The organism is Rhodoferax sp. GW821-FHT02C08 (genome assembly GCF_059421805.1).
In genome coordinates this window covers 1-55,395 of record NZ_JBWKVR010000013.1, presented here as the reverse complement: position 1 = coordinate 55,395, position 55,395 = coordinate 1, and the positions used below count along the sequence as shown (strand labels likewise).

Below are 55,395 nucleotides of genomic sequence, written 5' to 3'. Positions count from 1 at the left end.
GGACACGATTCGCCGTGGCCTGTCCAGCTTTGCCAATGACGCCGACAACGCGCCTGGCCGTTTCAACGTCATGGACTACCGTGGCGCCACCATCATTGCCGACTACGGCCACAACCCGGACGCCATGCGCGCCCTGGTCGCCGCCGTGGACGCCATGCCGGCCAAGCGCCGCTCGGTGGTCATCAGCGGCGCTGGCGACCGGCGCGACGAAGACATCCGCGAGCAAACCATCATCCTGGGCGACGCTTTTGACGACGTGATCCTGTTTGAAGACGCATGCCAGCGTGGCCGCGCCGACGGCGAAGTCGTCGCCCTGCTGCGCGAGGGCCTGGCCAACGCCCAGCGCACCCGCCAGGTGGACGAAATCTATGGCGAATTCATCGCCATCGACAAGGCCCTGGAACGCCTGCAGCCCGGCGACTTGTGCCTGATCCTGGTGGACCAGGTGGAAGAAGCCCTGGCCCACCTGGCCCAGCGCGTCGCCGCCGCCTAAGCCATTCCAGGCAGCGCCCCAGTTTCATAAAAGAAATGGGGCGCTGGCGCAGAATACACCTGCGCCAGCAGCTACTAAAAATATAGCAACCGCTTTCGTTCGGGCAGATCGGGCTGGGACCAGATTCGCAACAGGGTGTAGTCAGCGCGGCTGCCGCCCGGCTGGACTGTAAAATCGCGCCTTTTCGCCCCCTCCCCTCCCATGTCGTCTGTCCCCGCTGGGCACTCCCGTGCCTGCTTTGACCTGAAAAGCGCTACGCTGCCCTTGATGGCGCTGGTGCTCAAGACCGCCAACCTCAACATCCTGGGGCAAGAGCTGGAAGCGCGCTATGGCGACACGCCCGACTTCTTTGACCAGGACCCGGTAGTCGTCAACCTGGCGCAGGTCGAGGAAGAAGCCCTGCCCATAGACTTCAAACAACTGTGCGTGCTGCTGCACAGCTACCGCATGCATGCCATTGCCGTGCACGGTGGCAGCCCGGAACAACGCGCCGCAGCCGTGGCCGTAGGCCTGGTGGAAGCACCCGACATTACCCACGCACAGCCGCTGCCGGCTCCCGCCCCTGCGCCCGTGGCACCCGAAGCAATTGCCCCCGCTGTGGCGCCCGGCACGCTGATCATCGACAAGCCTTTGCGATCCGGCCAGCAGGTTTACGCCCGGGGCGGCGACCTGGTGGTGCTGGCCGTGGTGAGCTTTGGTGCCGAAGTGCTGGCCGACGGCAATGTGCATGTGTACGCCCCGCTGCGTGGTCGCGCGATTGCCGGCGCCAAGGGCAATACCGATGCACGCATTTTCAGCACCTGCCTGGAAGCCCAGCTGGTGTCGATTGCCGGCACCTACCGCACCTCCGAAATCCCGCTGCCCGCCGATGTGCTGGGCAAGGCGGCCCAGATTCGCCTGGTAGGCGAAAAGCTGGTGATGGAACCTCTTCTTTAAACACTCTCAACCCAGAAAGACCCGCATCCCATGACCAAGATCATTGTGGTGACATCCGGCAAAGGTGGCGTTGGCAAAACCACCACCAGCGCCAGCTTCGCATCCGGCCTCGCTCTGCGCGGCCACAAGACGGCGGTGATCGACTTTGACGTCGGTCTGCGCAACCTGGACCTGATCATGGGTTGCGAACGCCGTGTGGTGTACGACCTGATCAACGTGATCCACAACGAAGCGAATCTGAACCAGGCGCTGATCAAGGACAAGCAGTGCGACAACCTGTTCGTGCTGGCCGCCTCGCAAACCCGCGACAAGGACGCCCTCACGCAGGACGGCGTGGAGCGCGTGCTGAAGGATCTGGGCGACATGGGCTTTGAGTACATCGTCTGCGACTCACCCGCCGGCATCGAAACCGGTGCGCTGATGGCCATGCACTTTGCCGATGAAGCCCTGGTGGTGACCAACCCCGAAGTCTCGTCCGTACGCGACTCCGACCGCATCCTGGGCATGCTGGGCTCCAAGACCAAGCGCGCCATAGAAGGCAAAGCCCCCGTCAAGGAACACCTGGTCATCACCCGCTACAACCCCACCCGCGTGGAAGACGGCCACATGCTGTCGCTGGAAGACATTCAGGACATCCTGCGCATTCCGCTGATGGGCGTGATCCCCGAGTCGGAAACCGTGCTGCAGGCATCGAACCAGGGCCTGCCGGCCATCCATCTGGCAGACAGCGATGTGTCCGAGGCGTATAAGGACGTGGTGGCACGCTTCCTGGGCGAAGAAAAACCCATGCGTTTTGTGGAAGCCGTGAAACCCGGGTTTTTCAAGCGCCTGTTCGGGGGGAAATAAGCCATGTCTTTCCTGTCTTTCCTGCTGGGGGAAAAGAAAAAGACCGCCACGGTCGCCAAAGAGCGGCTGCAGATCATTCTGGCGCACGAGCGCAGCGGCCGCGGCGCCAGCCGTCCTGACTACCTGCCCGCACTGCAGCGCGAACTGGTGGCCGTGATCAGCAAATACGTGTCCATCAACGCTGACGACATCAAGGTCCACCTGGAACGCCAGGACAACCTGGAAGTGTTGGAAGTGAAGATCGAACTGCCAGAGGCCCTTCGATGAAAGCGTGGATGGCTGCCGCAGGTATTACTGTCGCCTGCGCAAGCAGCCTACATGCTGAACAAATTGGCGCGGTAGACACGGCCTTCCAGTGGATAGGCCCGGACCACAAGATCGTGGTCGAAGCCTATGACGACCCGCAGGTGCAAGGCGTGACCTGCTATGTATCGCGTGCCAAGACCGGTGGCATCAAGGGCGCGCTGGGCCTGGCCGAAGACAAGGCCGAGGCATCCATTGCCTGCCGCCAGGTTGGCCCCATCAGCTTCAGCAAACCACTGCCCCAGCAGGATGAGGTGTTCAACGAACGCCTGTCCATCCTGTTCAAGAAGCTGCGCATCGTGCGGATCGTGGACAAACAGCGCAACGCGCTGATCTACCTGACCTATTCAGACAAGCTGATCGACGGTTCGCCGCAAAATGCCGTCACCGCCGTGCCGGTAGAGCGTGGCACGGTGATTCCGCTCAAATAGATGGTGAACAGACTCTAGGGCCGCTCAGGCCCAGTCGTTGCCACCCATATCGCCGAGATCAAACACCTCGTCGTTACCCGAGCTGTCCATGCTGGACGGCGTATCCACCGCAAAAGCCCCGGCATCCCTGGCCAGGCTGCTATCGCTCTGGCCCAGGAAATTGCTGTCCAGCGATGGGAAGGCGGGCACCAGCTCAGTCAGGCCAAAGGTCGATGCCGACGCATTGTTGTGGTGGCCCATCAGGTTCTCAATGCCCTGGAACAAAAAGGCACCGGCTGCCACTCCAGCCGCCGTGGTCGCCATGCTGGTCAAAAAGCTGGGCGCCTGGAAGCGTGAAGGCGCAGCCGCCACAGGTGCAACAGGTGCAGGTGCGGGCGAATAGGCAGGTGGGAGCGCCGATGCAGGCGGCGCCACAGGCGACTGCGCATACGCCGACGAAGCAGGATTGCGACCCCATGCCGTGCTGTCCAGAAAGCTACCGCTTGCCGAAGCCGGTGCCTTGCTGCGTTGCAATTCGGCCTGCAGGCTGGCGATCTGCGCCTGGGCCGCTTGCAGTGCCTGGTCCTGCAGCAAGCTGCGCTGGACCAGTAAATACGTGGCATCCGGCTGGCAGGCCACCGTGCTTTCAATCAGCGCATGGGCTTCGGGGTCTTTGGGGCCGCCCTTGGCCAGAGCCAGCTGCTGCAGGAACTGGGTCAGTTGTTCGCGTTCTTGGAAGTTCATAAAAACCTCGTCCAGGTAGTAGTACTTAATAGATACGCACTGTGATCCACAAATTCAATACCTATACATGCCAGGTGGTGAAGCAAACGTAAAGATCCGGTAATTTTGCATACAAACGGAATTAGGTTTTATGTGCAGCTATATTTTCCATAGCTGCTTGCGCAGATTCCATGTGCGCCAGCCCCCTATTTCCTTCAAAACTGCCGTCCACAGCTCCAGGCTGCCGAGGTGCCTGTGCAAGGCGCTGGGGACACGGCACCCGTAATGCGATACTTGGGGCATTGCCGTAGGGATTTCCAAGCTGTTCCGCGCCATGCCGTTTGCCTAAAGGCCGAGGCTCTGGCGCGACGTCCCCGGCGGCCCTACCCCGCATCAAAAACAACTCCAACACGTCCACCGCCCTGGGATGCGAACCGCCGCAACCGTCGCCACCACCATGCCCCCCGTCAACACGCCCCACATCAAAGGCTGGTGCCCCGGTGCGCTGCGCCCCATGCTGTCGGGCGACGGGCTGGTGGTGCGTGTACGCCCGCAGGCTGGGCGGCTCACGCAGGCACAGGCAACCGGGATTGCCGCGCTATCCAACAGCCATGGCAACGGCCTGCTCGACCTGACCAGCCGGGCCAATCTGCAGCTGCGTGGCGTTGCGCCCGCATCGCACCCCGGGCTGATCCAGGCGCTGCGGGATCTGGACCTGCTAGATGCCAGCCCGGAAGCCGAAGCCCGGCGGAACATCGTCGTCACGCCGTTCTGGACGCCGGGCGACGGCACCCTGCAGATCGCCAACACCCTGGCCCAGGCCCTGGCCGCACCGGACGCGCCCGACTTGCCAGGCAAGTTCGGCTTTGCGGTAGATACAGGCCCACGGGCCATACTGGGCAGCACCTCGGCCGACATCCGCATCGAACGCAACGCCTTGGGTTACACCGTGCGTGCCGATGGCTATGCGACCGTGGCCGAAGTGTCGACGAACGAAACCGTGCCCGCCGCGATAGAGCTGGCCCGCTGGTTTCTGGCCCAGCGCGGCGCAACACCGGGGCGCAGCCGGATGGCGGCGCTGGCGCCGCAGGCCCTCCCAGCGCAATTTCAAACGCCAATGGCGACCCCGGCTGCGGCCACCCAACCCCAGCCAGGCGGAGTCGCAGCAGGCTGGCTGGCCGGAGCCGAATTCGGCCAGCTCGCCGCAGCCACACTCGCCGCCCTGGCCGATCTGGGCCCGCTGCGCATGACGCCCTGGCACATGCTCCTGGTCGAAGGAGCCACCCAGGCGCCCGACCTGGCCGGCCTGATCACCCAGGCCGACGATCCGCGCCTGCGCGTGGTCGCATGCACCGGCGCACCTGGCTGTCTGCAGGCCCTAGCCGCCACACGGCCCCTGGCCCGTGCGCTGGCCCCCCAGATGCCCGCCGGCCAACTGTTGCATGTCTCCGGCTGCAGCAAGGGCTGCGCCCACCCGCGCGCCGCGCTGACACTGGTGGCAACACCGGCGGGCTTTGACCTGATCCGTAACGGCACGGCATCTGCCTCCCCCGATGTACAGGCCTTGTCTACCGAATCCATTGCTTCTTACTTGTTCCCCACATTCCATGCGCCACGCATTTGAAACCGATGGCGTAGCCATTTACCGCCAGTCCTTCGCCATCATCCGGGCCGAGGCCGATCTGGCCCGCTTCAACCCCATCGAAGAGCTGGCCGTCGTCCGCATGGTCCACGCTACCGGCATGGTCGGCCTGGAAGCCCATGTGCGCTTTTCCGAAGGCATGGCCGAAGCCACTCGCAGCGCGCTGGAGGCCGGTGCCCCCATCCTGTGCGATGTGCGCATGGTCAGCGAGGGCATTACCCGCAGCCGTCTGCCCGCCAACAACCAGGTCATCTGCACACTAAACGACCCCGCTGTGCGCGAGCTGGCCCAGACCCTATCGACCACCCGCAGCGCCGCCGCGCTGGAGCTGTGGCGGCCGCACCTGGCCGGCGCCGTGGTGGCCATAGGGAATGCGCCCACCGCGCTATTTCACCTGCTAAACATGCTGCAAGACCCGGCCTGCCCACGTCCAGCCGCCATCATCGGTTGCCCAGTGGGCTTTGTCGGTGCGGCGGAATCCAAGGCCGCGCTGATGGCCGACTTGCCGGCGCCGTCACTGGTAGTGCAGGGCCGCCTGGGTGGCTCGGCCATCACCGTCGCCGCAGTCAATGCATTGGCCAGCCGGAGAGAAATCTGATGGGCCGCATCCTTTGCGCCGGGCTGGGCCCCGGCGATCCCGATTTGATGAGCGTGCGTGCCGACCGCGCGATCCGCGCCGCCGGCCATGTCGCCTACTTCCGCAAGAAAGGCCGCCCCGGCCAAGCTCGGCGCATCGTCGAAGGCATGCTGGCACCAGGGGTGACCGAATACGCAATGGAATACCCGGTGACCACCGAGCTGCCCTTCGACAGCCCCGAATACATCGCCTGCCTGGCCGGCTTCTACGATGACTGGGCCGCCCGCCTGGCAGTGCTGGCGCAAACCGAAGACGTGCTGGTGCTGTGCGAGGGTGACCCCTTCTTTTACGGCTCGTTCATGCACTTGTTCACCCGGCTACAGGGCCGCGCCGCCGTGGAAGTGATACCCGGCATTCCGGGCATGGTGGGCTGCTGGTGGGCCACCGGCACACCGATTACCTGGGGTGACGACGTCTTGACCGTGCTCATGGGCACGCTGCCCGAGGCCGAGCTGCTGCGCCATATGCAATCCGCCGACGCGCTGGTCATCATGAAGACCGGCCGCAACCTGCCACGCGTGCGCAACGCGCTGGCTGCCGCCGGTCGACTGGACCAGGCCTGGCTGGTCGAACGCGGCACCATGCCGGGCGAGCGCGTTGTGCCACTAATCGAAGTGGACGGCACCGACTGCCCCTACTTCGCCATCGTACTGGTGCACGGCCATGGGCGCCGCCCCGAGGTACTGGAATGAGCGGCTGGCTGTGCATTGCGGGTCTTGGCCCGGGCGACCCGCATCTGGTCACACCCGAAGTCACCGCCGCGATTGATGCCGCCACCGACGTGGTCGGCTACATCCCCTACGTCGCCCGCATTGCGCCGCGCGCCGGCCTGACGCTGCACCCTTCCGACAACCGGGTGGAGCTGGACCGGGCCGCTGCCGCGCTGGCCATGGCCGCCGAAGGGCGCCAGGTGGTGGTGGTTTCTTCCGGCGATCCGGGGGTGTTTGCGATGGCCTCGGCGGTGTTCGAAGCCCTGGAAAACCAGCCTGCATGGCAGCAGCTGGACATCCGCGTGCTGCCCGGCATCACCGCCATGCTGGCCGCCGCAGCCCGCGCCGGTGCGCCGCTGGGCCACGACTTCTGCGCCATCAACCTCAGCGACAACCTGAAACCCGCTAGCCTGATCGAAACTCGCGTGCGCGCCGCCGCCGGGGCAGATTTTGCGATGGCGTTTTACAACCCGCGCTCGGCCAGCCGACCCGACACCTTTGGCCGCATCCTGGCCGTACTGCGCGAGACCTGCGGGCCTGGCAGGCTGATCACCTTTGCACGCGCCGTGTCTACGCCGCAGGAACAGATCCTTACCGTCACACTGGCCGAGGCCACGCCCGAGATGGCCGATATGCGCACCGTGGTGCTGGTCGGCAATGCCGCCACGCGCCGCGTGGGGCGCTTCGTCTACACGCCACGAACCGCAGGATGAGCTGCGATCCAGTCCATCACCTCGGCCACCGTGGCGACAGTGGCGCGGGCAGGAATGTAGGGGCGGTCTACCAAGATTACCGGTATGCCCAGCGCTCGCGCAGCAACCAGTTTGGCCTCTGCGCCGCTGCCACCGGCGTTCTTGGCCACCACATGGCTGATGCCATGGGCCTGTATCAAAGCACGATCGCCGTCCACCGTGAATGGGCCGCGCGCCAGCACCACCTCGGCCTGGGGCAAGGGCAGGTCCGGCACGTTATCAACCAGACGCAACAGGTAATGGTGCTGCGGACGCACCGCAAACGCGGCCAGGTTTTGCCGGCCAATCGCCAAAAACACCCGGGCCGGCGCCTGGGGCAATGCGGCAACGGCAGCTTCGATATCGGGCACATGCTGCCACTGGTCACCAGCCTGAGCCACCCAGGCCGGGCGCTCCAGGGCCAGCAACGGAATACCCAAAGCGCCACAGGCCGCAATCGCATTGCCGCTCATCTGTGCCGCGAACGGATGGGTGGCATCCACCACATGGCTGATACCCTGTGCCTGCAGCCAGGTTTGCAAACCCGCGACACCGCCAAAGCCGCCAACCCGCATAGGCAGTGGCTGTGCAACGGGCGCTTCGGTGCGGCCGGCGTACGAAAACACTGCGTCCATACCGGCCGCAGCCAGGGCGCAGGCCAGCTGGCTGGCTTCTGTGGTTCCCCCCAATACGAGGATGCGTAGCATGGTTGATCCCTGGCTTTCCATCATAGGTTTAGGCGAAGACGGGCTGGCTGGCCTGAGTGATGCCAGCCGCGCAGCACTGGATGCTGCCGAAGTCATTTTTGGCGGACCGCGCCACCTGGCGCTGGCCGATGCCGGGCCGCGCGGCCAGCCATGGCCCGTGCCCTTCGACGTGGCCCCGGTGCTGGCACTGCGCGGCCAACGTGTGGCTGTGCTGGCCTCGGGCGACCCGTTCTGGTTTGGTGCCGGCGGTAGCCTGGCAGCGCAACTGGATGCAGCGGAGTGGACTGCCTACCCCGCGCCCTCCACGTTCTCGCTGGCGGCTGCACGCCTGGGCTGGCGACTGGAAGAAGTGGCTTGCCACGGCCTGCACGCCACCCCATTTGCCAGCATCCGCCCCAGCCTGCAGCGCGGCGCACGCCTGCTGTGCCTGTTGCGCGACGGCACGGCCGTGCGCGACTTCAGCGCCTGGCTGGACCAGCAAGGTTTTGGCGCCTCTGCGCTGTGCGTGCTGGAAGCCCTGGGCGGCCCGCGTGAACGCATACGCCACAGCACGGCCACCGGTTTTGATCTGCTGGATGTTGCCGCCCCCGTGGCGCTTGCCATCGAGGTGGCAGGCGCGCTGGGCCTGCCACGCAGCGCCGGCCTGCCGGACACAGAATTTGCCCACGACGGCCAGATCACCAAGTCCCCCATGCGCGCGCTGACGCTGGCCGCCCTGGCGCCCCGCCCCGGCGAACACCTGTGGGACATAGGCGCGGGCTCGGGCTCCGTCTCGGTGGAATGGTGTCTGGCGGGTGGCCGCGCCAGCGCCGTCGAGCAACATGCCGCGCGCGTGACCAATATCCGAACCAATGTGGACCGCTATGGCCTGGCCGGCACTCTGCACGTAGTCGAAGGCCTGGCGCCCGAGGCGCTGGCCAGTCTGGCGCCACCGCAGGCGATCTTCGTCGGCGGTGGTTTCAATCTGGCACTGTTCACGGTTTTGCAATCCCTGGCTCCCTCTGGCTGTAGGTTGGTGGTGAATGCGGTCACGCTGGAAACCGAATCCGCGTTGACCCAGCTGCACTTGCAGCACGGCGGCGATTTGCTACGCATCGAACTGGCCGCATCGGCACCGCTGGGCAGCATGCGTGGCTGGCAACCCGCCCGCCCGGTAGTGCAGTGGAGCATAACGCTCTGAATACGGTGGTAAAAATCGCTGGCCTGGGCTTTCGCGCCCAGGCCACAGTGGCATCACTGCGCAGCGCCTTGCAGGCCGCTGGTGCCCATGGCATCAGCGCGCTGGCCACGGCCGAAGACAAGGCCCATGCCCCCGCCCTGCGGCAGCTGGCTGCGGAACTGGGGCTACCCGTACTGGCAGTGCCACTGGCCACGCTGCAGCAGCAAGCCGCCAACGCCAGCCCCCATGCCCCCGCCCGCTACGGCGGCCACAGCTTGGCCGAAGCGGCAGCACTGGCCGCAGCCGGCATAGGCGCGCAACTAGTCACGGCCCGGGGTGTATCCACCGACCGCATGGCCACCGCAGCCATCGCGGAAAATACCCGGCTATGACTGTCCACTTCATCGGCGCCGGCCCCGGCGCCCCCGACCTCTTGACCCTGCGCGGCCGCGACCTGATCGCCGCCAGCCCCGTCTGCCTGTATGCCGGCTCCCTGGTGCCCGAAGGCGTGCTGGCCCACTGCCCACCCGGCGCCCGCATCGTCAACACCGCCCCGCTGTCGCTGGAGCAGATCCTGGCCGAAATCAGCACCGCCCATGCCGCCGGCCAAGACGTGGCCCGCCTGCACTCGGGCGACCTGTCGGTCTGGTCGGCCATGGGCGAGCAATTACGCGGCCTGCGCGCACTCGGCATCCCCTACACCGTGACGCCCGGCGTGCCCTCGTTCGCCGCCGCCGCCGCCACGCTGGAGGCTGAATTAACCTTGCCCGGCCTGAGCCAGTCTGTGGTGCTCACGCGCACCTCTGGCCGCGCATCGGCCATGCCCAGCACCGAGTCGCTGGCCAACTTCGCCGCCACCCAAGCCGTGCTGGCGATCCACCTGTCCATCCACGTACTGCCCCGCGTGGTGGCCGAGCTGGTGCCGCACTACGGCGCAGACTGCCCGGTCGCCGTGGTCTGGCGCGCCAGCTGGCCGGACGAGCGCGTGGTGCGCGCCACACTGTCCACCATTGAAGCCGCGATGGGCGAAGGCATGGAGCGCACAGCCTTGATCCTGGTCGGGCACACCCTGGGTGCAGAAAGCTTTGACCACAGCCGCCTCTACGCAGGCGACTACGACCGCCGCTACCGCCCGCTGGGCACCGCGCCACGCTTCCCGGCAGGCACGGAATGAACATCGATCTCTGCCTGGTCGGCATAGGCACCGGCAACCCCGACCACGTCACCCGCCAAGGCGTAAAAGCGTTGAACGCCGCCGACCTCATCCTGGTGCCCCACAAAGGCGAAGGCAAAGCCGACCTGGCCGAGCTGCGCCTACAGCTGTGCCAGGAGCTGGTGACCAACCCCGCCACCCAAGTGGTGCAGTTCGACATGCCGGTACGCGACGTCAATGACCCCGACTACCCCGGCGCCGTCAATCGCTGGCACGACGCCATTGCCAACGTATGGCTCCAAAAAATGCGCGCCCATCTACCAGCAGGCGGGCGCATAGCCCTGCTGGTGTGGGGCGACCCCTCGCTCTACGACAGCACGTTGCGCATCGCCGAACGCCTGGCTTTGCAGCTGCCATTAAAAGTGTCTGTGGTGCCCGGCATCACCGCGCTGCAAGCCCTAACCGCCGCGCACGCCATCGCACTGAACGACATCAACGCCCCCGTCACCATCACCACAGGCCGCCAACTGCGCGACCACGGCTGGCCCGAAAGCGCCGACACCGTGGCCGTAATGCTGGACGGCAACTGCTCTTTTCAACACCTGCCGCCCGAGGGCATCACCATCTGGTGGGGTGCCTACCTGGGTATGGCTCAGCAGATTTGCATTGCAGGGCCACTGGCAGAGGTGAGCGAAAGGGTTCAGGCGGAGCGCCAGGCGGCGCGGGCGGCGCATGGGTGGATCATGGATACGTATCTGATGCGGCGAGGGTAGCGGGCCTGACACATCACTTGGTCTGCAAAGCAGCGGTTGCTGCCGGTGGCCGCGCGCACGCGTGCTCACGCTGTCGGGTGTCAAGCGGTCGTTCGGTGTGGCCAAAGAACCATGGCCCGAAGAGCCTCTCTACGGGGTACTAGGTCGCCGTGACTGGACCCATGCCGGTTGCTGGGAAAATGCAGGCAAAGACCTATTTCCAATCCAGCGAGGGGCAATCAATGACGCAGAGGAACGAAGGCGAAGCCGGCAAACCGGATGACATCAACGACGACTTCTTTGCCGATCAGGATGAGCCGGCGCATGAAGGCAATCCCGGCGATGGCCTCGAGCCTGGCGCCAACCCCGACGCCGAGGCGATGCGGGTGTCGTTGAAAAAGTCCACCCATGACGGCGATGACTGCGCTGAGGTCTATGCCCATGGCGAGGCCGATCCAGAAGGCGGGATGGGAAAGACTCAGCAGATGGTTCTTCTCGCCCGCGTGACCGAGCGCGCGCTCACCATGTTCCCGTTGGTTTCGGCCTCATATCGCCCCGCATTCCTGACCCCGAAGTATGGCGAGCTGACCACAATTGCCATCCTGGCCGATAAGGATGAGCCCTGGTGGCTGCCGGAGGACATCAGGGACTTCGACACCATGCTCGAGAGCCTGCCCACTGGCTTTGGCCGCCACGCCAAATATGGGCTCGGCTTCAAGTGGGAATACCGATTGATCCCGCACGCGATCCTCGAAATGCACGGCATCACCGAATTGGTGATCGAACCAGGCAGCGGCGCGTTGGCGGAGCTGCCAAAATTTAGGCTGGGCATTGACCGATTTTCGACAATCAAGCGAGCCATCGACTCGATCACTACGCGCGCGCGCGCGCGGTCGCTGCGCGAACGTCAGTTGCTCGCATTCAATGAGTTGTTGCACGTCGCCGATCCCGTCCAATTCGAGCGCCGCTTCCCCAACGTGAAGCCTGGAGAAATCTACGAGTTGGTCAAGCTGGGCGGGCGCGCTCAGAACCGCAGCGCCGACGACCGTCTCGCGGCGGCAACTGTCATTCGCGATGACGCCGACAAGCTCGCAGCCGAGCAGCCCTCGCAGTTGGTGGAGCTCAAGGCGGTGATCGAGCAGGTCACGCTGAAAGAGCTGATTGCCAAGATCGAAGACATGCTCAGCAAGAACCTGCCTGAGCCGAAGTGGCAAGCCTTCTTCAAGGCCAACCCCTTCGTCTTGGGCTTGGCCTTCCCGCACCCGGTCATCATGATCCAAGACCAGGCTCATGTCGGCGGCACGATGCTGCGCGGCGCTGGCGAGAGCATCGTGGACTTCCTGTTTGCGCAGCGCTTCACCGGCAGTCTCGCCCTCATCGAGATCAAGCGCCCCTCGACCAAGCTAATAGAGGCCAAGACGTTTCGCGGCGACCTGCACGCGCCCCACAAGGACCTGACCAGCGCGATGGCGCAAGTGCTCGACCAGCGCTTCCAACTCTTGAACAACTTCGCAGCCAAGTCCCACGACCCCGCGCTTAGAGACACGCATGTTTCAGCAGTCCACTGCATCGTGATTGCCGGCACGGCGCCGGCCACCATCCAAGAAAAGCGCTCGCTTGACCTGTTCCGCCATTCGTCTAGGGACGTGGTGGTGATCACGTTTGACGAGCTCCTGGACAAGCTGCGCGAGATTCTGCGGCTGATGACCGCGGGCACGCCTGGGCCTGCGCCGGCACCCGCTCCGCCAATAGACAACAGCGATCTCTTTTGACCGGCAATCACGCGCACCCATGAAACACGTCGCCTTGGCCGACTGGCCCGACTTTGAGAAGTCATTGCGCGCCGAGCTAGATGCGCTTGGGCACACAGGTCATGTCGTGGCCCGCAACTTTGATCGGACCTCGGTAGATGAAGATTTCGTCGAAACGGACCGCCTTGGGTTGGTGCTTGGCACGGGAACCGACCGCAGCGCGGACAGCCATTTTTGGAACGAGCCAATTTTTGATCACGACCATGCCGGCGACCCCAAGGACAAGCAGCCGCATGAGATCGTCTACGCCTTCACGCTCGACTTGGCGACCACGCCTTACCTCGTCCTCCATGACGACGTGCCCACAGTGTTCGACATCACCGAAGGCTTGACCCCATACAACGGCATCGTGGTCTACCACCCCCGAGGCTTGGACCGGGTGTCGAAAAACGAATACTGGTTCAACGGCGATCCACTAAAGGTTGCCCTGCTTGTGTTTACGTTGTCAGACCCTGACGGCGAAATCTAGGCCTTCGCCGTGGGTATTTGTTCCCACGAGGCCACGGACAAACAATCAAGTCTCTTTTGCCGAGCCGCTATCTGTGATGACCGGCGACGCGGGCAGCGGCTCACTTTCGGGCGGGGCTTTCGGCGCGCTCAACTTCGCTTGAATGTCGCTGGCAGAAAACTCGCTAGTGCCCCATCCGTGCCGCGAGTAGTCGTTGTGCATCCCGTCGTAGCCGATGAGCAGGAAGACCAACTTGTAAGCCAGCGCCACGGAGCTGTAGATGTCATCGATGAGCTTTTGGAGCTTCTTCGGATCGACGCGCAAGCTTCCATGCGCTGTCTTGTTTCGGAGGCCGCCCCAGTTGTCGATCTCCGTGGTAGTGACGGCGCCCACCGCTTGCAGAGCGAAAAGCCTGTCCTTGGCTCGGATTGACTTCATTTGGCTGACGGAGCCAGTCGCGCGCTTGATCACGCTCGCCGACGCGCCCGACTCGCTGATGGCCTTCAACACCTTCTCGATGTCGTCCAACGCTTCTTGGAGCGGCTCACCGAGGGGCTTGAACATGCCCTCGGCCAAGATGGTCTCCACGGCGACCGACACGGTCAACGCAACGGTATCCACCCAAACGCCTCTTAGCGTGTAGAGCTTGCCAAGCGTTCCCGACAGCGGGGCAGGCTCGCCTGCCACGGAATGAGCGCACGCATACTTGAAGTATCGATCAAGCATTGAGTAGAAGTGCTTGTCGTTGATTCCAATGGACGTGGACAGCGGCGCATGAACCATGCCTCCGCTATTGCCGCTTCGCGACTTGAACAACTCGATTGTCCTAACGCCGCCATTCTCAGTTTCAGTCATAACCCACGTCGGCATCGTGGCCGTCGCGAATGAGATCGCCTCCATGAGGCGTTCCTCAAAACCCGGCGGAAAGGTCGCGCCGGCCTCACCCTGCGCGTGAAGCTCGGCATATCGGACCCCAGCCTTTCGATGGCCGGGGTCGAACTCCACCGTCATCTTCTCAATCCAGCCGCGCGAGAGCGCCGCAGCGAGACTGACCCCCTTTCTGCCAACGCCCAACGACGTGTCAGTAACAACGTTCAAGGGAAATTCAATCTCGTCGAGCGACACCATGTGTGTCCAGCATGCAGATGAATCCTTGGTCTTGATTTCGCATGACAAATAGTCGCAACTGACCTTCAAGGTCGCGGCGCCGGACGCATCTTCCAAATCAACGTAAGCCGAAGGGTGCATCCAAACCCGTCCCCAGGCGTCCGTGGCCTCGAGTTTGAAATAGCGGCTGTCGGCAAAGACTTGCCCCGAAAGGGTTTGGAGCTGCTGTTGCAGCCAGCCCATGGGGTTGATCTGAACGCTCCCGGTCTTTGGGAAAACAAGGCTACCCTCGACGCCCCTTTCCGGGGTGACAAGCAGCGTTCCGCTTGCCGAGTAAACCGGAGGATTGGCGACCCCGTTCTGGGTCAGTTTGATATTGACGCAGTCGATTGCGAACTTGCCTTCCAGAAAGGCCTTTTTGAACTCATCGTCCCGCACCGACAGTTTTGGAAATTTCATGTCACCCCCCTTGTTGGAGCATTATCTTCAGCAGCCTTTCAGCTCCGGTCGATGCCGTCAAATTGGCCCGTCCAGCCGGGACGTTGTTCTGGATGAGCGGCGGCCCTACAGCAGAACTTGCCGAAGCTGAGCAGTTGGAGTCAGCCCGTCGCTGCGGTTCAACGAAGTTCGGCTTTGGGCACCTTGGTGACGCTCGGACGCCGCCGGTGAAGGACAGCATCCAGCCTTCTGCTGACTATCCATCAGCAACACAGCCAAGGTATCTGCAATGGCTGGACTATGCTCCGTGCTCAATGTCCGTTGACGCATATAAGCCCCCGATAGCCTGTTTTGGCATCACTGGTGCAGTGTAAAAAACGCCTCTAGCGCAGGATTTACCTGCACCAGAAGCTACTATTTCAATAGCACAAAGAAGACCTAGCCCGCCAGCTCCAATCGGGTATCAAACGTCCCAGACACATCCAGCGGCTGTTTGATCAGGCCCACCTGCTGGCAGAAGTCCGCCCTGCCCTGCCGTTCGGCAATAGCCTGGGCGTTGATGGACATCTACATACCCAAACCTATGTGCAGCAACCGGTACTGCACGCACCCACTTCGCGCCGAAACCAGGCCTGCAGGTATGGCACATTTGTTCCCATGTTCACCCGCTTCTTTCACACAACCCCACTGGCTTGGTGGGGTGTTCTGCTTCCGGCGAGTGCCGGGCTGGCCTGGCTTCTGACCGCAATACATCTGCCTGCCGGGGTGCTGCTGGGCTGCATGTTGGTGGGGATTGTGCTGTCGTCCCGGGACATTCAGCTGCGCATCCCTCCTACCTTGTTTGCTATGGCGCAAGGAGTGCTCGGCTGTCTGATGGCCCACAGCCTGCAGCCGTCTGCGCTGGCCGATGTGGCGACCCATTGGCCCATTTTTTTGCTGGTGACGAGCGCGGTCATTGCGGCCAGCGCGGTGTTGGGCTGGATCCTGATGCGCCGCAATATCTTCCCGGGCACCACCGCGGTGTGGGGGCTGGCACCCGGCGCCGCCTCTGCCATGGTGCTGATGGCAGAGTCTTACGGGGCGGATACCCGGCTGGTGGCGTTCATGCAGTATTTGCGGGTGGCGATGGTGACGGCAACGGCCGCACTGGTGGCGCGCATTTTTGCCCCGCATACCGGCCCGTCCGTGGTGGCTGGCATGCACTGGTTCACCGTGGACAACCAAGCCAATGTGGCGTTGACGACGCTGCTGGCATTTGGGGCCGCTTTGGTCGCGCGCCGGCTGCACATTCCCGCAGGCGCCATGGTGTTGCCTTTGTTGCTGGGTACCGCATTGCAGGCGACGGGTCTGCTGGTGATCGAGCTGCCGGGTGCCTTGTTGGCTGTAGCCTACGCCTTGATCGGCTGGAGCATCGGACTGCGCTTTACACGTGCCATTTTGAAACACGCATTGCGTGCATTGCCGCATGTGATGGGGTCGATTGTGGCCTTGATGGCGTTTGGAATCGTGATTGCGACCGCGCTGTCCTGGCTGTCCGGCATTGATCCGCTCACCGCCTATCTGGCGACCAGCCCGGGCGGCGCGGATTCTGTGGCGGTCATTGCCGCCACCAGTGCGGTGGATGCCAGTTTTGTGATGGCCATGCAGTTGGCCCGGTTTCTGATGGTGCTGGTGCTGGGGCCGCAGGTGTCCAAGTTTGTAGCCACCCGGGCGGCGTGAACGCACTGGCTGCTATACGCCGTTCCGTGCAGCCTTCGGGCTGAAGACATTTTCAAGCTTGCCTGCCTTCCCATGACAACATAGCCTGGGCATTATTTGTGCTGCTAGCGCAGGTTCTACGTGCACCAGCAGCTACATTTTCAATAGCATTTACCCATCTCAATCAGTCAGACCCAAGCCGGCATCCAACACCCTCTGTACGTCCAACGCCTGCTGGCTCCAGCCCACCAGCAGGTAGAAACCTGCAGTTCTCTGTTGATCAGCGATGACCTGGGTGTTGATGGGCACCCACTGCTGCTGGCGGCATTCAAACTGCAGCTTGGTGGCCTCGGGCGGGATGCCGATGATGCGGGCGCCGACCACCAGTCACGCCATCATCAGCGCTACAAGTGGCGCAAGCTGCCGACGTACAGTGCCCATTTTCTAGCAAACCAGTTTCAACAACCAACCAGCTCTCAAAGCTTACCGGGGCCACTACCCAACCCGAGATGGCGTGAGCCCAAGCGGCTATTTCGCTGGTTGCATCACTCCGCGTCGGGCTGGCGCGAAGGATGGGCCGCTGCGAAAGGCGCGAGCTGCTCACATCTCTCGTAGATTCCGTTCACCAAAGGACAGTCTGACAGGTCGACCCCGAACCGTTGGGCGCTGAACACCTGGGGCACCAGGCAGCAGTCGGCCAGCGTCGGCGTGTCGCCATGGCAGAAGCGCCCCGCCTGCGTGCGCCGCTGCAGCTGTGCCTCGAAGGCCTGCAGGCCGATCGAGATCCAGTGCGCAATCCACTGCGCCTTGTTGTCTTCCGACACGCCCATCGCACCGGTCAGGTACTTCAGCACGCGCAGGTTGTTGAGTGGGTGAATGTCGCAGGCGATGCCCAGCGACAGCTGGCGCACGAAGGCGCGGTCGGCGGCATGCGCCGGCAGCAGCGGCGTCTGCGGATAGACCTCTTCCAGGTATTCGATGATGGCCAGCGACTGGCTGACCTGCACCTCGCCATCGCGCAATACCGGCACCAGGGACTGCGGGTTGATCGCCCTGAATGTATCAACGAACTGTTCACCGCCATGGCGGCTGAGGTGCACGAAGACCTGCTCGGTCTCCAGGCCCTTGAGGTTCAGCGCGATCCGCACGCGGTAGGCCGCCGAGCTGCGGAAGTAGGTGTGAAGAATGCGGTCCATGTTTCAAACTCCCAAATATTGATGAACGATTTCCGGCCGGCCCTTGAGTTCAGCGGACGTGCCGCCCCACACCACTCGCCCCTTCTCAATCACGAAATGCCGGTCGGCCAGGCCCAACAAGGCCTTCACGTTCTTGTCGATCACGATCTGCGACAAGCCGTCCTGCTTCAGCTCCGCCAGTGCGCGCCAGATCTCGTTGCGAATCACCGGCGCCAGGCCTTCGGTGGCTTCGTCCAGCACCAGCAAGCGCGGGTTGGTCATCAGCGCCCGGCCAATGGCCAGCATCTGCTGCTCGCCGCCGGACAGCTGCGAGCCGAGGTTGCCGCGGCGTTCCTTCAGCCGCGGGAAAAAGCTGTAGACCCGCTGCAGATCCCAGCGTCGGCCGGCGCCCTTCTTGTCGTCGCGGGCGGTGGCCACCAGGTTTTCCTCGACGCTGAGATTGGAGAACACCTGCCGGCCCTCGGGCACCAGGGCCAAGCCCTGCCTGGCAATACGGTGCGAAGGCAAATGGTCGACCCGCGCCCCGGCGACGGACACGCTGCCCCCGCGCACCGGCAGCATGCCAAAGAGACACTTCACCGTGGTCGAGCGGCCCATGCCGTTGCGTCCGAGCAGCGTCACCACTTCGCCTTCGCCGACATCGAAGGAAATGTCGAACAAGGCCTGGGCATGGCCATACGAGGCCTGCAGACTCCTGACGGATAAAAACGCGCTCATGCTGCGGCCTCGGCTTCTTCTTCGCCCAGGTAGACCGCGCGGACTTCCGGGTGCTTGCGAATTTCATCCGGCGTGCCGGTAAACAGGACCTTGCCGTAGACCAGCACGCTGATGCGGTCGGCCAGGGCAAAGACGGCATCCATGTCGTGCTCGACCAGCAGGATGGTGTAGCGGCGCTTCAGGCGCTGCAGCAGTGCCACCACGGCGGTGGATTCCTGCACGCTCATGCCGGCCATGGGCTCGTCGAGCAGCAGGAACTGTGGCTGTGCCGACAGGCTCATCGCCAACTCCAGCTGGCGCCGCTCGCCATAACCCAGATCGCCCGCGGCGGCATGCAGCCGGTGCGTGAGGCCAGTGGCTTCCAAAGACTCTTCGGCGACGCGGCGCGACTCTTTGCTGGCCAGCATCGGCGCCCAAAATTTGAACGCATGCTGGCGCGAGGCGAGTGCAGAAAAAGTGGCGTTCTCCAGCACGCTGAAGTCTTCGAAGATGGAGGTGATCTGGTAGGAGCGCAGCAGGCCGAGCCGGGCGCGCTCGTGGATGGGTCGCGCGGAGACGTCGCGCCCCTTGAACCAGACGCTGCCGCTGTCGGCGGCCAGCTCGCCCGAGAGCTGGTTGATCAGCGTGGTCTTGCCGGCGCCGTTCGGGCCGATGATCGCGTGGAGTTCGCCGTCGCCGATGTCCAGCGACACGGCATCGGTAACCAGCAGCGCGCCGTAGCGCTTGGTCAATGCTTCGGTGCGGAGTACGCTGGCCATCAGACAGCTCCTTTCGCGTTTACTGCGTGATGCACGCCTGCGGAGGCCGGTGCAGCCGAGACCGCCACCGACTCGCCGCGTGCATCCCAGTCTTGCAGCAGCCCGACGATGCCGCGTTTGCCCAGCAGTGCGACGATGACGATCAGCGGGCCGAAGACCACCATCCAGTGTTCAGTGAAGCCTTTGAGGACTTCCTCCAGGCCCAGGAACACCAGTGCGCCCATCAAGGGGCCGAACACCGTGCCCAGGCCGCCGATGACCACGATAACGATCAGCTCACCCGAGACCGTCCAAGCCAAAGAACTGGGCGAGGCGAAGGCGTTGAGGTTGGCCAGCAGCAGGCCGGCGACGCCGCACAGCATGCCCGACATCACATAGGCCAGCAGCTGGTAGCGCAGCACCGGAATGCCAGCGGCGCTAATGCGGCGCGCGTTCTGTTTGGCGCCGCGGATCACCATGCCGAACGGTGCCACCCGCAGCCGGGCCAGGCACCAGATCGACAGCACCAGCACCACGAAGGCCGCCACATAGACACTTGTCGCAGACGACAGGTCCACCGGGCCGAAACGGCTGGCGAGCGCGATAGCCATGCCGTCGTCGCCGCCGTAATTCTTCAGACTGACGAACAGAAAGTAACCCATCTGGGCGAAGGCCAGCGTGATCATGATGAAGGCGATGCCGCTGGTGCGCAGGCTGATGGCGCCCGTAACCAGGCCGACGAAGGCGCAGACGCCCAGGCACAGCGCCAGGTGCACCCAGCCGTTGCCGACGCCATGGAAGGAGGCCAGCCCCACCGCATAGGCCCCGAGGCCGAGGAACAGCGAGTGGCCAAAGCTCACCAGGCCGCCGAAGCCCAGCGCGATATTGAGCGCGCAGGCCGCAATCGCATAGATGATGATGCGGGCAAAAAATGCGACATAGAACGACTGGCCGGTAGCCTGCGCAACGAAGGGCACGGTGGCCAGCAACAGCAGCACCAGCAGTGGCACCCAGGTGCCGGGACGTGAAAACAGAGTGTGCATGGCAACTACCGGTGGGCGGGAAACAGTCCTTGCGGACGCCAGGCCAGCACCACCGCCATCAGCAGGTAGACCAGCATCGAAGCCAGCGCCGGGCCGGCCGCATCGGCCAGGGAGCGCTCGGCGATCTGCCGCAGCATGAGGGGCAGGAAGACGCGGCCCATGGTGTCGACAATGCCGACGATGAGTGCCGCATAAAAAGCCCCCGTCACCGAGCCGATGCCGCCGATCACGATGACCACCAGGGTGGTGATCAGCACCGACTCACCCATGCCCGACTGCACCGACAGAATCGGGCCGGCCATGGCCCCGGCCAGGCCGGCCAGCATCGCCCCCACGCCAAACAGCATGGCGTTCAGCAAGCGGATGTTGACGCCCAGCGCGGCGACCATGGCCGGGTTCACCGCACCAGCGCGGATCAGCATGCCGACGCGGGTCTTGTTGATCAGCAACCATGAGCCCACCGCCACCACCAAACCGACGACGATGATGGCAAAGCGGTAGGCCGGGTAGCTGAAACCACCGATGTCGATGGCGCCACCGAGGAACTCGGGCACCTGCAGGAAGACCGGCTGCGACCCCCAGATGATGCGCACCAGCTCGTTGAAGAACAGCACCATGCCGAAGGTGGCCAGCACATGGTCGAGGTGGTCGCGCCGATAGAGCCGGGCCACGGCAACGAACTCCAGCGCCAGGCCCAGCAGCAGCGAGCCGCCCATCGCCGCCGCAACGGCCAGGCCGAACGAGCCGGTGTACTGGAAGGCGCTGGCCGCGAAATACGCGCCCATCATGTAGAGCGAGCCGTGGGCCAGGTTGACGAAGCTCATGATGCCGAAAACCAGCGTCAGGCCCGCCGCCAGCAGGAACAGCAGTACCCCGAACTGCAGCCCATTGAGCAGCTGCGCAAAAACAAGCATGGTGCTCATGGCGTCACTTCAGCGCGCATTGCGCGTGGTAGGCGTCGGACTGGTTCACCAGCGGCGTGGCCGCCAGCTTGCCGGCAATGCCGCCGCCGGTCTTGACGGTCTCGAAGGCGTAGTAGTTCTGCACCGGCAGGTTGTTATTGTTGAAGGCGAAGGGGCCGCGCACGGACTTGACTTCATTGCCGGCGGCCTTGACGGCGGCGGCCAGGGCGTTCGCATCCCCGGGCTTGGCCTTGGCCAGTGCGATGTTCAGAATGTTGGCCGCGTCATAGGCGGTGGCCGCGTATTCGCTGGGCGTACGCTTGTACCTGGCCTCGAAGGCGGTGACAAATTTTTTGCTCTCCGGCGTATCCAGGGCCGCGTCCCACATGGCGCCGCTGACGCTGCCGATGGCGGCATCGCGCAGGCCCGGCAGGGTCGTGCCGTCTACCGTGAACACCGAATACAGCGGCAGCTTGCCCATCAGGCCAGCCTGCGCCATTTGTTTGACGAAATTCACCCCCATGCCGCCGGGGTAGAACACAAACACCGCGTCGGGCTTGGCCGCCTGCAGCTGGGCCAGTTCGGCCGAGTAGTCGGGCTGGTTCACCTGGGTGTAGACCTCGTCAACGATCTGGCCCTTGAAGTAGCGCTTGAAACCGGTCAGCATGTCTTTGCCGGCCTGGTAGTTGGGCGCCATCAGGTAAACCTTCTTCACGCCCTTGTCCTGCGCGTACTTGCCCATGGCCTCGGCTGCGCCGTCGTTCTGCCAAGCGGTGGAGAACACGTTGGCCTTGCAGCCCGCACCCGCCAGCGGCGACGGGCCGGCGTTGGTGGCAATAGCCACGGTGCCGGACTCGGCGATACGCGGCAGGCTGGCCATCAGCACATTGGAAAAACTCAGGCCCACGATGGCGTCGACCTTGTCCTTGTCGATGAACTTGCGCACGATCTGCCCGCCGATCTCCGGCTTGAGCTGGTCATCTTCTTTCAGCACCGTCGTGGCCTGGCCACCTAGCTTGCCGCCCAGTTGCTCAAGCGCCAGCATGAAACCGTCCACCTGGTCCTGTCCGACAACAGCCACCGGCCCGGACAGCGGCGCCATCAGGCCGATGGTCGCCGCCGTGGCGAAGGGGTTACCCATCGCAAGCGCCGCCCCAATCAGAGCGGCGAAAGCGGTACGGCGAAAGGGGGTCTGTAGTGTCTTCATTTTTTTGTCTCCTGCAATAAAAGTGGGGGAACGGAACGCGGTCAGTCGCTCAGTTTCAGAAAAACGCGGCCGCCTTCGATGCGGACCGGGTAGCTGCGCACGTCTTCGACAATGGGCGCGCAGGTGCCACGCCCATTGCGAATGTCGAACTTGCCCTGGTGCAGCGGGCATTCGATTTCGTAGCCGTCAAGGAAGCCGTCGCACAGGCGTGCGTGGCCGTGGGTGCAGATGTTGTCGGTCGCGAATACACTGCCCTCGACCTTGTACAGGGCCAGGTCTTTACCCGCGACCTGCAGGCCAATCACGTCGTCTTCGGGCACACCGTCTTCATCGGCGGCGTCAATCCATTGGGAGTCAATCATGGCAATAACTCATGGCCTTTAGATGGGATAGATGATGGAGTTGGGGATCATTTCGCTGTCGTACACGCAGTAGCGCGACGCGAACTTCAGCCCCGCGGGGGTGCGCACGATCACATCAAGGTAGCGGCCGACGTTGAAGACGGTCGATTCCTGCGACAGCTTGGTGCGGAACACGGCGTAGTTGGCTTCGGTCTCAAAACGCTCGGCCTCGACTTTGTGGACCAGCGGCGCACCGACGACGTGGCGCTGGTAATACGGATCGTGGAACAGCGTCTCGCGGATGCCGTAGGCGCGATCTTTGAGCATGCCCTTGCTCTCGAAGAACAGCGTGGCCAGCGGAAAGCCGCGCTCGTGGTTCTCGCGCGGAATCAGTTTGTAGATGCAGTCGTCGGTGAAGAACTCGGGCCACTGGTCCCAGTCGCCAGAATCGACGGCCCGGGCGTAGTCTGCATAAAGCTGCAAGATCTGCAGGTAGTCGGTGAAGACTATGTTCACAGCAGTGCTCATACCTCCGCCTCCATCACTTCGCGCCAATATGCGTACATGCCGCGGATCAGCGTCTCGGTGACCATGTGGTCGGTATCCTCAACCGTGCGGCCGCCCAGCTCGGCCAGGGTGCGGTGAAAAGGCTTTTGCTCGAAGCCCTGCTGCGAGAACTCGATGACCTCGCCGTCGTCGGCCGACACGAAGCCGGCCGGGCCGAACAGGTTGGCCTGGCGCAGGCGGCGCTGCGTCATCTCTTCGCTGTCGTCCTCGAAGCCGAAGTGCGTCCAGACGAAATCGAAGGCGCCGTGGCCATCGGGCTGGATGTGCCGCGTCGACACGCTGTTAACCTGCTGCTGCAGTATGACGCTGGGAAACAGCGTCATCATCACTGCGGTTGGCCCATTCCACCAAGGCTCGGGCACGATGTCCAGAAAGCGCGGGTCGTTGAGCGCCATGCTCTCCTTGAAGCTGGACACCTGCGTGACCTGGTCGGCCCGGCCGGACTGGCCACGGGTGGAAATCATGGCCGCGTGGCGATGCCTGGCGTCCATCTTCAGCTCGCTCTTGTTGTCGGCACGCCAGAGGCCGAAGGTGACGAACCAGGTGTGCAGCAGGCCAGGGTGGTAGGGGTCCTTGATGTTCTCCTGCATCAGCTTCCAGTTGCCCGGAATGCGCTGGCGGTTGTAGCCCAGGATCTTCAGCTTGCGTCCGTCGAAGAGCCGGTCGAAGTAGCCGAGGATGACCGGGCCCACAAAATCCTCGAAAGACTCGATCTCATGGTCGAAACTGGCGAAGACAACACCACCGCGCGTGGCCACCTTGAGCTTGGTCAGGCCATGGTCGGTGGTTTTGAAATCGGCGGGCATGCCGCCGTTGACCTTGCCGTCCTGCTTGACGCCACGGCGAAACGGCACGCCCTGCAGGTCGCCCTTGAGGGTGTAGCTCCACTGGTGGTAGGGGCAGACGAATTCCTTCTTGTTGCCATGGCGTTCACGGCAGAACTGCATGCCGCGGTGCGCGCAGACGTTCTCGACCACGCTGATGCCGCCGTCGGCGTCGCGCACCATGATGACCGAGCGTTCACCCACCACCGTGCGTTTGTAGTCGCCAGCGTTGGGTACTTCGGCTTCCAGGCCGACATAGTTCCAATGCCCCTTGTAGAAGAAACGCTCGAGCTCTTTCTTGTGTTGATCGGGGTCGGTGTAGGCCATGAAGGGAATGCGGCTCGTGCCTTCTGACTCCCAATGGATCTTGACGGGAAAAGTGGGGGTGGGGGTGGGGGTGAATGTGGTCATCTCTTGTCTCCTTGGATCGAATGCGTTGCCACTGCTCAGCCTTTCAAGCCCCGACGCTCACCGTGATGCCGGCCAGTCCGGCGATATCGCCCTGCATCACGTCGCCCGCCACCACCGCGTTCACGCCTTCGGGCGTGCCGGTCATGATCAGATCGCCGGGTTCCAGGGTTTCGTACTCGCTGAGATAGGCGATGCACTCGGACACCGACCAGATCAGCTTGGCCACATCGGACAACTGGCGCGCGCCGCCGTTCACGAGGACGCTGATGGCGCCCTCGGCGATGTGCCCCACATCGGCCACTTTTGAGATGGCCCCGATCGGTGCCGACAACGCAAAAGACTTGCCGAACTCCCAGGGCCGGCCCTTGTCGCGCGCCTCTAGCTGCAGGTCACGGCGCGTCATGTCCAGGCCGGTTGCGTAGCCATAGACGTGGTTGAGTGCATCGGCCACGGCGATGTTCTTGCCACCCTTGCCGATGGCAACGACGAGTTCGATCTCATGGTGGAAGTTGGCGGTCTTGGGTGGGTACGGAATGCGCGCCGGCGACGCGGCATCGACCGCCGCGTTGGCGGGCTTCATGAAGAAGAAAGGCGGATCGCGGTCAGGGTCCTTGCCCATTTCGCGTGCATGCGCGGCGTAGTTACGGCCCACGCAGAAGATGCGGTTGACCGGGAAGCGTTCGGCTGTGCCGGCCACGGTGAGTGAAGGGATGGCGGCGGGTTGGATCACATAGTTCATGGGGTGTGTTCTCGAAGGGAAAAAGAAAGATCAGTTGCGCTGTTCGCGCCACAGGCCCAGGGCCTGCTGCACGGGGCGGTCGGAATAGCTGAACAGCACGGTCTCGGGGCCGGCGCGGAACTGGTGGCTGTGCCAGGACGGCACCACGATCACGTCGTTCTCTTCCAGGCGGAAGCTCTGGCCCGCCACGCTGGCCTCGGCGCTGCCGCGCAGGCACACGTACACCGTGCCGTCGGTGCAGCGGTAGGGCCGCGTCTCGAAACCGGCGGGAATCAGTTGTGAGAACGCAGCCATCGTCGGCATGGGGGAGCGGCCGGTGGCCGGATTCACGTAGCGCTGCTTGTGGCCGAAATGGGCATCGGGCGTGCCGCTGGCAATCGCCTGCAGCGAGGCCAGCGTGCGCTCCCAGGGGTAGACAAACACCTTGGTCGGCTCCGCAGGCTGCTGGTAGAAATCGACCGGGACCATGTTGGCGCCATAACGCGCCAGTGCATCGCCTTCGGGGCGTGTCACAGCCTGGTAGGCGCTATCGCTCTTCTCGGCAAAACCGGCGTCGAGGAAACGCACGATGGGGATATCGAGGCCGTCGAGCCAAACCACTGGTTCATTGCCAAGATTACCGTGGTCGTGCCAGGTCCAGGCCGGGGTGATGATGAAGTCGCCACGGCGCATGGTGGTGCGCTCGCCATCGACCGCGGTGTAGGCACCCTCGCCGTCCAGCACCAGGCGCAGCGCCGATTGCGTGTGGCGGTGGGCTGGCGCGACCTCCCCCGGCATGATGAGCTGCAGCCCGGCATACAGCGACTGCGTGATGCAGGACTGACCGCGCAGCGCCGGGTTCTCGAGGATCAACACGCGCCGCTCGGCCTCTTCGGCACTGATCAGGCAGCCTGCCTCCATGACGCTGTCGCGCACCGCGGCATACTTCCACTGGTGCGGCACGGCCGGGGACTTGGGCTGGTGCGGCACCAGCGCGCCAAGCACTTCCCACAGCGGCGTCATGCTGTCGATGCCGATACGGTCGTAGTAGGCCTTGCGTTGCTGCTGGGCAGTAGGGTCGAGATTGTTGGCGTTCATGAAAAATCCTGCAAGGGGTACGACTCAGGTGCCGCTGGCGTAGAAGGCATCGGCGTAGATCTGCGAGGGCAAAATGCCCATCTGGCGAACCAGCAGCGTCGTGGCCTCCACCATGGGCGGTGCGCCGCAGAGGTAGGCGCGAAAGCCTTCGAGACTGCGCCAGTCCTCGGCGATGGCTTCGGTCACCAAGCCTGTGCGACAACCCGGCGCCGTGCCCGAAGTCACCGCCACATGCACCTGCAGTTGCGGATGCTGGCGCTGCAGCGCGTCCAGCCATTCGCGGCCATAGATGTCGCGTTCGGAGCGCACGCCGAAATACAGGTGGATCGGGTTCTGCATGCCTTCGGCGATCACGCCGCGGATGATGGACAGGATGGGCGCGAGACCGGTGCCACCGGCAACGCACAGCATCGGCCCTTCGTGTTTGCGGCGCAGATAGGCCGAGCCCAGCGGGCCGCTGACTCGCACCGCATCGCCCACCTTCAGCGTATGGGCGATGTAGCCGGTGACGCGGCCGTCGGCCACCAGGCGCACATGGAATTCCAGTTCGCCGTCGGCATGCAGGCCGGCCATCGAATAGGGCCGAATATGCTCGGGCGTGAACTGGAGCTGGGCGTACTGCCCCGGAGAAAACTCGATGGGCTTAGCGGGCTTCAGGCGAATGCGCTTGATGTCGTGGGTTTGGTCCTCAATGGCGACCACGGTCGCCTTGACGATCTTGGCGGTGTGCACCACCACCTCGTCGGGCTCGGGAATCTCAACCGTGCAGGATTCCGTGAGGAAGGTTTGGCAGGCCAGCACGTAGTGCTCGTCATCCGCTCCCGGGCGCTGCGTTTCGCGGCCCGACTCCAGCACCTCGCCTTCGACCACCTTGCAGCGGCAGGTGCCGCAACGTCCGGCCAGGCAGCTGTACGACACCGGCACGTCGTTGGCGCGCAGAGCATCCAGCAGGTTGACACCCGCGTTGACGCTGATTCGGCGCTGCAAAGGACGCACAAAAATTTCCATATTCTTCTGTCGCTTGGTTGTCTCGTGGGGAAATCGGCTCAGTGGGGGTGATGATCGATACCGCATCAAAATCAGTCAATACAATGACATCAATGATTAACATCATTTGAATCAATAGTTAAGCGAGGCGGCAATGGAACTCGAAGATATGGATCTGAACCTGCTGGTAATCTTTAACCAGCTGCTCAAGGAAAGAAAAGTTTCCAAGGTGGCGGAGAACCTGGGCCTGGGCCAGCCCGCCGTCAGCAACGCGCTCGCGCGCCTGCGCAAGCTGTTCGGCGACGAGCTCTTTCTGCGCACCCCGACCGGCATGCAGCCCACGCCTTTTGCCGACCAGTTGGCGGAGTCGATCGGCTATGCGCTGGGCATGATCCACAGCGCCGTGAATGCGCGCAGCTCTTTCGACCCGGCCCACAGCAAGCGCAGTTTTTCCGTGGGCATGACCGACATTGGTGAAATCTATTTCCTGCCGCGGCTGATGCAGCGCATCCAGGAAGTGGCGCCTTCGGTTTCGATCAGCACCGTGCGCAACACTGCCGTCAACTTGAAGGACGCCATGGAGGGTGGCCAAGTCGATCTGGCCATCGGGCTGCTACCGCAGCTCAAGGCCGGGTTCTTTCAACGGCGCCTGTTCGTCCAGCGCTACGTCTGCCTGTTCAGGAAGGGCCATGCCCTGGAAAAAAAAACTATCCGTGAGTCGGAATTCTTCGCGGCCGACCATGTGGCCGTGGTCTCGGCGGGTACCGGCCACGGCAAGGTCGATGAGATCCTCGACAGCAACTCACCCCAACGGCGGGTGAAACTCAAAGTCCCGCACTTTGTCGCGATTGGTCACATCTTGCAGACCACCGACCTGATTGCTACCGTACCAGAGCGGCTTGCCGAGCGCATGGTCGAACCCTTCAACCTCAAATACGTCACGCATCCGGTAAAGCTGCCACAGATTGGCATCAACCTCTTCTGGCATGCGAAGTACCACAAGGATCCGAGCAACCAATGGCTGCGAGGTTTGATAGTGGATATGCATGCCGACTGATTGCATCTAAGAGTGGATAGCAAAAGCCTCTTGTCGTGAATCGCGTATCGTACGTTTGACGATGACAGGCTTTTGTTAGCTGCTCTAAGTCGGCGTCCTAGCTGACCAGTCCAAAGCCCGTGTCAAAAGTCCCCTTCACGTCCAACGCCTGCTTGATCAGGCCCACCTGCTGGTAAAAATCTGCCGTGCCCTGTTGGTCGGCGATGACCTGGGTGTTGATGGGTATCCACTGCTGCTGGCGGCGTTCGAACTGCAGCTTGGCCGCCTCGGGCGGAATGCCGATGATGCGAGCCAGCGCGGCCGAATAAGCGTCCACATGCTTATACGACCATTGCTGGGCACGCACCACGCGCTGCAAGAAGTCCTGCAGCACAGCGCGCTTGCTAGCGATGGCCGTGTCGGTAGCGGCCAGGTAGCTCAGGCCGGGCAGCAGGCCGCGCCCGCTAACCAGTACGCGCGCGTGGCGGCTGGTTTCGGCCAGGGCGGTATACGGCTCCCAGGTAGCCCAGGCATCCACTGAACCCTGGGTCAGCGCCAGCTTGGCATCGGCTGGGGCCAGGAAACGGAAGTTCACGTCTTCGGCCGCCAGCCCAGCCTGGGTGATGGCCTTCAGCGTGATGTAGTGGCCTATGGAGCCACGGTTGGTGGCCACGCTGCGGCCCTTCAGGTCGGCCGCCCCCTTCAGTGGCGAATCGGGCCGCACCAGCACTGCCGTGCCGTAGGAGTCGGAGCGGTTCGCGCCGATGGCCTTCACCCGTGCGCCAGCGGCCAGCGCGAAGATCAGTGGAGCATCGCCAATAGGACCGGAATCCACCGCCCCGGCGTTCAGCGCCTCGGCCAGCGGCGCGGCGGCCGGGAACTCAGACCACTGGATGTCGTAGGCAATGCCATCCAGGGCGCCCGCTGCTTCCAGCAACGCGCGCAAGCCCCCCTTCTGGTCACCGGCCTTCAGCACGGGGCGTGTCTGCGCAAAGACGGGCAGGGCCAGCGCGGACGCTGCGCCCACCGCATGGGTCAGAAACTGGCGACGGCGGTTCGGTGGCGTGTGCATAAAACTTGGCTTGAATTTCAATATCAATGACGGTGCCCAACGATGGGCTGCTGCTCAGTCCAGCAATTCGGGCTCGGCTTCGACCAGGCCCTCATACAGGCTTTCAAAGGCATGCAGCGCGCCCTCGGGGCCACCAATCTGGCTGTGCGTGTGCCGTGCCACCACCTCGTCAATCGGCTTGGGCGTGCCGGCGGCTTCGGCCAACAGCTGGGTGTGGCAGGCGTTCTCCAGCGCGATATACCACCAGGCGGCGGCTTCCACGCTGGGGCCTGCGGTCAGGATGCCGTGGTTCTGCAGGATGGCGCCCTTGCCGTCGCCCACAGCCTTGGCGATGCGCAGGCCCTCGCTGTCGTCTACCACCATGCCGGTGAAGTCGTCGAACAAAGCTATGTCGCCATGGAAGGCGCAGCTGTCTTGCGTCAGCGTGTCCAGCTTGCGGCCCAGGGTGGACCAGGCCTTGCCATAGATCGAATGCGTGTGGGCAGCGGCGATGATCTTGGGGTTGTATTCATGGATGGCCGCGTGGATGGCAAACGCGGCCTTGTTCAGCGGCCGGTCGCCAATCACGGTCTCGCCCTTGGCGTTGACCAGCAGCAGGTCCGACACCTTGATACGCGAAAAATGCAGGCCCAGCGGGTTGACCCAGAAGTGGTCCGTCAGCTCCGGGTCGCGGGCGGTGATATGGCCGGCCAGCCCCTGAGCAAAACCGAAGCGAGCGAACAGGCGAAAGGCGCCTGCCAGGCGCTCCTGGCGGTGGCGGCGCTCAGCCTCCATGGTGATACGAGGCGCAGGTGGGTCAAACCAGAACTTCTGCTGCGGACGGGGGTTGAAGCTCAGTTGCGTAGATGCCGCAGTGCGGTCGATGGACAGTACGGCACTCATGCTGCTTTCCTTTGCGCGGCGATGCGCTCTGCCACCAGGGAACGGGTGCGCGGAATCAATTCACGGCCGTAGTCAATTGCGTCTTCCAGCGGGTCGAAACCACGAATCAGGAAGGTGGTCACGCCCAGGTCGTAATAGTCCAGCAAGGCATCGGCCACCTGCTCGGGCGTGCCGACCAGCGCCGTGCTGTTGGAGCGGCCGCCGATCTCCTGCGCAATCGCGGTCCACAGGCGTTTGTCCAGGCGCGTACCCTTGTCGGCCGCAGCCAGCAGGCGCTTGGCGCCCTCGCTCTGCTGCGGGCCACCGCGGCCAAAGCCCTGCACCACACGCAGGCGCTTGGTCTCGGCCAGAATGGCTTCGGCACGCGCCCAGGCCTTCTCCTCCGTCTCGGCCAGGATGGGGCGGAACGAGACCGAAAAGCGTACCGTGCGACCATGCTTGGCGGCCTCGGCACGTACGCGGGTAGTGAGTTCACGCACCTGATCCAGCGATTCGCCCCACAAGGCATATACGTCTGCATGTTTGCCCGCCACCGGAATCGCCGCCTCCGACGCGCCACCGAAGTACACCGGTACATGCGGCTTGCCGTTGTATGACTGCACCGGCTTCACCTCGGAATAGGCATTCTTGGCGTGGTAGTGCGCGCCCTGGTGGTCAAAGGGTTTGTCGGCCGTCCAGACCTTGCGCAGCACATCCAGGTATTCATCGGTACGCGCGTAACGTTGGTCATGGTCCAGCCAGTCGCCATCGCGCTGCTGCTCTTCGTCCGAGCCGCCCGAAATGTAGTGCACCGCCAGCCGGCCGCCGCTGAACTGGTCCAGCGAAGCAAACTGGCGGGCGGCCAGCGTGGGGGCCACAAAGCCTGGGCGGTGTGCCAGCATGAAGTGGATGCGTTCGGTCACCGACGCGGCGTAGGCGACGGTCAATGTGGCATCCGGGCTGGTGGAATGGTGGGGCACCAGGATACGGTCAAAGCCCGCTTCTTCATGCGCCTGGGCAAAGGCGCGTACGTAGTCGCGGTCGATGGAAGGACCCCGCGCCGCATGGATCTCCGAGACCTTCTGGCTTTGGATCATGCCAATGAATTCAATAGGACCGTAGCTCATGAAAAGTGCTCCTAGAAGTAATCAGGTAGGGGATGTGTGTGAAGGAAGTTGGTAGGTTCAGGCAGCAGCGCGTGCCGCCAGGGCCTTGCCAAAGCTGCGCTCCCAGAACGGGGCCACTACGGCGGGCCCGTCGAGCACGCCCAGGCGCTGGAAGGTGTCGGCCACATCCTGGTGGCTCTGCACAATGGTGTCGTTAACGGGGCCCAGGCTGTAGTCGGTGCTGCGGCCGTTGAACAGCTCCACCAGGTCGCCCACCGGCACGCGGGTCTCTGCCGCCTGGGCACGGGCATAGGACAGATAGTTGGCGTTGGCCCAAACGTATGAGCGCTGCAGGCGCAGCAAATAGTCCGTGATGGCTGCGTGGCGCCGTGGGTCGTCCACGGCGCGCGGATTCGCATACACCGGGAAGTTGCCAGACAAATAACCCAGCCCTGTTTTGATGGGGCGGGCACCGTACTGCGTACGTGCAATCTGCCCGTTGTAGCCGTAGATGGCCCAGGCATCCAGATCGCCACGTGCGAAGGCCGAAAGCCCGTCGGCCGGGGTGAGGCTGACGGCCTGGATATCGTTGAACCCGAGTCCTGCTTCGGCCAATTGCTTGCTCAGAAAATAGTGTGCCGTGGTAGCACGCACATAGCCCACGCGCTTGCCCTTGAGATCGGCAATCCGCTGGATGGGCGCATCCTTGCGCGCCAAGGTGACCTGGTTGTTCAGGTCCTCGCGGGTAGCGGCGATGAAGCGCACATTGGCCTTCTGGCGCGCTGCGAAGACTGCCGGAATTTCGCTACCCGAGCCCACATCCAGCGCGTCACCATTGATCGCCTCAATGTGTAGCACGCCGTTGTTGAGCTCACGCCAGTCGATACGGTAAGGCGTGTCAGCCTGTCCGGCGGCTTGCAGCAAGGGCCTCCACAGACCTTTGTAAGTACCGATGCGCAGGGTCACGCCGGAGAGGTCCGCCGTGGAGTTGGCAGCATACGCGCCACCGCCCACAGAAGCCATTGCACCCAATGCAGCGGTTTGCAACCACTGGCGTCGCGACCACCCTGAAAGCGGCGGCACGGTAACGTGGAATCGGGAAGATTGCATGGTAATGAAGGCTTTGCCGCAAGTACGAAGAAGCCTGCAGCGTAAGTCGCAGACGCCGATGTGCCAACGTAGAAAGTCGCACATCGATATGCAAGAAACTTTGTTGTACTGCGTAGGCGCAGCGCTTAACTTCGCCACCATGTCTTCCACTAGCTTGCATCGCTTCGCCGCAGCGTCCACACCATTGGGAAGCGATGCGCTCCCAACGTTGGCGCCGTACACATCGGCACACAACCCCGTGCTGCTCGCACAGCTCTCGGCCCAGTTCGCGGCCGGCGCCGCACACCTGGATGCGAGTGCCGAGTTTCCGCACGACAACTTCGCCACGCTGCAACAGCATGGTTTGGTGGGCTTGCTGGCACCTACTGCGCTGGGTGGAAATGCCTCCACGCTGGGCACTGCACGGAGGGTGATCGCAGCGGTGGCCAAGGGTGAACCGGCTACCGCCCTGGTACTCACCATGACCTATCTACAGCACCTGGCACTGCGCAGCAGCGACTGCCGCTGGCCGACTGCGGTACGCGACCAGGTGCTGCGCGACGGCGTACAAAACGGCGCCCTGATCAACGCCCTGCGTGTCGAACCCGCACTGGGTTCACCGGCGCGCGGTGGCCTGCCGGACACCGTGGGGACAGCCACCGCAACGGGCTGGATACTGAACGGACACAAGCTCTACACCACCGGCATCGCCGGGCTGCGCTGGCTGTCGGTATGGGGCCGCACCGACGAAGCCACGCCACGCGTGGGCAACTTTCTGGTGCCGCGGGATGCGCCCGGCGTGCGCGTGGTGGAGAGCTGGAACCACCTGGGCCTGCGCGCCTCAGGCAGCCATGAGGTGGTCTTTGAAAACGTGCACATTGCACCCGAATTTGCAGTCGATCTGCGGCCGCCGGCCGGTTGGTCTGAAAGCGCGGATCTGGCCAAGCACTATGCCACCCAGCAGGCCTGGATGGGCGTGCTACTGGGAAGCATCTACGACGCGGTAGCCCGGGCGGCATACGACTGGCTGTGCGAATTTCTGCGTACCCGCAGCCCCACCAACCTGGGGGCACCACTGGCCAGCCTGCCGCGCGTGCAGGAGCATGCGGGTGAAATCGCCGCGCTGCTGCACAGCAACCGCGTGCTGCTGGCGCATGCGGGTAGCGAGGTGGACGCAGGGCGCACACCCTCGCCCAGCGACAGCGGCTTGCTGAAGTACACCACTACCAACAACGCCATCCGCGCGGTGGAGATCGCGCTGCAGCTCAGTGGCAACCACGGGCTCACGCGGCACAACCCGCTGGAGCGCCACTACCGCGACGTGCTGTGCGGCCGCGTGCACACACCGCAAAACGACTCCGCGCTGGTGGCCGCCGGCAAATCCGCCTTGCAGGCTACATCCACCTAGATACTTGAAAAGCAAAGCCATCCATGACTCCAAACACCCCACCCCCTCCCACACGCCGACACCTGCTGCAACAAGGCCTGTCCATGGCCGGCCTGCTGGGCCTGGGCGCAACCACCCTGCCCGTACAAGCGGGCAGCACCATAGCCCCCGGCACCACCCTGGTTCTGGGCGACCAGGCCGGCGGTCTGCGCGCCCTGTTCGACGCATCCAAGGCCCTGGAGGGCGCACCCTATAGCTACCGCTGGGCCAACTTCCAGGGTGCGGCACCACTGTTCGAGGCACAGCGCAGCGCGGCGGTAGATACCGCCATTGCAGGTGACTTGCCAGTGCTGGCCGCTGCTGTGGGCCGCACGCCGCTGAAGATAGTTGCTACCCGCGTCGGTCTGCCTGAATCGCTGGGCATCGTGGTGCAGGCAGACTCGCCCATACGCAGCGTGCGCGATCTGCGCGGGCGCAGCGTGGTGGTGTCGTCGGCGCGCGGCAGTATTTCACAGTACCAGCTGTATGGTGCGCTGGAGGAGGCAGGTGTCGGCCGTGAAGAGGTGAATGTGCGCTTTGTGTTGCCGACCGACGCTGCCATAGCCTTTGCTTCCCGTCAGATCGATGCTTGGGCGATTTTTGACCCTTATTACGCAGTCGCCACGCAGCAAGGCGGACGCATCTTGCGCGATGGACGCGGCATTAACTCTGCGCTGGCCTTCATCACCGCCAGCGAGCCTGCATTGGCCGATGCCAACAAGCGCGCCGCAATTGCCGACTTTCTTGCCCGGCTGGGCCGTGCGGGTGAATGGGCCCAGGCCAATGCCGAAGCCTTTGCCCAGGTCTACAGCCAATTGACGCGCTTGCCGCTGGACAATGCGCGTACGATCACAGCGCGCGCGGCGGTCAGCAGCCGGCCGGTCAGCGAAGCCGACGTGGTCGCCTTGCAAAAAGTGGCCGACCGCTCGGCCCGCGACGGTATTCTGCCCACGCGCGTGGACGTCCGCGCCATCACCGATGCCCAGGTGTGGACACGCTGAACTACCCTGCCCTACACCGCCCATGAACACCAACCCCATCGCACCGCTGCGCGAATTTGTGATCGCCTTCGGGCGCTTGCTGGAACGCGAAGCCGACGAACCCCGCATTCTTGAACAAGGCAGTGCACTGCTGCGTACGCTGGTGGCACAAGACGGCTGGCTGCCCGCAGCCTATGCAGAACCCCACCCCACGCACTACCGGCAGTACCTGCTGCACGCGGACTCCACCGAGCGCTTCTCGGTGGTGAGCTTTGTGTGGGGGCCGGGCCAGGCCACACCCGTACATGACCACACAGTGTGGGGCCTGATCGGCATGCTGCGCGGGGCCGAATACAGCCAGCCCTGGCGCCTGCAGGCCGATGGCCGCAGCGTGCCCGACGGTACTGGCATACGGCTGGACCCAGGCCAGATAGAAGTCGTATCACCACGCATAGGCGATATCCACCGCGTGCACAACGTCTACGACGACCGCGTCTCCATCAGCATCCATGTGTATGGCGCCAACATCGGCGCCGTGCAACGCCATACCTATCCCGCCGACGGCGGGCGCAAGCCCTTTGTCTCCGGCTACAGCAATACCACCCTGCCCAATCTCTGGGACCGCTCCTTGGAACTTAGACAAGCATGACCGCCTCTCTATCCTTTTCCGACATCCGCGCGCACTTGCTCGCCCGCCATGAAATCGCCCTGCTCGATGTGCGCGAGGAGGACCCTTTCGCGCAAGAGCATCCACTATGGGCTGCCAATCTGCCCCTGTCCCGCATAGAACTGGAGGCCTGGCGCCGCATTCCGCGCCGCGACACGCTAATCGTGGTCTATGGCACCCATGACGGAGTTGACCTTGCGCCCCTGGCAACCCAACGACTGCAAGCTCTGGGCTATACCCAGGTACATCTGCTGGAGGGCGGACTGGAAGGCTGGCGCACCGCCGGTGGCGAGCTGTTCCGCGACGTCAACGTGCCCAGCAAATCCTTTGGCGAGCTGGTGGAACACGAGCGCCACACGCCGTCACTATCGGCCCAGGAGGTAAAGACCCTTATCGATGCGAAAGCCGACGTGGTGGTGCTGGACGCGCGCCGTTTCGACGAATACCAGACCATGAGCATCCCCACCGCCACCAGCGTACCGGGCGCCGAGCTGGTGCTGCGCGCGCAGGAGCTCGCGCCCGACCCCAAGACACAGATCATCGTCAACTGCGCAGGCCGTACCCGCAGCATCATCGGCACCCAGTCTTTGGTCAACGCCGGTCTGCCCAACCCGATAGCAGCCCTGCGCAACGGCACCATAGGCTGGAAGCTCGCCGGCCAGCAACTGGACCATGGCGCGGCGCGCCAGGCCCCCCCCGTACCCGACGCAACGCACCTCGCTACGGCCCAAGTCCAGGCACGCAGCGTGGCCGAGAAAGCCGGCGTACGGTGGATTGCGCATGACGCGCTGGCTTCGCTGGAAGCACCTGGGCGCACCGTCTACCGCTTTGACGTGCGCACACCGGAAGAATATGCGGCCGGCCACATTCCCGGCTTTGGCAGCACCCCTGGCGGGCAACTGGTGCAGGAGACCGACCACCATGTACCCGTGCGCGGTGCCCGCATTGTTCTAGCGGATAAAGACGGTGTACGCGCTCCCATGAGTGCGTCCTGGCTGGCCCAGATGGGATGGGAGGTCTATGTGTTGGAGAAGCCGGCAAGCTCTCTCTTCGGTGAGCAAGGTGCAGAAGCTGCTACGCACGCACCAGAGCCGAGTACCCCAGAAATCACACCGGCCGTGCTGGCGCAGTGGCTGGACGAAAACCCCAGCTCGGTCGCCTTGCTCAATGTAACCACCAGCGCCAACCACGTTAAAAAGCATATTCCTGGCGCCTGGTTTGTCATCCGTGCGCAACTGGCGCAGGCGCTGGACCGCATTCCTGCGGCGCCGCGCTATGTGCTGACCTGCGGCAGCAGCCTGCTGGCACGCTTTGCCGAACAGGACCTGCGCGCGCTGCTCCAGGAGCGTGGCAGCGACGCCGAAATACATGTGCTGGCGGGTGGCAATGCTGCCTGGTTTGCCGCAGGCCTACCCACGGCAACCGGGGAAGAGCGCCTGGCCGTGCCACGCACCGACCGCTACCGCCGCCCTTATGAAGGCACGGATGCCCCGGCCGAGGCCATGCAGGCCTATCTGGACTGGGAGTTTGGCCTGGTGGCGCAGCTGGGCCGCGACGCCACGCACCATTTCAAGGTAATTTAAGAAAGCAGCACCTTGCCACTGGGTGCTGCTCGCGATGCAACGGACTTCGAAAAATCTTCCTCGGCTCAAGCCGCTTTCAGTCCCGCGCCTTGAATGGCCTCCAGCACGGCCGGCTGCAACCAGCGCTTGAATGCCAGGCCACAGGCCAGTCCCAGGCTGACCCAGAAGCTCAACGCCACCCAGCTGGTAGCCCAGATGAACTGCTTGCCCAGCGTCTCCAAAGCGGCATGCGCCTCGGGGCCGAAGCCAGCCAGGGCGTCGCCTTCCAGTTCGGGCGCGCCCACCACGAAAGGCAAGGCCAGCAGTGCGGCGGCTGCGATCCAGCGCCAGGCACCGCGGCCGAAGCCCAGTACGGCGCACGCCAAAGCGGCACTACCCACCGACAGAACCCACCAGAGCTGACGCGCATGCAAAGGCGCGGCTTCCATGCCCGGTACTTCGGCATGTAAGCCGAGAGAGGGCCAGAGGTTGAAGCTGATGCCACCCGCTGCAGCCACCAGGCAGGCCAGCGGCAACGACGCCAGCTGGGTGCCACGCTGGTACAACCACACACCCATCACCGCAAATACCAGCAAAGCCATGCTGAAGGCGTGCAGCACATTGGCCACCCAGGTCCAGCCAATGCGTTCGGCACCGTTTTCAGGCTCCCATTCCTTGCTTGTACCGTGCTCATGCTCATGTTCGGCCAGAGCCGCCTCGGCATGCGCAGGTGCCGTCAAGGCATCGACAGGCGCCGGTACTTCCGCCTTCTGATCTTCATACACCTCGGCCGCCAGGATCAGCGGCGCGGCCTGCCAGCGCTGAACGCCGGTTTCCACGCTGCCCACCACTAGCGCGACGGCCAAGCCGGCCCATACTAATTTTTGAAAAATCATCTCTTCCCCCGGTATTCAAATGTAGTAGACCCAGGTCATAGCCAGAGCGCACGCCTCCCAAGGCATCCGTGGAACTGGCTTTGCCAGGCCACTGGATGCGCCCCCTGCGTGTCGCATCGGTTTTCTAAACCGATGCGAGGGGGGGTTGGCGAAAACGCGCAGCGTGCAGCCTGGGGGTGAGCCAAATCAATGGCAGGGCTTGACGGTGATGTGGCGCACGTCGTGTGCGGCGTTATGCATCAGCGGGCTTTCGGCGAATGCCACGCCGTAGAGAACCACCATGCCCAGCGCCGCAGCTGCGGCCAGTTGAAGAAGAAGGCTGCGCGCTGCGCTGCGGGTACCGGCTGCGCCGGGTGTCGTGGTGTGGGTGGTTTCGGTCATAGTGCTCTCCATTGAAAAACTTAAAAACAGTAAATACGCATTTACGCCGCCAAGGGCGGTATGCGCGCCAATATGCCGTTCCGCAGGCGCGTGGGCCTGTCATTGCGCAACAGCGTACCGTCAGGTGCTTGGGAGTGCAACTGGGCACAGGCCACAATGTGCTGGGCCGTTTCGGTATCGGCCGCCAAGTCGCCAAAGTAATACAGGTACTTGCCGGCAGCCTGGAAGGTGACGGTGCAGGCACGGTTGCAGCCCGTCATGCATTCCACGCCGCGTATGCGCACCTGGGCCAACTGCGCAGGGTCAACATCCCATGCGGCGATCTGCACGGCTTCAAACAGCGCGGCACCGGGCGCGGGCTGGTCGCGCGGCACATCAGCAGGCCGGCAGGTCGTGCATATGATGACTTCGGTTATCGGTGCGGGTACGGCGTTCAGGTTCGTTTCAGTCATACATCCATCTCATACATAAGCCTGGGCCACCCGGTGTTCGGCGCCCCAGCGTGCCGCCCAGGCGGCACAACGGCCGAGTGCGCGCCGTGGGTCTTCAAAATCCACAATCACGGTGTGCGCCGCACCTTGGGGAGCGGCTGGCTGCTCCAGCGTGCGGCCATCGGTCAGCAGCCATAGCACAGGCTGTCGCGACTTGCACAGCGCGCTTTGTGCTGCGGCCAAGGCCTGCACCAGGGGTGTGCCACCGCCACCGCCACGTTGCCGTACGCGCATGGCACCCGCGGCACGGGCCGGACCGGGTGGCAGCAGCCACTCCACGCCCGCACCACCAAAGCACAGCAAGCCTACATGCTCACCCGCGCGCGCAGCCTGTTCGATCAACTGCGTCGCAAAACCCTTGGCCAGTGCCAGCCGCCCGCCTTGGCGCATGGAACCCGAGGTGTCCAACACGATCAGATGCAGTTGCGGCGGTATGGCCAGCAACGGACGGCGGCGCAAGTGCGCGCGCGACAGCGGCTGGGGCCCCTTGGCCAGCAGAGTAGGCAACCAAGCAATCGTGCCAGTGGTTTGCCCGGCAGGGGCTCCTGCTTGCGCGGGTGATGGATGCAATGTGGGGCTACGCCACCGCCGGCCGCTGCGCCCCGTAGTGGGACTTCGGCCGGGGTGGCTCAGGCTTTTTTTGGCGGCCAGCCCCCCAGGGATGCCACCTGCACGGTAGGCGTAGGCTCGGCCGGCAAGGCACCCCAGTCACCCTCCGGCTGTGGCTGGGCCTGAGCTTGGGAACGGCCGGGCGGCGGCAAACGCGATGCGGCGGGCGCAGGCTCTGACCGCTGCCCCGAGGGCGGTGCACCCAGCGCTTCGCCTCGGCGGTGCGCCAGCGCAAATTCGGCCACCGCATCTACGTCTTGCGCTGTCACGCCACCGCGGCCCTCCAGCGCGGCCAAGGCACGTGCTGCGCGCAGCATCACCAGGTCCGCACGCATGCCGTCCACGCCTGCTTCCATTGCCAACTGGGCGGCTCGTGCCAATACCTCGTCCGGCCAGTCCAGGTTCGGCAACAAGGCACGGGCGGCAGCGACCGTGGCGGACAAACGCTGCAACTCGGCCGCATGGGCTTTCAACAGGGCCTGCGGGTTTTCGTCAAAGGCCAAGCGGATGCGCAAAATGGCTTGGCGCTGCTGCGGGTCTCGCGGATTATCCAGAGCCACCGACAGGCCAAAACGGTCCAGCAGCTGGGGCCGCAACTCACCCTCTTCGGGGTTCATGGTTCCAACCAGCACAAAGCGCGCGGCATGCTGCTGCGAGATGCCGTCACGCTCCACCGTATTCACACCGCTGGCAGCCACGTCCAGCAGTGCATCGACAAGCGCATCGGGCAACAGGTTCACCTCGTCCACATACAGCACACCGTTGTGGGCGCGCGCCACCAGGCCTGGTGCCAGGCGCAGCTGGCCCTGACCCTGGTTACGCAGCACTTCTTCCACGTCCAGCGTGCCCACCAGCTGCTCCAGGCTGGCCGCCAGCGGCAGCGTCACAAACGGTGCTTGCGGCAACATGGCCGCCAGGGCCCGCGCGGCGGTGGACTTGGCCGTGCCGCGCGGGCCGCTGATCAGCACACCTCCTATGCTGGGGTCGATGGCAACCAGCAGCAGCGCGCGCTGCAAAGCCTGCTGGCCCACCAGCGCAGTGAACGGGAATACCGCGCGCTCGGCCGTATCAAGAGGTGTCATGGCATAGGTCTTTCTTCAGATTCTTCCAGCCGGTGCTCCAGCGCCAGCAAATGCTCTTCAATACGCTCGCGGTGTTCACCGGGCTCGGCCCACAGGCCACGCCGCATGGCTTCCAGCAGACGCTCGCCAATGCTGCGCAGAGCCCCGGGGTTGTTCTGCTGCAAAAATTCACGCGTGGCGTCATCGTGCAAATAGGCATCGGCCACCAACGCGTACTGGTGGTCGCCCACCACGCCGGTGGTGGCGTCAAAGGCAAACAGAAAGTCTACGGTGGCGGCGATCTCGAACGCGCCTTTGTAGCCGTGGCGCTTGATGCCGTCCAACCACTTGGGGTTGACCGCCCGCGAACGCACAACCCGCGCCACCTCTTCGCCCAGTGTGCGGATGCGTGGCGCGCCGGGTACGCTGAAATCACCGTGGTACAGCGTAGGCTGCGCCCCTGCCAGCTGCTGCACGGCTACCGCCATGCCGCCCTGGAACTGGTAATAGTCGTCCGAGTCGAGGATGTCATGTTCGCGGTTGTCCTGGTTGTGCAGCACCGTGTCCAGACCCGAAAGCCGCTGCTCAAAAGCAGCCCGCGCGGCTGTGCCATGCGCATCCTGCCCGTAGGCATAGGCACCGGCGCGCAAATAGGCTTGCGCCAGGTCGGCACCGTCTTGCCAGCGGCCGCTGTCCATCAGCTCCTGCAGGCCGGCACCGTAGCCACCGGGGCGCGGGCCAAAGACGCGCCAGCTGGCCTGGCGCTGGGCCTCTTCGGCAGCCATGCCAGCGGCCTCGGCCTCGGCGGCTTCGCGCCGTACCCGGGCGCGGATAGGGTTCACCTCGTCCGGCTCGTCTTCTTCCGAGATAGCCGCTACCGCACGCACGGCGGTGTCGAACAGATCGATCACGTTAGGAAAAGCATCGCGGAAGAAGCCGGACACCCGCAGCGTCACGTCGATGCGCGGCCGGCCCTTGATGCTCATGGGCATCACCTCGACATCCACCACCCGGGTACTGCCCGCCGCCCATTTGGGCCGTACGCCCAGCAGCGCAAACGCCTGGGCAATATCCTCCCCGCCGGTGCGCATGGTGCTGGTCCCCCAGACCGACAGGCCCACCGAAGCGGGGAAGCAGCCATGGTCTTGCAGATGGCGCTCCACCACCCGGTCGGCTGCCGTAGAACCCATGGCATAGGCAGTGGGCGTAGGCACGGCACGCGTATCCACGGCGTAGAAATTACGCCCGGTGGGCAGCACATCGGGCCGCCCGCGCGAGGGTGCACCGCTGGGGCCAGCCGGTATAAAGCGCCCATCCAGGCCGCGCAGCAGCTGCGCAATTTCATTCGGGCCGCAGGCATCCAGGCGCGGGCTCAGCGTGTGATGCAGGCGCTGCATGACGGCGACGGCCAGCGGCCAGGCTTGCGGATCCAGGGCTTGGTCCTCTTCCACCAACTGCTTCGCCAACAACTCCAGCCGTTCGCGTGTGTGGCCGGCGTGGCGCCAGGCCTCGTCGCTGACCTGCTGCAGCAGGACCGGACGCGGGCCAGTCCAGGGTGCTGCCCAATCGGGGCTGAGCACATCAAAACCATGCAGTCCCAGGTCTTGTGCCAAAGCCACCAACAGGCTGCCCTGCCCCACATTCTTGCCACCCGGGAAGCGGGCCAAGGCCACCAACGTGTCGGTGCGCTGGCGGCCTTGCGGCGAGCAGCCCAGGGTGTGCAAGCCGTCACGTATCTGTGACTCCTTGATCTCGCACAAATAAGCGTCCAGCCGCTGCAGCAGGGCTTCACGTTGGGTGTCGTCTGCCGGGCGCTGAAAGCCCAATTCCTCGTGCAGCTTGTGTTCCAGCACACTGTCCAGAATGCTGGTACGCAGCAGCCTGGCGCGGCGCGGGTCCAGTGACAGTGCTTCGTAGTACTCGTCCATCTGCCGCTCCAGCGCCTGCAGCGGGCCGTAGGTTTCAGAGCGGGTCATGGCAGGCATCAAGTGGTCGATGATGACGGCCTGGGTGCGCCGCTTAGCCTGGCTGCCCTCGCCCGGGTCGTTGACGATAAAGGGGTACAGATGCGGCAGCGGGCCCAGGATGGCGTCGGGCCAGCAGGCCGCACCCAAAGCCACGCTTTTGCCGGGCAGCCATTCCAGATTGCCGTGCTTGCCCACGTGCACCACGGCGTCCACCGCATAGGCGCGGCGCAGCCAGAAGTAAAAGGCCAGGTAGTTGTGGGTGGGCACCAGATCGGCATCGTGGTAGCTGGCGACCAGGTCCAGGTCGCGGCCGCGGGCTGGCTGGTTGCCCACAAACACATTGCCGTAACGCTGGCCGGAGACCATGAAGCGGCCGCTGCGCACCATCGGGTCCTGCGCGGGCGAGCCCCATAGCGCATTTACCGCATCCTGGCTGGCGCCCGGCAGCGCATGGAAGTCCGCCAGGTAGTCGGCCATGGCCAAGCTCTGACCGACGGGGCGGTGGTCGTTGGCTTGCACATTGTTGGTCACGCCACGCACCAGCTGCGCCATCAGCGCATTGCCGTCCTGCGGCAAGTCGCCTGTGGCGTAACCGGCATCGCGCAGCGCCTGCAGAATAACCACGGTGGAGGCTGGCGTGTCCAGGCCCACGCCGTTGGCCAGACGAGAGTCGTCGTTAGGGTAATTGGCCAGGATCAGCGCGATACGCTTGTCACTATTCTTTTTATAGCGCAATACGCACCAACGGCGTGCGAGATCGGCAACAAAGGTTATGCGTTCGGGCTCGGGCTGGTAGCGCACCACATCCACTTGGGTGCGTTCGCAGCGCCAGGCCAGCCCCTTGAAGCTGATGGCGCGGGTGCCGATGCGGCCATCCACCTCGGGCAGCACCACCTGCATGGCCAAGTCGCGCGGCGCCAGGCCATGCGGATCGGCCAGCCACTGCTCGTGCGAGCAGCCGGCAGTGATGAGCTGCAGCACCGGCGCATCGCCGGCCAACGGAGCATCGGTCTGTGTATCGTCGCTGCCGTCCAGCGAAGCCAGTGCGAAGCTGGTGGCATTCAACACCACAGCCACCTGGTGCTCGGCGGCCAGCGCCTGCAGAACAGCAAAGCTGGCGGGGTTCTTAAGCGAGTCCACCGCCAAGGCAATTGCATTCAAACCCGCCTCGGCCAGAGCCGCCAGCACGGCATCGAACAGCGCCGTATTGCCGGCCTGCACATGGGCCCGGTAAAACACCAACAGCGCTGTCGGCGCATCTGCATAGTGCGGCAGGGCTTGCGGGGACTGGTAGACCAGGGCGGGTGGCAAGGTCATCGCCGCTGGCGGTCGGGCGCCCCGGCCGAACACCGCGTGGCCGATCAGCGCATAAAAGTTCTGTGCATTTTCCCGCCCGCCTTCGCGCAGGCAGCGCCACAGCTGGCGGCAATCCTCCGCAGATGCCGTACTGCGCAGCAGCAGTTGCGGGTCTTCCGTCCAGTCGCCCGAAAACATTGCCAACCACATGCCGTGCGCACTCTCGAGCGCCACGGCTTGCTCCACCACATAGGCCCAGTCGCTGGGGCTACCTAGGTGGTCGATGACGAGCACGCGCGCATGGCGCAGCACGTCGTCCACGTACAGGTCCATGGACGCGGGCTGGCGCAGCCACATCAGGTTCGCCAGCCGTACCGAGGGGTAGCTGGCATCCAACCCTGCCGCCACATCGGCCAGCAAGGACAAGGTAGTGTCAGCCGCACTCAGCACAACAATGTCGCCTGGCGTCTGCTCCACGCGCACCACGCCCAGCCCGTTATCTTCTACGTGGCCGCCGGGGCGGGTGGACAGCAAATGCATGGTGGCCTGGCCTCGTTGCGCTTCAGGCTTGTTGCAGGGCGGCGGAGATTTCGCTTTGCAGCGCGGCCTGGTCCAGGTGGTCGCCAATCAACACCAGCCGGGTTACACGCATCTCGCTGCCAGACCAAGGCCGGTCAAAGTAGCTGTCGAAACGGCGACCCACACCTTGCACCACCAGGCGCATAGCCGCCCCAGGCAAAGCAACGAAGCCTTTGACGCGGTAAATCTCGTGACGCTCCACCAGGCTGGTCAGTACCGCCAGCAGACGGTTGCGGTCCGTCACCTCCAAGGTGACGGAGACCGAGTCAAAAGCGTCGTGGTCGTGGTCTTCTTCCTCGTCGTGGTGGGTCTTGCGTTGGTCGATCACATCCTCTACCGCGCGCTCCAGGCCCAGCAGTACGTCCATGGGCACCTTACCGTGCGATGCCCGCACCAGCTTCACACCGGCAGGGGCCTCGGCACGGATGGTGGTTTCCACCGCTGCGAGCGCGGCTGCATCCATGCCATCCACCTTGTGCACGATCACTAGGTCGGCGGTGGCCAACTGGTCTTCGAACAATTCGTGCAGCGGTGAATCGTGGTCCAGGTTGTCGTCGGCGCGGCGCTGGGCATCCACGGCCACAGGGTCGTCGGCAAAGTCACCGGCAGCCACGGCGGGCGCATCCACCACGGTGATCACCGCGTCCACGGTGAAGGCATTGCGCAGCGCGGGCCACTGGAAGGCTTGCACCAGGGGCTTGGGCAGGGCCAGGCCGGAAGTCTCAATGACAAGGTAGTCGATCTGGTCGCGGCGCGCGGCCAGCTGCTCCATCACCGGGGCAAATTCTTCTTGTACCGTGCAGCACAGGCAGCCGTTGGCCAGCTCGAACAGCTGGCCGTTTTCGACCCCGTTTTCATCGCAGCCAATGCCACAGCCGCGCAGCAGCTCGCCATCAATGCCCAGCTCGCCAAACTCGTTGACGATGACCGCAATGCGGCGGCCTTGGGCGTTGGTCAGCAGGTTGCGCAGCAGCGTGGTCTTGCCACTGCCCAGAAAGCCGGTGACGATGGTGGCGGGGATCTTGCGGGTTTGCATGGTGCAGTCTTTCAAAACAGAATTCAAAGAATAAGAAGTGCTGTCACGCCGCGTCGGGCTGGTGCAGCAAGGTGTACATCACAAACAGCGCGCCCAGGCTGGCGGTGATGATGCCCACCGGCAGCTCTTGTGGCGCCAGCACGGTGCGGCAGACCACATCGCTGAGCAAGAGCAGCAGCGCGCCCATCAGCACCGCCAGGCCCAGCATGCCACGGTGCAAGGCGCCGGCCAGCGCGCGCGCCAGGTGCGGCACCATCAGGCCCACAAAGCCGATCACGCCCGACACCGCCACAAAGCAGGCAGTGGCAAACGCGCAAACCACAAACACCTGGATGCGCAGGCGCTGCGGGTTGATGCCCAGACTGTGCGCGGTGTTCTCACCGGCCAGCATCGCATCCAGCGCGCCCAGCTTGCGCCAGCAAAAAATCGCCAGCACCAGCAGGCCCACCAAGGGCACAAACAGGTTGTCCCAACGCGCCGAACCCAGGCCCCCCATGGTCCAGAACAGCACCGACTGCGCAGCCCGCTGGTCGCCGAGAAAGGTGAAGTAATAGGTCAGCGCGGTGAACAAGAAGGACACCGACAGGCCCGCCAGAATCATCCGCTCCGGCGTGTGGCTGCGGTAACGGCGTAGCAGCAACAAGACGACGGCCACCGAGGCCATGCCGCCCACAAACGCCGCCAGCGGCAGCGTCCAGATGCCCAGCACCTCGCCAGTCAAGGTGATCACCGCCACGGCACCCGCGGCCGAACCGGAGGACAGGCCGAACAGATACGGGTCGGACAAGTCATTGCGCGTGGCCGTCTGCAGCAAGGCGCCCACTAGTGCCAGGCCGCCACCGACCAGGATGGCCAGCAGCATGCGCGGCAGGCGCAGATCGACCACGATGCGGTCCACCATGCTGTAGCGCGCATCGTCTGCGCCGCTGAGCAACAGGCCCAGGCTATGACCCACCTCAGACAGGCCCACGGGAGTAGACCCAGACACCACCGACACCATGCCTACGCAGACCAGCGCCACCAACAGCAGCGCCACGCGCACCGATGCAGGCCCGCCGGTCAGCCAGCGAGATACAAACGGCATGGTGGTGGAGGTGTTCAACGGGTGGCTGCCTTGGCGATCTTTTCGATGGCGCCGATATTGGCCGGACCGGGCGTCAGCTCTTCATAGCGCAGGGCTACAAAACGCTTGTTCTTTACCGCATCGGTATGCTGCATCAGCGGGTGCTTTTGCAGGAACTGCAGCAGCTTGTCGGCGCCGCCGTCGTTCTGGTAGTCCAGCAGCACCAGGAACTCGGGGTTGCGCGCGGCCACCGACTCCCACGACACCGTGCCCCAGCTGGTTTCCACATCGTCCATCACATTGCGGCCGCCAGCGGCCTCCATCATGGCGGTGGGAATGGCGTACTTACCTGCGGTGAAGGGCTTGTCTTCGCCCGAATCGAACAGGAACATGCGCAGAGGCTGCTTGCCCGCGGCCTTGGGCAGGCGCGCCAGGCGCTGCTTCCAGCCCTCGATCTGGGCCTTGGCTTCTGCCTCTTTGCCGAAGATGGTGCCCAGCTTGAGGTAGTCGCCGTACAGCAGGTCCATGGACGCGCGCGGGCGTGCCTTGTCCACATGGATGCAGCTCTCGGACAACACCAAGGTGGGGATCTTGTACTTCTGCAGCGTGGTCGGCGTGACGTCGCCGCCCACCTTCATGCCGTAGTTCCAGCCGGCAAAAAAGAAGTCGGGGTTGGCGGCCAGGATGTTTTCCAGGGTCGGCTGCTTGGGTGCGATCTCGCGGATGTTGCCCAGCGCCTGTTTGAACTCGGGGCTCATCTTGTACCAGCCGCTGATGCCGCTGACACCCACCATGTTCTTTTGCAGACCCAGCGACAGCGCCATATCGGTCATATTGATGTCGTGGACCAGTGCGGCCTTGGGCGGTGCGGCGAAAGTGAGTTTTTCACCGCAGCTGTCCACCGTCACCGGGAAGGTCTGGGCCTGCACGCCGGCAACCCACAGCGATGCCGCACTCAGCAGCAGATGCACAACAGGGCGGAACTTCCAACGACGCACGGTAAATGCCATGGTTTTTCTTTACTTCAAGGGTTAAACATCAATGTGCCCGCGGCCGGGCATGGGGCCGCGTGGCATGCGGCGACTTGTGTGCGGTTTGCGGCGACTCGAACACCGCAATCTCATGCGTGCGGTGCGGCAGCGGCAGGTAGAACACGTCCATGCCGAAATTGCCCAGCACCAGCTCTTGCGTCAACACCTTGGACGGCAGGTCTTCGGCCACCACCCGGCCCTGGCCCAGCAGCAGCACACGGTGGGCAAAGCCCTGCACCAGGCTCAGCTCGTGCAGGGCCGCGACCACGGTCACGCCCAGCCCGGTCAGCAGGTCCAGCATGTCGGCGCGGGTACGCAGATCGAGGTGGTTGGTGGGCTCGTCCAGCAGCAGGATGCGCGGCTGCTGCGCGATGGCGCGGGCGATGGCGGCGCGTTGCTGCTCGCCGCCCGACAGGCTGCGCATCAGGCGGTCCTGCAACCCGTCCAGCCGGCAGCGCTGCAGTGCGTCGCTGACCACTTGCACGTTTTCATCGCGGCTGGCCTCGGGATACGGCGTGCGGCCCAGGGCCACGTAGTCGCGTACCCGCAGTTGGCCATGAACCTGCTCGTGCTGGTGCACCACCGCCAGCTGGCGCGCGCGCTGCATGCCGGGCATGTGTGCCAGATCCTGGCCGCCGACCAGCACCCGGCCTTCGCTGGGTTGCAGCCGCCCAGCCATCACCTGCAGCAGGCTGGTCTTGCCCGAACCGTTCGGCCCCACCAGCGCGATGTGCGCGCCAAACGGCACGGACACCGAGACCTGGCTCAGCACCGCCGTGCCCTGGCGCTGCAGCGACACGGCCTGCACTTCCAGCAGTGGTTGGGCGGAGAAATTCGGGGTGGTCATGGCTGCAGCAAATGCTCAGTCTTCGATGCCGCGCTGTGCGGGCACGCCGGCCTTGAAATGGTGCTTGATCAGCGTCATCTCGGTCACGGTGTCGGCCAGCTCGACCAGCTCGGCGGGTGCGCCGCGGCCGGTCAGCACCACGTGTACATGGGGCGGACGTTCGCGCAGGCAGGCCAACACCGGCTCCAGTGCGATCCAGCCGTAGCGCAGCGGGTACATGATTTCGTCCAGCACCACCATGAAATGTTCGCCGGCGCGCACCGTGGCCTCGGCCTGGGCCCAGCCGGCCTGGGCCAGCTCGGCCGAATGGTCCAGGTCGCGGCTCTTCCAGCTGAAGCCGTCGCCCAGGCCGACGATGGGAATGCCGAGCTGTTCGAACAAGCGGTGCTCGCCAAAACGCGCGGTCGGCACCTTCATGAACTGGTAGACCTTGACCGTCTTGCCGCGGCCATGGGCGCGCAGGGCCAAGCCGAAGGCGGCCGTGCTCTTGCCCTTGCCGGTGCCGGTGTGGACGATGACCAGGCCGCGCCGTTCGCCCTGGGGCTTGGGGGTGTCGCGCAGCAGCGGGGGAGATTCGATTTCCATGGGATTGTCCTTGTGAAGAGTCAGCCGGGCGCAAACAGCTGCGCCACGGCGCCGGGGTGGGACGGAAAGTACAGGTGCATGAACGAGGCATGCAGGCGACGGCTGCGGTACACCGGCTCGGCATGGCTGCGTTCACGCTGCGGCGCGGTGAAGGCTAAGGCGGGCAGCGTACTGTCCATGCGCGCGTGGTGGAAGCTGTGGCCGCGCAGACGGCCCTCGGGCAACTGCACTGCGTGCATGCCCAGGTTCACGAAGCGCTTTTGCAAGGCACCGGTGCCGGGCAGCAGGCCCCACATGGGCACCGGCACACCATCGTGGCCGGCCAGGCTGTCCAGCAGCGCCAGCATGCCGCCGCATTCGGCGACGATGGATTTGCCCTGCGCGTGGTGGCTACGAATAGCCTCGCGCATCCCAGTGTTGGCCTGCAGGGTATGCAGGTGCAGCTCGGGGTAGCCGCCGGGCAGGTACAGGCTGTGCGCATCGGGCAAGGCGGCATCGGCCAGCGGCGAAAAGAACACCAGCTCGGCACCCAGCGCACGCAGGCAGTCCAGATTGGCTGCATACAAGAAAGAAAAGGCCGCGTCGCGCGCCACCGCGATGCGCACACCGGCCAGCAGCGGCGGTAACGGCTCGGCGACCACCGGCTCGAAACGCACCGGGCTGGCCATACCCTCGACGCTGGGGCCGATGGCCTGGGCGGCTTGGGCAATGCGCTCGTCCAGCTGCGCGACTTCAGACGCTTGCACCAAACCCAGGTGGCGCTCGGGCAGGCTGTAGCTGGCAGAGCGGGGCATGGCACCGAACCAGCGCAGGCCGGCGGGCAGGCTGTCTTTCAGCATCTGGGCGTGGCTGTCGCTACCGACGCGGTTGGCCAGCACGCCGGCAAACTGCAGGCCGGGGCGGTAGCTGCACAGGCCATGGGCCACGGCGCCAAAGGTCTGCGCCATGGACGATCCATCGATCACCGCCAGCACCGGCAAGCCCAGCGCCTGGGCCAGGTCGGCGCTGCTGGGCGTGCCGTCGAACAAGCCCATCACGCCTTCCACCAGGATCACATCGGACTCGGCCGCTGCCGCATGCAGCAGCGCCCGGCACCCGGCCTCGCCCACCATCCACAGGTCCAGCTGGTAAACAGGGTGGCCGCTGGCGCGCTCCAGCACCATCGGGTCCAGAAAGTCGGGGCCGGTCTTGAACACGCGCACACGCCGGCCCTGGCTGCGGTGCCAGGCGGCCAAAGCGGCCGTGACCGTGGTCTTGCCCTGGCCGGAGGCCGGGGCGGACACCAGCAGTGCATCGCACACTTTAGGCATCAAATTGCCCACCAGCGCATATTCCAGCTGCGCGAGCAGCTATAAATTTGGTAGTACATGGTTCAGCCCCACACGCCCGCCGCGCGACAAGATGGATCGGTGTGACCCGGGGGCAAAGAGATCAGAAGGCGCAGGCGCAGACGGAGCAATGTCCGGCACGCCATGGAGCCCGCTGACACCCGCCCACCGCAAGGTCACGCTTGTGCTAACAGGCCGGTATCCGGGCTCACGAGGGAAAAGGGGGACTTTTCTGCGGGGCCACCTTCCCATGCATTGGATGCACAGTGGCAGATAAGGCCGCGCTTTGGCTCGCTTACCGTTGCGGGGGCAGCGTCGGCATCGCACCGACTTCCCGTTTAATCCTCCAAACCCAAAAACATATCCAAGGGCTGAAAGACACCTATCAACAGGCCCGAAGTGTAGCAGTTGACCATTCAGAGGGCGCCGCCCGGCGGCACTGAGTTCAAGCACTAGGAAGATGCACTACGCTGTGTCTTTTACGGATGGTCCCCAAAATGCTTCCCGCTTAAACACCATCGCCTGGACGCCTCAGCGAATGCAATGCACATGCACGCGGCACTCGTAAATCTTTTGAAATCAATAGCTTACAAGTCTATTCAACAAGCAGTCACACGCCTTACGGTAAGTCTCAACTCCTAAAATAGGTTTTCGCCAATGGAAACCCAACTCCATGCAACCCATGCCAATGCTGTCCGCTGCGCATAGTTCCCCCAAGGCCATTACTGAACTTTTCACGGAATTCAGTAAGCAATTACTGGAATTGCACGGCCTGCCCCGTCAGCGCCGCCTGGACCGATTAATACCCGATGCCGTTCAGGCCGTACGGTCGCTGTTGCCGCTACGCTCCGCCTGGTGGGGAGAATGCTCCGCAGGCGACACCAGCAGCAGCTCCTTCAACTGGCAACACGGCAGCCTGGGGCTGCCGGCCACTTTCGCGCAGGAATGGAATGCGGTCAGTGGTAGCGACACGTTTGCCCAAGCTTCCATCGATGCCTTGGGCCAAGTGTTCAGAGACAGTGGCTACGCATTGGATACCGAGGAGGTGGAGCAGTTTGCCCGCCGCCACAAGCTCTTTCACGCCATGGCGATCACCATGGGACTGCATGACAGCAAAATGCGGTTTTTCGTGTCCATCTATCGCGGGGAAAACGATCCTCCATTCACCGATCTAGAAGCCGTTATGTTTGGCGAATTCTGCCGACATTTACAGCAAATTTGGTGGGAAACCCTGCAGCATACGGTTCAACGTGCATCCTTGGCCGGACTGGAGGGGATGGCCCTCTGTGAGATCTCGGGGCTCCTGGTGCATATCGGCACCGACATGGCCAAGACGATCCGTAAGCGATTTCCTTCGTGGTCCGGCTCCATACTGCCAGAGGCCTTGCATCCGCAACTATCCGAGGCTCCATGCAAACTGCAATGGGGACGCTCCAGCATCAGCTTCACGCGCTGCGGAGAGCTCGTGGCCCTGCTGCTGAATTCAACTTTGCTGCATGACAGTCTGGCCCCGCGAGAGCGGGCAGTGGCCGTGTTGTATGCCAGCGGCCACTCCTACAAGATGATCGCGCGCCGCCTGGATCTGAGCCCGGCGACGGTGCGAACCTATCTGCGTGATGCGTACCTGCAGCTCGGCGTACGCAACAAGATCGAACTGGGCAAGTTACTCGGCCACCAGCCAGCCTCCTCATCTACTTGACGATGCCCCTCTGCATCTGCGGAGGGGCGTTTCGTTAACCAGCCAGATACATTGGCCCAGGAAGTTGTGCACCTCCGCAAACCATACGGAGGTTGCAGTCAAAACAACTTTTCAATAATCACATAAAGGAAGAGCCATGCTGACAGCGCGGAGGGTGCGTGCGCGCGCCTTGTGGGTAGGATTCATTGTGCTGACGACAGCCACAGCCTTGGTGGTCGGGTGTGGAGGGTCAGACCCTGAACCCGCAGACACCGTTTTCAACCATGGCTATGTCTACACGGTGGACGCGTCGAACTCGGTCAAGCAAGCCGTTGCCATCCGCAAAGGACTGGTGGTCTATACCGGCACAGATGATGGTGCAAAGAAGTTCATAGGTAGCAACACCAAAGTAATTGACCTGGGGGGCCGCATGCTGATGCCCGGCTTTGTCGATGGCCACTTGCATCCCATTGGCGGAGGACGTGCACTGCTCTTATGCAACCTGAACTACGCTACATTGACGCGTGACCAGATGCGCGCACAGATCCAGGCTTGTCTGGACGCTTCGGCCGGCAAAGAACCTGATACCTGGCTGGAGGTGGTCAATTGGGCGCGCCAAGCCACGCAGGCCGTTGATGCCGATCCAGACAAGTCCACCCTGGACGCACTCTCCACAAGCCGGCCCATCCTGGTACGCTCTTCAGACTTCCATTCCGTGCTGGCCAACTCGCGCGCTCTGGCTTTGGCCGGAGTCAGCAAGACCACACCAGACCCTGCAGGCGGATCGTATGCGCGGGACGCGCAAGGTAACCCAACGGGCATCTGCGAAGACACCGCCAGCTTCGCCGTGGCGGCGCTGATTCCGCCCGATTCCGACGCCGATATCCTCGCACAAGGCCGTGCTGCACTAGACGCAATGCGCCGCCAAGGTGTGACGACCTTCATGGATGCTGCAGCAGGTGCCACGCAGGGCAAAACCTTCGGCACCTTGCAAAAAAACGGCGAACTTACCGCACGCGGATTCTTCGCCATCCAGCTGAGCGTTGACGACGCCAAAGCAGACCCAGTAGCCACTGTAGCTGCGGCCAAGGCCCTGGCTGCACAGTACGACCAAGGACCATCCACGGCAGCGCCTGGCATCAACTTTCACAACCTGAAGATGTTCGGGGATGGTGTGGTCAATGCGCCAGCCGACACGGGAGGCCTGCTGACGCCGTACAACATGAATATAGGCACCGCGAATGCGCCAAACTGGGTACCAAGCACCAACTCTGGCAGAGTGTATTTTGCGCCTGAGGTGTTCAAGCCGCTGATGGCGGAAATCGCAAAGTCTGGAATGGATCCTCACATCCATGCCACAGGCGAACGTACCGTGCGTGAGACATTGGATGCCATTGAGTATGCGCGCCAGAAGGTACCCAATACGGACTTCCGCCCCGTAATTGCACACAACGAAACAGTCGATACGGCGGACTATGGTCGCTACAAAGCACTGGGCGTGATGGCGTCATTCTCGTTCCAGTGGGCACAGCAAGCCCCCTACTCCGTCGGTGAAACCGAGAACCACCTAGGCGCCGATCGTTTCGCCCGCATGGAGCCCTTTGGCAGCCTGCATAACGCAGGCGCCCGGGTGGGCTACGGCAGCGACTGGCCCATCGATCCTTTCGATGAAATGCTGGCTTTGAAAATTGGTGTCACGCGATCCGGCGACCCCACGAGCCCGAACAGCTTTGGCCCCGATCTGGCCGGCAAGATCAACAACGACCCGGCGCTATCACGCCAGGATGCATTGCGCGCCATTACGATGAATTCTGCCTACCAGCTCCGCATGGAAGACAAAATCGGCTCTATCGAAGTGGGCAAGTACGCAGATTTGATCGTGCTCGACCAAAACTTCATGCAGGTACCTGAGGACGAACTTGCACGCAACAAAGTGCTGATGACCATGGTGGGCGGATCGGTCGTGTGGGCGCTGGATCCGTTCATCAGCGCATCCAGCACGGTGGCAAAGTCCTCGGCTTTAAAAGCGCAAAGTCTGAATCTTCATGCATCTGTCGGGCACGAAGCATCGCTGCCGAAACATGTCATGGGCTGGGAGGTGCTACGTACCCTGAAACAGAGAATCAATTGACCCGCAGCCCGGCTTGCACCGCTTGCTTCAGCGCCACGCCGATCACGTCCAGGAACGACGAACGCATACGCCAGCGGTGCCAGTACAGGGCCACATCCAGGTGCTGGCCGGGCAAGATGTCGATCAAGGTACCTGCAGCAATACCCTCGGCCACCAAGGCTTCAGGCGCTAGTCCCCAGCCCAGGCCGCGCGCCACCGCATGCACAAATCCGTGCACCGAGGGGATGAAATGCGTGGGCGACAGCTGGGCGGTGTTCGCCAGTTGGGCGATGAACAGGTCGTGCAGCCTGTCCTTGCGGTTGAAGCCCAGCATGGGCGCGTGGTGCAGCGCCTCCTCGCGGTCGGCGGTGGCGAAATAGCTTTGTGCAAACCTGGGCGATGCTACGGCCAGGTAGCGCATCACACCCAGGGGCTCAGCCGTGCAGCCGTAGGTCGGGTCGGGGCTGGAGCTGACGGCGCCCATCACCGTGCCCTCACGCAGCAACACGGCCGAGTGGTCCTGGTCCTCCACGCGGATATCCAGGCACATCTGCACGCCGGGCGGCAGCACATCGAACACCGACAGGAACCAGGTCTCCAGTGAATCCACGTTCACCGCAATCGGCACGCGCTGCATGGCCGCGCCCAGCATTTCGGGGGCACCCACCTCGCTGAGCATCTCGGCCTCCAGCATGGACACCTGCTCGGCAAACCGGGCCAGCACCATGCCCGCGCTGGTCGCCTGGGTGGGCGTGGAACGCTGCAGCAACACCTGGCCCAGATGCTCCTCCAGCAGCTTGACGCGCTGGCTGATGGCCGAGGGCGTGACATGCAGGCGCTTGGCCGCCGCCTCGAAGCTGCCCTCGCGCAGCACCATCGCAAAAGCCGCCAGATGCGCGTTGTCTATTTTCATAATTTAGAAATACTAAACCAACGTTAAAAAAATTAGTTTTATTTCTTTTTCAAAGCCCACTAACCTGCGGCTCCCTGACAACACAGGGTGATTTCCCAGAGCGGGGAAAACCCTAGATCCGTATCCTTACCGAGATCCACGATGAAAAAACTGCTTCTTTCGATTGCCATCGGCACCATTAGCCTGAGCGCCCTGTCACAAGGTAAAGACCTCAAAGTCGCCATCGACCCCACCTACGAGCCCTTCACCTTCAAGACCGCCGACGGCAAGCCC

General features: G+C 63.8%; 57 protein-coding genes, 1 pseudogene and 1 riboswitch (1 of these 59 only partly in view). Of the genes and pseudogenes, 23 read left to right on the top strand and 35 right to left on the bottom strand.

Features of this window, described 5'->3' with window-relative positions; all coding sequences use genetic code 11:
* The 5 genes from cphA to AC07VY_RS16455 form a co-directional block, all read left to right on the top strand.
* Positions 1 to 493 carry the end of a cyanophycin synthetase gene (cphA, locus tag AC07VY_RS16475; protein WP_495076056.1) on the top strand. The gene continues 2,075 nt to the left of window position 1, outside the view, so only the last 493 of its 2,568 coding nucleotides appear in the window; the start codon falls outside the window, past its left edge; it ends in the stop codon at positions 491 to 493.
* 201 nt (positions 494 to 694) lie between these two features.
* On the top strand, positions 695 to 1,429 hold the full coding sequence (minC, locus tag AC07VY_RS16470; RefSeq protein ID WP_495098377.1) for a septum site-determining protein MinC: 735 nt from the start codon (positions 695 to 697) through the stop codon (positions 1,427 to 1,429).
* 30 nt (positions 1,430 to 1,459) lie between these two features.
* The gene (gene minD / locus AC07VY_RS16465; RefSeq protein WP_495076058.1) at positions 1,460 to 2,275 is read left to right on the top strand and encodes a septum site-determining protein MinD; all 816 of its coding nucleotides are present in this window, start codon (positions 1,460 to 1,462) and stop codon (positions 2,273 to 2,275) included.
* A 3-nt stretch (positions 2,276 to 2,278) separates the two neighbouring features.
* Complete coding sequence (minE, locus tag AC07VY_RS16460; protein WP_076197818.1) at positions 2,279 to 2,542, top strand: cell division topological specificity factor MinE; 264 nt, start codon at positions 2,279 to 2,281, stop codon at positions 2,540 to 2,542.
* Positions 2,543 to 2,550: 8 nt separating this feature from the next.
* On the top strand, positions 2,551 to 3,009 hold the full coding sequence (locus tag AC07VY_RS16455) for a CreA family protein (RefSeq protein WP_495098454.1): 459 nt from the start codon (positions 2,551 to 2,553) through the stop codon (positions 3,007 to 3,009).
* A gap of 24 nt (positions 3,010 to 3,033) precedes the next feature.
* Here AC07VY_RS16455 and AC07VY_RS16450 read toward each other — a convergent pair whose 3' ends face one another.
* Positions 3,034 to 3,732, bottom strand: coding sequence for a DUF2076 family protein (locus AC07VY_RS16450; RefSeq protein WP_495076059.1), 699 nt, complete (start codon positions 3,730 to 3,732; stop codon positions 3,034 to 3,036).
* A 436-nt stretch (positions 3,733 to 4,168) separates the two neighbouring features.
* Between AC07VY_RS16450 and cobG the strand changes: the two genes are divergently transcribed.
* Genes cobG through cobJ form a run of 4 tightly spaced genes read left to right on the top strand, consistent with a single transcriptional unit; the run spans position 4,169 to position 7,413 of the window.
* Entirely contained in the window at positions 4,169 to 5,335 is a 1,167-nt protein-coding gene (gene cobG, locus AC07VY_RS16445; protein ID WP_495119492.1) for a precorrin-3B synthase, read from the top strand.
* Entirely contained in the window at positions 5,319 to 5,951 is a 633-nt protein-coding gene (locus tag AC07VY_RS16440; RefSeq protein ID WP_495098375.1) for a precorrin-8X methylmutase, read from the top strand. Before cobG ends, AC07VY_RS16440 begins: the two co-directional genes overlap by 17 nt.
* Positions 5,951 to 6,682: a precorrin-2 C(20)-methyltransferase gene (locus AC07VY_RS16435; RefSeq protein WP_495076062.1), complete on the top strand. Its 732-nt coding sequence runs from the start codon at positions 5,951 to 5,953 to the stop codon at positions 6,680 to 6,682. Before AC07VY_RS16440 ends, AC07VY_RS16435 begins: the two co-directional genes overlap by 1 nt.
* Positions 6,679 to 7,413, top strand: coding sequence for a precorrin-3B C(17)-methyltransferase (gene cobJ, locus AC07VY_RS16430; protein ID WP_495098374.1), 735 nt, complete (start codon positions 6,679 to 6,681; stop codon positions 7,411 to 7,413). The genes AC07VY_RS16435 and cobJ overlap by 4 nt, the downstream gene beginning before the upstream one ends.
* On the opposite strand, the gene AC07VY_RS16425 is transcribed toward cobJ, so the two are convergent.
* On the bottom strand, positions 7,389 to 8,138 hold the full coding sequence (locus tag AC07VY_RS16425; protein ID WP_495098373.1) for a cobalt-precorrin-6A reductase: 750 nt from the start codon (positions 8,136 to 8,138) through the stop codon (positions 7,389 to 7,391). The two genes, cobJ and AC07VY_RS16425, sit on opposite strands and share 25 nt — an antisense overlap.
* On the opposite strand from AC07VY_RS16425, the gene cbiE reads away from it, so the two are divergent.
* The 6 genes from cbiE (at position 8,137) to AC07VY_RS16395 (ending at position 13,482) form a co-directional block, all read left to right on the top strand.
* Positions 8,137 to 9,318, top strand: coding sequence for a precorrin-6y C5,15-methyltransferase (decarboxylating) subunit CbiE (gene cbiE, locus AC07VY_RS16420; RefSeq protein WP_495098372.1), 1,182 nt, complete (start codon positions 8,137 to 8,139; stop codon positions 9,316 to 9,318). The two genes, AC07VY_RS16425 and cbiE, sit on opposite strands and share 2 nt — an antisense overlap.
* Positions 9,300 to 9,689, top strand: a complete 390-nt coding sequence (locus AC07VY_RS16415) for a cobalamin biosynthesis protein (RefSeq protein ID WP_495098371.1) — start codon at positions 9,300 to 9,302, stop codon at positions 9,687 to 9,689. The genes cbiE and AC07VY_RS16415 overlap by 19 nt, the downstream gene beginning before the upstream one ends.
* Positions 9,686 to 10,471 (top strand): precorrin-4 C(11)-methyltransferase, encoded by a 786-nt coding sequence (cobM, locus tag AC07VY_RS16410; protein WP_495098370.1) that lies wholly within the window; start codon positions 9,686 to 9,688, stop codon positions 10,469 to 10,471. Before AC07VY_RS16415 ends, cobM begins: the two co-directional genes overlap by 4 nt.
* Complete coding sequence (cobF, locus tag AC07VY_RS16405; protein ID WP_495098369.1) at positions 10,468 to 11,223, top strand: precorrin-6A synthase (deacetylating); 756 nt, start codon at positions 10,468 to 10,470, stop codon at positions 11,221 to 11,223. The genes cobM and cobF overlap by 4 nt, the downstream gene beginning before the upstream one ends.
* Before the next feature lie 179 nt (positions 11,224 to 11,402).
* On the top strand, positions 11,403 to 12,974 hold the full coding sequence (locus tag AC07VY_RS16400; RefSeq protein ID WP_495098368.1) for a Shedu immune nuclease family protein: 1,572 nt from the start codon (positions 11,403 to 11,405) through the stop codon (positions 12,972 to 12,974).
* A 19-nt stretch (positions 12,975 to 12,993) separates the two neighbouring features.
* On the top strand, positions 12,994 to 13,482 hold the full coding sequence (locus AC07VY_RS16395; RefSeq protein WP_495098367.1) for a hypothetical protein: 489 nt from the start codon (positions 12,994 to 12,996) through the stop codon (positions 13,480 to 13,482).
* A 45-nt stretch (positions 13,483 to 13,527) separates the two neighbouring features.
* Here AC07VY_RS16395 and AC07VY_RS16390 read toward each other — a convergent pair whose 3' ends face one another.
* Positions 13,528 to 15,027 carry a hypothetical protein gene (locus AC07VY_RS16390; RefSeq protein ID WP_495098366.1) on the bottom strand — a complete coding sequence of 500 codons (1,500 nt, stop codon included), beginning with the start codon at positions 15,025 to 15,027 and terminating at the stop codon, positions 13,528 to 13,530.
* Positions 15,028 to 15,444: 417 nt separating this feature from the next.
* Positions 15,445 to 15,573, bottom strand: a complete 129-nt coding sequence (locus AC07VY_RS16385) for a hypothetical protein (protein WP_495098365.1) — start codon at positions 15,571 to 15,573, stop codon at positions 15,445 to 15,447.
* A 90-nt stretch (positions 15,574 to 15,663) separates the two neighbouring features.
* Between AC07VY_RS16385 and AC07VY_RS16380 the strand changes: the two genes are divergently transcribed.
* Entirely contained in the window at positions 15,664 to 16,725 is a 1,062-nt protein-coding gene (locus AC07VY_RS16380) for an AbrB family transcriptional regulator (protein ID WP_495098364.1), read from the top strand.
* Between the two features lie 159 nt (positions 16,726 to 16,884).
* On the opposite strand, the gene AC07VY_RS16375 is transcribed toward AC07VY_RS16380, so the two are convergent.
* From AC07VY_RS16375 to AC07VY_RS16310, 14 genes and pseudogenes are all read right to left on the bottom strand, one after another.
* Positions 16,885 to 17,088, bottom strand: a complete 204-nt coding sequence (locus AC07VY_RS16375) for a hypothetical protein (RefSeq protein WP_495098363.1) — start codon at positions 17,086 to 17,088, stop codon at positions 16,885 to 16,887.
* 161 nt (positions 17,089 to 17,249) lie between these two features.
* Positions 17,250 to 17,900, bottom strand: coding sequence for a maleylacetoacetate isomerase (gene maiA, locus AC07VY_RS16370; protein ID WP_495098362.1), 651 nt, complete (start codon positions 17,898 to 17,900; stop codon positions 17,250 to 17,252).
* 3 nt (positions 17,901 to 17,903) lie between these two features.
* Positions 17,904 to 18,617, bottom strand: a complete 714-nt coding sequence (locus AC07VY_RS16365) for an ABC transporter ATP-binding protein (protein ID WP_495098361.1) — start codon at positions 18,615 to 18,617, stop codon at positions 17,904 to 17,906.
* Positions 18,614 to 18,760, bottom strand: coding sequence for an ABC transporter ATP-binding protein C-terminal domain-containing protein (locus AC07VY_RS16360; RefSeq protein ID WP_495098453.1), 147 nt, complete (start codon positions 18,758 to 18,760; stop codon positions 18,614 to 18,616). Before AC07VY_RS16360 ends, AC07VY_RS16365 begins: the two co-directional genes overlap by 4 nt.
* A 99-nt stretch (positions 18,761 to 18,859) precedes the next feature.
* A pseudogene (locus AC07VY_RS16355) lies at positions 18,860 to 19,306 on the bottom strand (ATP-binding cassette domain-containing protein); the annotation flags it as partial.
* Between the two features lie 68 nt (positions 19,307 to 19,374).
* Positions 19,375 to 20,397: a branched-chain amino acid ABC transporter permease gene (locus tag AC07VY_RS16350; RefSeq protein ID WP_495098360.1), complete on the bottom strand. Its 1,023-nt coding sequence runs from the start codon at positions 20,395 to 20,397 to the stop codon at positions 19,375 to 19,377.
* A gap of 5 nt (positions 20,398 to 20,402) precedes the next feature.
* Positions 20,403 to 21,320 (bottom strand): branched-chain amino acid ABC transporter permease, encoded by a 918-nt coding sequence (locus AC07VY_RS16345; protein ID WP_495098359.1) that lies wholly within the window; start codon positions 21,318 to 21,320, stop codon positions 20,403 to 20,405.
* A 4-nt stretch (positions 21,321 to 21,324) separates the two neighbouring features.
* Positions 21,325 to 22,506 (bottom strand): ABC transporter substrate-binding protein, encoded by a 1,182-nt coding sequence (locus tag AC07VY_RS16340; protein ID WP_495098358.1) that lies wholly within the window; start codon positions 22,504 to 22,506, stop codon positions 21,325 to 21,327.
* A gap of 41 nt (positions 22,507 to 22,547) precedes the next feature.
* Entirely contained in the window at positions 22,548 to 22,868 is a 321-nt protein-coding gene (locus AC07VY_RS16335) for a non-heme iron oxygenase ferredoxin subunit (RefSeq protein ID WP_495098357.1), read from the bottom strand.
* Between the two features lie 18 nt (positions 22,869 to 22,886).
* Positions 22,887 to 23,375: an aromatic-ring-hydroxylating dioxygenase subunit beta gene (locus AC07VY_RS16330; protein ID WP_495098356.1), complete on the bottom strand. Its 489-nt coding sequence runs from the start codon at positions 23,373 to 23,375 to the stop codon at positions 22,887 to 22,889.
* Positions 23,372 to 24,649: an aromatic ring-hydroxylating dioxygenase subunit alpha gene (locus AC07VY_RS16325; protein WP_495098355.1), complete on the bottom strand. Its 1,278-nt coding sequence runs from the start codon at positions 24,647 to 24,649 to the stop codon at positions 23,372 to 23,374. The genes AC07VY_RS16330 and AC07VY_RS16325 overlap by 4 nt, the downstream gene beginning before the upstream one ends.
* A 43-nt stretch (positions 24,650 to 24,692) precedes the next feature.
* Positions 24,693 to 25,388 (bottom strand): fumarylacetoacetate hydrolase family protein, encoded by a 696-nt coding sequence (locus tag AC07VY_RS16320; protein WP_495098354.1) that lies wholly within the window; start codon positions 25,386 to 25,388, stop codon positions 24,693 to 24,695.
* A gap of 30 nt (positions 25,389 to 25,418) precedes the next feature.
* Positions 25,419 to 26,465: a gentisate 1,2-dioxygenase gene (gene gtdA / locus AC07VY_RS16315; RefSeq protein ID WP_495098353.1), complete on the bottom strand. Its 1,047-nt coding sequence runs from the start codon at positions 26,463 to 26,465 to the stop codon at positions 25,419 to 25,421.
* Between the two features lie 24 nt (positions 26,466 to 26,489).
* The gene (locus tag AC07VY_RS16310; protein WP_495098352.1) at positions 26,490 to 27,473 is read right to left on the bottom strand and encodes a 2Fe-2S iron-sulfur cluster-binding protein; all 984 of its coding nucleotides are present in this window, start codon (positions 27,471 to 27,473) and stop codon (positions 26,490 to 26,492) included.
* A gap of 133 nt (positions 27,474 to 27,606) precedes the next feature.
* Here AC07VY_RS16310 and AC07VY_RS16305 point away from each other — a divergent pair, with 133 nt between their 5' ends.
* Complete coding sequence (locus AC07VY_RS16305; RefSeq protein WP_495098351.1) at positions 27,607 to 28,509, top strand: LysR family transcriptional regulator; 903 nt, start codon at positions 27,607 to 27,609, stop codon at positions 28,507 to 28,509.
* 97 nt (positions 28,510 to 28,606) lie between these two features.
* On the opposite strand, the gene AC07VY_RS16300 is transcribed toward AC07VY_RS16305, so the two are convergent.
* From AC07VY_RS16300 to AC07VY_RS16285, 4 genes are read right to left on the bottom strand one after another with little or no spacing between them, the layout of a single operon-like run.
* Positions 28,607 to 29,560 (bottom strand): ABC transporter substrate-binding protein, encoded by a 954-nt coding sequence (locus AC07VY_RS16300; RefSeq protein WP_495098350.1) that lies wholly within the window; start codon positions 29,558 to 29,560, stop codon positions 28,607 to 28,609.
* A gap of 54 nt (positions 29,561 to 29,614) precedes the next feature.
* Complete coding sequence (locus tag AC07VY_RS16295; protein WP_495098349.1) at positions 29,615 to 30,442, bottom strand: class II aldolase/adducin family protein; 828 nt, start codon at positions 30,440 to 30,442, stop codon at positions 29,615 to 29,617.
* Positions 30,439 to 31,548 carry an LLM class flavin-dependent oxidoreductase gene (locus AC07VY_RS16290; protein ID WP_495098348.1) on the bottom strand — a complete coding sequence of 370 codons (1,110 nt, stop codon included), beginning with the start codon at positions 31,546 to 31,548 and terminating at the stop codon, positions 30,439 to 30,441. Before AC07VY_RS16290 ends, AC07VY_RS16295 begins: the two co-directional genes overlap by 4 nt.
* 57 nt (positions 31,549 to 31,605) lie before the next feature.
* A complete protein-coding gene (locus tag AC07VY_RS16285) occupies positions 31,606 to 32,610 on the bottom strand; it encodes an ABC transporter substrate-binding protein (protein ID WP_495098452.1) in 1,005 nt (334 codons plus the stop codon).
* Between the two features lie 166 nt (positions 32,611 to 32,776).
* On the opposite strand from AC07VY_RS16285, the gene AC07VY_RS16280 reads away from it, so the two are divergent.
* Genes AC07VY_RS16280 through AC07VY_RS16265 form a run of 4 tightly spaced genes read left to right on the top strand, consistent with a single transcriptional unit; the run spans position 32,777 to position 37,272 of the window.
* Positions 32,777 to 34,024 carry an acyl-CoA dehydrogenase family protein gene (locus tag AC07VY_RS16280; protein ID WP_495098347.1) on the top strand — a complete coding sequence of 416 codons (1,248 nt, stop codon included), beginning with the start codon at positions 32,777 to 32,779 and terminating at the stop codon, positions 34,022 to 34,024.
* Positions 34,025 to 34,047: 23 nt separating this feature from the next.
* The gene (locus AC07VY_RS16275; RefSeq protein ID WP_495098346.1) at positions 34,048 to 35,043 is read left to right on the top strand and encodes an ABC transporter substrate-binding protein; all 996 of its coding nucleotides are present in this window, start codon (positions 34,048 to 34,050) and stop codon (positions 35,041 to 35,043) included.
* A 22-nt stretch (positions 35,044 to 35,065) separates the two neighbouring features.
* Entirely contained in the window at positions 35,066 to 35,671 is a 606-nt protein-coding gene (locus tag AC07VY_RS16270; protein WP_495098345.1) for a cysteine dioxygenase family protein, read from the top strand.
* Positions 35,668 to 37,272, top strand: coding sequence for a rhodanese-related sulfurtransferase (locus tag AC07VY_RS16265; protein WP_495098344.1), 1,605 nt, complete (start codon positions 35,668 to 35,670; stop codon positions 37,270 to 37,272). Before AC07VY_RS16270 ends, AC07VY_RS16265 begins: the two co-directional genes overlap by 4 nt.
* Positions 37,273 to 37,337: 65 nt before the next feature.
* Here AC07VY_RS16265 and AC07VY_RS16260 read toward each other — a convergent pair whose 3' ends face one another.
* From AC07VY_RS16260 to AC07VY_RS16205, 12 genes are all read right to left on the bottom strand, one after another.
* Complete coding sequence (locus AC07VY_RS16260) at positions 37,338 to 38,147, bottom strand: CbtA family protein (RefSeq protein WP_495098343.1); 810 nt, start codon at positions 38,145 to 38,147, stop codon at positions 37,338 to 37,340.
* 186 nt (positions 38,148 to 38,333) lie between these two features.
* Positions 38,334 to 38,528 carry a CbtB domain-containing protein gene (locus AC07VY_RS16255; RefSeq protein ID WP_495098342.1) on the bottom strand — a complete coding sequence of 65 codons (195 nt, stop codon included), beginning with the start codon at positions 38,526 to 38,528 and terminating at the stop codon, positions 38,334 to 38,336.
* A 41-nt stretch (positions 38,529 to 38,569) separates the two neighbouring features.
* On the bottom strand, positions 38,570 to 38,980 hold the full coding sequence (locus tag AC07VY_RS16250) for a DUF1636 family protein (protein ID WP_495098341.1): 411 nt from the start codon (positions 38,978 to 38,980) through the stop codon (positions 38,570 to 38,572).
* A gap of 9 nt (positions 38,981 to 38,989) precedes the next feature.
* Positions 38,990 to 39,526, bottom strand: a complete 537-nt coding sequence (locus AC07VY_RS16245; protein ID WP_495098340.1) for a vWA domain-containing protein — start codon at positions 39,524 to 39,526, stop codon at positions 38,990 to 38,992.
* A 122-nt stretch (positions 39,527 to 39,648) separates the two neighbouring features.
* Positions 39,649 to 40,710: a magnesium chelatase ATPase subunit I gene (locus AC07VY_RS16240; RefSeq protein ID WP_495098339.1), complete on the bottom strand. Its 1,062-nt coding sequence runs from the start codon at positions 40,708 to 40,710 to the stop codon at positions 39,649 to 39,651.
* Positions 40,707 to 44,492 (bottom strand): cobaltochelatase subunit CobN, encoded by a 3,786-nt coding sequence (cobN, locus tag AC07VY_RS16235; RefSeq protein ID WP_495098338.1) that lies wholly within the window; start codon positions 44,490 to 44,492, stop codon positions 40,707 to 40,709. Before cobN ends, AC07VY_RS16240 begins: the two co-directional genes overlap by 4 nt.
* A 22-nt stretch (positions 44,493 to 44,514) precedes the next feature.
* Positions 44,515 to 45,567 carry a cobalamin biosynthesis protein CobW gene (gene cobW, locus AC07VY_RS16230; protein WP_495098337.1) on the bottom strand — a complete coding sequence of 351 codons (1,053 nt, stop codon included), beginning with the start codon at positions 45,565 to 45,567 and terminating at the stop codon, positions 44,515 to 44,517.
* A 43-nt stretch (positions 45,568 to 45,610) separates the two neighbouring features.
* On the bottom strand, positions 45,611 to 46,651 hold the full coding sequence (locus AC07VY_RS16225) for a FecCD family ABC transporter permease (RefSeq protein ID WP_495098336.1): 1,041 nt from the start codon (positions 46,649 to 46,651) through the stop codon (positions 45,611 to 45,613).
* Between the two features lie 14 nt (positions 46,652 to 46,665).
* Complete coding sequence (locus tag AC07VY_RS16220) at positions 46,666 to 47,640, bottom strand: ABC transporter substrate-binding protein (protein WP_495098335.1); 975 nt, start codon at positions 47,638 to 47,640, stop codon at positions 46,666 to 46,668.
* 28 nt (positions 47,641 to 47,668) lie between these two features.
* On the bottom strand, positions 47,669 to 48,508 hold the full coding sequence (locus tag AC07VY_RS16215; RefSeq protein ID WP_495098334.1) for an ABC transporter ATP-binding protein: 840 nt from the start codon (positions 48,506 to 48,508) through the stop codon (positions 47,669 to 47,671).
* A 15-nt stretch (positions 48,509 to 48,523) separates the two neighbouring features.
* Positions 48,524 to 49,093, bottom strand: a complete 570-nt coding sequence (gene cobO, locus AC07VY_RS16210; RefSeq protein WP_116604232.1) for a cob(I)yrinic acid a,c-diamide adenosyltransferase — start codon at positions 49,091 to 49,093, stop codon at positions 48,524 to 48,526.
* Positions 49,094 to 49,113: 20 nt separating this feature from the next.
* Entirely contained in the window at positions 49,114 to 50,403 is a 1,290-nt protein-coding gene (locus tag AC07VY_RS16205; protein WP_495098333.1) for a cobyrinic acid a,c-diamide synthase CobB, read from the bottom strand.
* 194 nt (positions 50,404 to 50,597) lie between these two features.
* Positions 50,598 to 50,819: riboswitch (cobalamin riboswitch) on the bottom strand.
* Positions 50,820 to 51,103: 284 nt separating this feature from the next.
* Here AC07VY_RS16205 and AC07VY_RS16200 point away from each other — a divergent pair.
* Positions 51,104 to 52,120: a helix-turn-helix transcriptional regulator gene (locus tag AC07VY_RS16200; RefSeq protein WP_495119491.1), complete on the top strand. Its 1,017-nt coding sequence runs from the start codon at positions 51,104 to 51,106 to the stop codon at positions 52,118 to 52,120.
* Positions 52,121 to 52,256: 136 nt separating this feature from the next.
* Positions 52,257 to 54,230: an amidohydrolase gene (locus AC07VY_RS16195; RefSeq protein ID WP_495098331.1), complete on the top strand. Its 1,974-nt coding sequence runs from the start codon at positions 52,257 to 52,259 to the stop codon at positions 54,228 to 54,230.
* Here AC07VY_RS16195 and AC07VY_RS16190 read toward each other — a convergent pair.
* Positions 54,223 to 55,122, bottom strand: a complete 900-nt coding sequence (locus AC07VY_RS16190) for a LysR family transcriptional regulator ArgP (protein WP_495098330.1) — start codon at positions 55,120 to 55,122, stop codon at positions 54,223 to 54,225. The genes AC07VY_RS16195 and AC07VY_RS16190 overlap by 8 nt on opposite strands.
* Positions 55,123 to 55,395 lie beyond the last annotated feature (273 nt).

Coding starts and splice junctions, on each gene's coding strand:
- AC07VY_RS16195 (WP_495098331.1), top strand. CDS start 52,257: ATGCTGACAGCGCGGAGGGTGCGTGCGCGCGCCTTGTGGGTAGGATTC.
- AC07VY_RS16290 (WP_495098348.1), bottom strand. CDS start 31,548: ATGAGCTACGGTCCTATTGAATTCATTGGCATGATCCAAAGCCAGAAG.
- AC07VY_RS16240 (WP_495098339.1), bottom strand. CDS start 40,710: ATGACACCTCTTGATACGGCCGAGCGCGCGGTATTCCCGTTCACTGCG.
- AC07VY_RS16225 (WP_495098336.1), bottom strand. CDS start 46,651: ATGCCGTTTGTATCTCGCTGGCTGACCGGCGGGCCTGCATCGGTGCGC.
- cbiE (WP_495098372.1), top strand. CDS start 8,137: ATGGTTGATCCCTGGCTTTCCATCATAGGTTTAGGCGAAGACGGGCTG.
- AC07VY_RS16255 (WP_495098342.1), bottom strand. CDS start 38,528: ATGACCGAAACCACCCACACCACGACACCCGGCGCAGCCGGTACCCGC.
- AC07VY_RS16295 (WP_495098349.1), bottom strand. CDS start 30,442: ATGAGTGCCGTACTGTCCATCGACCGCACTGCGGCATCTACGCAACTG.
- cobO (WP_116604232.1), bottom strand. CDS start 49,093: ATGGAAATCGAATCTCCCCCGCTGCTGCGCGACACCCCCAAGCCCCAG.
- AC07VY_RS16425 (WP_495098373.1), bottom strand. CDS start 8,138: ATGCTACGCATCCTCGTATTGGGGGGAACCACAGAAGCCAGCCAGCTG.
- AC07VY_RS16335 (WP_495098357.1), bottom strand. CDS start 22,868: ATGATTGACTCCCAATGGATTGACGCCGCCGATGAAGACGGTGTGCCC.
- cobM (WP_495098370.1), top strand. CDS start 9,686: ATGACTGTCCACTTCATCGGCGCCGGCCCCGGCGCCCCCGACCTCTTG.
- gtdA (WP_495098353.1), bottom strand. CDS start 26,465: ATGAACGCCAACAATCTCGACCCTACTGCCCAGCAGCAACGCAAGGCC.
- minD (WP_495076058.1), top strand. CDS start 1,460: ATGACCAAGATCATTGTGGTGACATCCGGCAAAGGTGGCGTTGGCAAA.
- AC07VY_RS16450 (WP_495076059.1), bottom strand. CDS start 3,732: ATGAACTTCCAAGAACGCGAACAACTGACCCAGTTCCTGCAGCAGCTG.
- AC07VY_RS16300 (WP_495098350.1), bottom strand. CDS start 29,560: ATGCACACGCCACCGAACCGCCGTCGCCAGTTTCTGACCCATGCGGTG.
- cobJ (WP_495098374.1), top strand. CDS start 6,679: ATGAGCGGCTGGCTGTGCATTGCGGGTCTTGGCCCGGGCGACCCGCAT.
- AC07VY_RS16365 (WP_495098361.1), bottom strand. CDS start 18,617: ATGAGCGCGTTTTTATCCGTCAGGAGTCTGCAGGCCTCGTATGGCCAT.
- AC07VY_RS16455 (WP_495098454.1), top strand. CDS start 2,551: ATGGCTGCCGCAGGTATTACTGTCGCCTGCGCAAGCAGCCTACATGCT.
- AC07VY_RS16400 (WP_495098368.1), top strand. CDS start 11,403: ATGCAGGCAAAGACCTATTTCCAATCCAGCGAGGGGCAATCAATGACG.
- AC07VY_RS16390 (WP_495098366.1), bottom strand. CDS start 15,027: ATGAAATTTCCAAAACTGTCGGTGCGGGACGATGAGTTCAAAAAGGCC.
- AC07VY_RS16380 (WP_495098364.1), top strand. CDS start 15,664: ATGTTCACCCGCTTCTTTCACACAACCCCACTGGCTTGGTGGGGTGTT.
- AC07VY_RS16190 (WP_495098330.1), bottom strand. CDS start 55,122: ATGAAAATAGACAACGCGCATCTGGCGGCTTTTGCGATGGTGCTGCGC.
- AC07VY_RS16275 (WP_495098346.1), top strand. CDS start 34,048: ATGACTCCAAACACCCCACCCCCTCCCACACGCCGACACCTGCTGCAA.
- AC07VY_RS16340 (WP_495098358.1), bottom strand. CDS start 22,506: ATGAAGACACTACAGACCCCCTTTCGCCGTACCGCTTTCGCCGCTCTG.
- AC07VY_RS16330 (WP_495098356.1), bottom strand. CDS start 23,375: ATGAGCACTGCTGTGAACATAGTCTTCACCGACTACCTGCAGATCTTG.
- AC07VY_RS16360 (WP_495098453.1), bottom strand. CDS start 18,760: ATGGATGCCGTCTTTGCCCTGGCCGACCGCATCAGCGTGCTGGTCTAC.
- AC07VY_RS16310 (WP_495098352.1), bottom strand. CDS start 27,473: ATGGAAATTTTTGTGCGTCCTTTGCAGCGCCGAATCAGCGTCAACGCG.
- AC07VY_RS16345 (WP_495098359.1), bottom strand. CDS start 21,320: ATGAGCACCATGCTTGTTTTTGCGCAGCTGCTCAATGGGCTGCAGTTC.
- AC07VY_RS16200 (WP_495119491.1), top strand. CDS start 51,104: ATGCCAATGCTGTCCGCTGCGCATAGTTCCCCCAAGGCCATTACTGAA.
- cobG (WP_495119492.1), top strand. CDS start 4,169: ATGCCCCCCGTCAACACGCCCCACATCAAAGGCTGGTGCCCCGGTGCG.
- AC07VY_RS16435 (WP_495076062.1), top strand. CDS start 5,951: ATGGGCCGCATCCTTTGCGCCGGGCTGGGCCCCGGCGATCCCGATTTG.
- AC07VY_RS16395 (WP_495098367.1), top strand. CDS start 12,994: ATGAAACACGTCGCCTTGGCCGACTGGCCCGACTTTGAGAAGTCATTG.
- AC07VY_RS16215 (WP_495098334.1), bottom strand. CDS start 48,508: ATGACCACCCCGAATTTCTCCGCCCAACCACTGCTGGAAGTGCAGGCC.
- AC07VY_RS16280 (WP_495098347.1), top strand. CDS start 32,777: ATGTCTTCCACTAGCTTGCATCGCTTCGCCGCAGCGTCCACACCATTG.
- AC07VY_RS16385 (WP_495098365.1), bottom strand. CDS start 15,573: ATGTCCATCAACGCCCAGGCTATTGCCGAACGGCAGGGCAGGGCGGAC.
- minC (WP_495098377.1), top strand. CDS start 695: ATGTCGTCTGTCCCCGCTGGGCACTCCCGTGCCTGCTTTGACCTGAAA.
- minE (WP_076197818.1), top strand. CDS start 2,279: ATGTCTTTCCTGTCTTTCCTGCTGGGGGAAAAGAAAAAGACCGCCACG.
- AC07VY_RS16260 (WP_495098343.1), bottom strand. CDS start 38,147: ATGATTTTTCAAAAATTAGTATGGGCCGGCTTGGCCGTCGCGCTAGTG.
- AC07VY_RS16205 (WP_495098333.1), bottom strand. CDS start 50,403: ATGCCTAAAGTGTGCGATGCACTGCTGGTGTCCGCCCCGGCCTCCGGC.
- AC07VY_RS16270 (WP_495098345.1), top strand. CDS start 35,066: ATGAACACCAACCCCATCGCACCGCTGCGCGAATTTGTGATCGCCTTC.
- maiA (WP_495098362.1), bottom strand. CDS start 17,900: ATGGACCGCATTCTTCACACCTACTTCCGCAGCTCGGCGGCCTACCGC.
- cobW (WP_495098337.1), bottom strand. CDS start 45,567: ATGCAAACCCGCAAGATCCCCGCCACCATCGTCACCGGCTTTCTGGGC.
- AC07VY_RS16305 (WP_495098351.1), top strand. CDS start 27,607: ATGGAACTCGAAGATATGGATCTGAACCTGCTGGTAATCTTTAACCAG.
- cobN (WP_495098338.1), bottom strand. CDS start 44,492: ATGCATTTGCTGTCCACCCGCCCCGGCGGCCACGTAGAAGATAACGGG.
- AC07VY_RS16250 (WP_495098341.1), bottom strand. CDS start 38,980: ATGACTGAAACGAACCTGAACGCCGTACCCGCACCGATAACCGAAGTC.
- AC07VY_RS16350 (WP_495098360.1), bottom strand. CDS start 20,397: ATGCACACTCTGTTTTCACGTCCCGGCACCTGGGTGCCACTGCTGGTG.
- AC07VY_RS16440 (WP_495098375.1), top strand. CDS start 5,319: ATGCGCCACGCATTTGAAACCGATGGCGTAGCCATTTACCGCCAGTCC.
- cobF (WP_495098369.1), top strand. CDS start 10,468: ATGAACATCGATCTCTGCCTGGTCGGCATAGGCACCGGCAACCCCGAC.
- AC07VY_RS16320 (WP_495098354.1), bottom strand. CDS start 25,388: ATGAACTATGTGATCCAACCCGCCGCCATCCCTTCACTCACCGTGGCC.
- AC07VY_RS16265 (WP_495098344.1), top strand. CDS start 35,668: ATGACCGCCTCTCTATCCTTTTCCGACATCCGCGCGCACTTGCTCGCC.
- AC07VY_RS16325 (WP_495098355.1), bottom strand. CDS start 24,649: ATGACCACATTCACCCCCACCCCCACCCCCACTTTTCCCGTCAAGATC.
- AC07VY_RS16220 (WP_495098335.1), bottom strand. CDS start 47,640: ATGGCATTTACCGTGCGTCGTTGGAAGTTCCGCCCTGTTGTGCATCTG.